This window comes from Sediminibacterium sp., from assembly GCF_030695065.1.
Taxonomy (GTDB): domain Bacteria; phylum Bacteroidota; class Bacteroidia; order Chitinophagales; family Chitinophagaceae; genus Sediminibacterium.
Map to the genome: position 1 here is coordinate 403,698 of NZ_JAUYTR010000016.1, position 57,671 is coordinate 461,368.

The 57,671-nt window shown below is 36.7% G+C and carries 58 protein-coding genes and 1 tRNA gene (2 of these 59 cut by a window edge); 34 read left to right on the forward strand and 25 right to left on the reverse strand.

Going from position 1 to position 57,671, the window contains the following annotated elements; genetic code table 11:
* Positions 1-354, reverse strand: partial view of an orotate phosphoribosyltransferase gene (pyrE, locus tag Q8S25_RS08660; RefSeq protein ID WP_305536804.1) — the 5' portion only. Its footprint begins 276 nt before the window's first position; the window shows 354 of its 630 coding nt (coding positions 1-354); it begins with the start codon at positions 352-354; the stop codon falls past the left edge of the window.
* 26 nt (positions 355-380) lie between these two features.
* On the opposite strand from pyrE, the gene Q8S25_RS08665 reads away from it, so the two are divergent.
* Positions 381-842, forward strand: a complete 462-nt coding sequence (locus Q8S25_RS08665; protein WP_305536806.1) for an NUDIX hydrolase — start codon at positions 381-383, stop codon at positions 840-842.
* On the opposite strand, the gene Q8S25_RS08670 is transcribed toward Q8S25_RS08665, so the two are convergent.
* From Q8S25_RS08670 to pyrR, 4 genes are read right to left on the reverse strand one after another with little or no spacing between them, the layout of a single operon-like run.
* Entirely contained in the window at positions 808-1,239 is a 432-nt protein-coding gene (locus Q8S25_RS08670; RefSeq protein WP_305536808.1) for a hotdog fold thioesterase, read from the reverse strand. The genes Q8S25_RS08665 and Q8S25_RS08670 overlap by 35 nt on opposite strands.
* On the reverse strand, positions 1,236-1,712 hold the full coding sequence (gene coaD / locus Q8S25_RS08675; RefSeq protein ID WP_305536810.1) for a pantetheine-phosphate adenylyltransferase: 477 nt from the start codon (positions 1,710-1,712) through the stop codon (positions 1,236-1,238). Before coaD ends, Q8S25_RS08670 begins: the two co-directional genes overlap by 4 nt.
* 13 nt (positions 1,713-1,725) lie before the next feature.
* Positions 1,726-2,658, reverse strand: coding sequence for an aspartate carbamoyltransferase catalytic subunit (locus Q8S25_RS08680; protein ID WP_305536812.1), 933 nt, complete (start codon positions 2,656-2,658; stop codon positions 1,726-1,728).
* Between the two features lie 20 nt (positions 2,659-2,678).
* Complete coding sequence (gene pyrR, locus Q8S25_RS08685) at positions 2,679-3,200, reverse strand: bifunctional pyr operon transcriptional regulator/uracil phosphoribosyltransferase PyrR (protein WP_305536814.1); 522 nt, start codon at positions 3,198-3,200, stop codon at positions 2,679-2,681.
* 83 nt (positions 3,201-3,283) lie between these two features.
* Here pyrR and Q8S25_RS08690 point away from each other — a divergent pair, with 83 nt between their 5' ends.
* Positions 3,284-4,366 carry a DNA replication/repair protein RecF gene (locus tag Q8S25_RS08690; RefSeq protein WP_305536816.1) on the forward strand — a complete coding sequence of 361 codons (1,083 nt, stop codon included), beginning with the start codon at positions 3,284-3,286 and terminating at the stop codon, positions 4,364-4,366.
* A gap of 21 nt (positions 4,367-4,387) precedes the next feature.
* Positions 4,388-4,669: a DUF721 domain-containing protein gene (locus Q8S25_RS08695; RefSeq protein WP_305536818.1), complete on the forward strand. Its 282-nt coding sequence runs from the start codon at positions 4,388-4,390 to the stop codon at positions 4,667-4,669.
* 10 nt (positions 4,670-4,679) lie between these two features.
* Here Q8S25_RS08695 and Q8S25_RS08700 read toward each other — a convergent pair whose 3' ends face one another.
* The 3 genes from Q8S25_RS08700 to Q8S25_RS08710 are packed head-to-tail and all read right to left on the reverse strand — an operon-like array spanning position 4,680 to position 6,791.
* On the reverse strand, positions 4,680-5,093 hold the full coding sequence (locus Q8S25_RS08700; protein WP_305536820.1) for a CBS domain-containing protein: 414 nt from the start codon (positions 5,091-5,093) through the stop codon (positions 4,680-4,682).
* A gap of 55 nt (positions 5,094-5,148) precedes the next feature.
* Positions 5,149-6,243, reverse strand: coding sequence for a BT_3928 family protein (locus Q8S25_RS08705; RefSeq protein ID WP_305536822.1), 1,095 nt, complete (start codon positions 6,241-6,243; stop codon positions 5,149-5,151).
* Positions 6,244-6,245: 2 nt separating this feature from the next.
* Positions 6,246-6,791: a DUF1599 domain-containing protein gene (locus Q8S25_RS08710; protein ID WP_305536825.1), complete on the reverse strand. Its 546-nt coding sequence runs from the start codon at positions 6,789-6,791 to the stop codon at positions 6,246-6,248.
* 46 nt (positions 6,792-6,837) lie between these two features.
* Between Q8S25_RS08710 and folP the strand changes: the two genes are divergently transcribed.
* Positions 6,838-7,662, forward strand: coding sequence for a dihydropteroate synthase (folP, locus tag Q8S25_RS08715; RefSeq protein WP_305536827.1), 825 nt, complete (start codon positions 6,838-6,840; stop codon positions 7,660-7,662).
* 87 nt (positions 7,663-7,749) lie between these two features.
* On the opposite strand, the gene Q8S25_RS08720 is transcribed toward folP, so the two are convergent.
* Both Q8S25_RS08720 and Q8S25_RS08725 read right to left on the reverse strand, forming a co-directional pair.
* Positions 7,750-8,673: an FKBP-type peptidyl-prolyl cis-trans isomerase gene (locus Q8S25_RS08720; RefSeq protein WP_305536829.1), complete on the reverse strand. Its 924-nt coding sequence runs from the start codon at positions 8,671-8,673 to the stop codon at positions 7,750-7,752.
* 1 nt (position 8,674) lies between these two features.
* Entirely contained in the window at positions 8,675-9,682 is a 1,008-nt protein-coding gene (locus Q8S25_RS08725) for a bifunctional oligoribonuclease/PAP phosphatase NrnA (protein WP_305536831.1), read from the reverse strand.
* A gap of 129 nt (positions 9,683-9,811) precedes the next feature.
* Between Q8S25_RS08725 and Q8S25_RS08730 the strand changes: the two genes are divergently transcribed.
* The 8 genes from Q8S25_RS08730 (at position 9,812) to Q8S25_RS08765 (ending at position 20,965) form a co-directional block, all read left to right on the forward strand.
* Positions 9,812-10,228: a nucleoside-diphosphate kinase gene (locus tag Q8S25_RS08730; RefSeq protein ID WP_305536833.1), complete on the forward strand. Its 417-nt coding sequence runs from the start codon at positions 9,812-9,814 to the stop codon at positions 10,226-10,228.
* A gap of 177 nt (positions 10,229-10,405) precedes the next feature.
* Positions 10,406-13,663: a S41 family peptidase gene (locus Q8S25_RS08735; protein ID WP_305536835.1), complete on the forward strand. Its 3,258-nt coding sequence runs from the start codon at positions 10,406-10,408 to the stop codon at positions 13,661-13,663.
* Between the two features lie 1,228 nt (positions 13,664-14,891).
* Entirely contained in the window at positions 14,892-16,502 is a 1,611-nt protein-coding gene (locus Q8S25_RS08740; RefSeq protein WP_305536837.1) for a hypothetical protein, read from the forward strand.
* An 18-nt stretch (positions 16,503-16,520) separates the two neighbouring features.
* On the forward strand, positions 16,521-17,510 hold the full coding sequence (locus Q8S25_RS08745) for a bacteriophage abortive infection AbiH family protein (RefSeq protein ID WP_305536839.1): 990 nt from the start codon (positions 16,521-16,523) through the stop codon (positions 17,508-17,510).
* A gap of 166 nt (positions 17,511-17,676) precedes the next feature.
* Positions 17,677-17,937 (forward strand): asparaginase domain-containing protein, encoded by a 261-nt coding sequence (locus Q8S25_RS08750; protein WP_305536955.1) that lies wholly within the window; start codon positions 17,677-17,679, stop codon positions 17,935-17,937.
* A 103-nt stretch (positions 17,938-18,040) separates the two neighbouring features.
* Positions 18,041-18,265 (forward strand): primase-helicase zinc-binding domain-containing protein, encoded by a 225-nt coding sequence (locus Q8S25_RS08755; protein WP_305536841.1) that lies wholly within the window; start codon positions 18,041-18,043, stop codon positions 18,263-18,265.
* The gene (locus tag Q8S25_RS08760) at positions 18,265-19,230 is read left to right on the forward strand and encodes a hypothetical protein (protein WP_305536843.1); all 966 of its coding nucleotides are present in this window, start codon (positions 18,265-18,267) and stop codon (positions 19,228-19,230) included. The genes Q8S25_RS08755 and Q8S25_RS08760 overlap by 1 nt, the downstream gene beginning before the upstream one ends.
* Before the next feature lies 1 nt (position 19,231).
* Positions 19,232-20,965: a hypothetical protein gene (locus tag Q8S25_RS08765; RefSeq protein ID WP_305536845.1), complete on the forward strand. Its 1,734-nt coding sequence runs from the start codon at positions 19,232-19,234 to the stop codon at positions 20,963-20,965.
* Here Q8S25_RS08765 and Q8S25_RS08770 read toward each other — a convergent pair whose 3' ends face one another.
* A complete protein-coding gene (locus Q8S25_RS08770) occupies positions 20,966-23,788 on the reverse strand; it encodes a PIN domain-containing protein (RefSeq protein WP_305536847.1) in 2,823 nt (940 codons plus the stop codon).
* 113 nt (positions 23,789-23,901) lie between these two features.
* Between Q8S25_RS08770 and Q8S25_RS14730 the strand changes: the two genes are divergently transcribed.
* Together Q8S25_RS14730 and Q8S25_RS08775 are read left to right on the forward strand one after the other, a co-directional pair.
* Positions 23,902-24,153 (forward strand): PHP domain-containing protein, encoded by a 252-nt coding sequence (locus tag Q8S25_RS14730; RefSeq protein WP_305550147.1) that lies wholly within the window; start codon positions 23,902-23,904, stop codon positions 24,151-24,153.
* Between the two features lie 51 nt (positions 24,154-24,204).
* On the forward strand, positions 24,205-25,158 hold the full coding sequence (locus Q8S25_RS08775) for a hypothetical protein (RefSeq protein ID WP_305536849.1): 954 nt from the start codon (positions 24,205-24,207) through the stop codon (positions 25,156-25,158).
* Positions 25,159-25,171: 13 nt separating this feature from the next.
* Here the strand turns inward: Q8S25_RS08775 and Q8S25_RS08780 are convergent, their stop codons facing one another.
* Positions 25,172-26,629 (reverse strand): hypothetical protein, encoded by a 1,458-nt coding sequence (locus Q8S25_RS08780; protein WP_305536851.1) that lies wholly within the window; start codon positions 26,627-26,629, stop codon positions 25,172-25,174.
* Positions 26,630-26,759: 130 nt separating this feature from the next.
* Here Q8S25_RS08780 and Q8S25_RS08785 point away from each other — a divergent pair, with 130 nt between their 5' ends.
* Positions 26,760-27,092: a hypothetical protein gene (locus Q8S25_RS08785; protein ID WP_305536957.1), complete on the forward strand. Its 333-nt coding sequence runs from the start codon at positions 26,760-26,762 to the stop codon at positions 27,090-27,092.
* Positions 27,093-27,125: 33 nt separating this feature from the next.
* Entirely contained in the window at positions 27,126-27,563 is a 438-nt protein-coding gene (locus Q8S25_RS08790) for a hypothetical protein (RefSeq protein ID WP_305536853.1), read from the forward strand.
* Positions 27,564-27,758: 195 nt separating this feature from the next.
* Here Q8S25_RS08790 and Q8S25_RS08795 read toward each other — a convergent pair whose 3' ends face one another.
* Together Q8S25_RS08795 and Q8S25_RS08800 are read right to left on the reverse strand one after the other, a co-directional pair.
* On the reverse strand, positions 27,759-28,385 hold the full coding sequence (locus Q8S25_RS08795) for a DUF6088 family protein (RefSeq protein WP_305536855.1): 627 nt from the start codon (positions 28,383-28,385) through the stop codon (positions 27,759-27,761).
* Positions 28,386-28,576: 191 nt separating this feature from the next.
* Positions 28,577-28,650, reverse strand: a tRNA-Pro gene (locus tag Q8S25_RS08800).
* Between the two features lie 86 nt (positions 28,651-28,736).
* Between Q8S25_RS08800 and Q8S25_RS08805 the strand changes: the two genes are divergently transcribed.
* From Q8S25_RS08805 to Q8S25_RS08835, 7 genes are read left to right on the forward strand one after another with little or no spacing between them, the layout of a single operon-like run.
* Complete coding sequence (locus Q8S25_RS08805) at positions 28,737-29,999, forward strand: dihydroorotase (RefSeq protein ID WP_305536857.1); 1,263 nt, start codon at positions 28,737-28,739, stop codon at positions 29,997-29,999.
* Positions 30,000-30,005: 6 nt separating this feature from the next.
* Positions 30,006-30,542 (forward strand): DUF4199 domain-containing protein, encoded by a 537-nt coding sequence (locus Q8S25_RS08810; protein ID WP_305536859.1) that lies wholly within the window; start codon positions 30,006-30,008, stop codon positions 30,540-30,542.
* A gap of 6 nt (positions 30,543-30,548) precedes the next feature.
* Positions 30,549-31,499, forward strand: a complete 951-nt coding sequence (locus tag Q8S25_RS08815) for a glycosyltransferase family 2 protein (RefSeq protein WP_305536861.1) — start codon at positions 30,549-30,551, stop codon at positions 31,497-31,499.
* 9 nt (positions 31,500-31,508) lie between these two features.
* Positions 31,509-32,651 carry a glycosyltransferase gene (locus tag Q8S25_RS08820; protein WP_305536863.1) on the forward strand — a complete coding sequence of 381 codons (1,143 nt, stop codon included), beginning with the start codon at positions 31,509-31,511 and terminating at the stop codon, positions 32,649-32,651.
* 10 nt (positions 32,652-32,661) lie between these two features.
* Positions 32,662-33,237, forward strand: a complete 576-nt coding sequence (locus Q8S25_RS08825) for an SIS domain-containing protein (protein WP_305536865.1) — start codon at positions 32,662-32,664, stop codon at positions 33,235-33,237.
* A gap of 1 nt (position 33,238) precedes the next feature.
* On the forward strand, positions 33,239-33,802 hold the full coding sequence (locus tag Q8S25_RS08830; RefSeq protein ID WP_305536867.1) for an HAD-IIIA family hydrolase: 564 nt from the start codon (positions 33,239-33,241) through the stop codon (positions 33,800-33,802).
* 51 nt (positions 33,803-33,853) lie between these two features.
* Positions 33,854-34,720 (forward strand): hypothetical protein, encoded by an 867-nt coding sequence (locus tag Q8S25_RS08835; RefSeq protein ID WP_305536869.1) that lies wholly within the window; start codon positions 33,854-33,856, stop codon positions 34,718-34,720.
* A gap of 20 nt (positions 34,721-34,740) precedes the next feature.
* On the opposite strand, the gene lepA is transcribed toward Q8S25_RS08835, so the two are convergent.
* The gene (gene lepA, locus Q8S25_RS08840) at positions 34,741-36,525 is read right to left on the reverse strand and encodes a translation elongation factor 4 (protein WP_305536872.1); all 1,785 of its coding nucleotides are present in this window, start codon (positions 36,523-36,525) and stop codon (positions 34,741-34,743) included.
* Positions 36,526-36,594: 69 nt separating this feature from the next.
* Here lepA and Q8S25_RS08845 point away from each other — a divergent pair, with 69 nt between their 5' ends.
* Positions 36,595-37,581, forward strand: a complete 987-nt coding sequence (locus tag Q8S25_RS08845) for an L-threonylcarbamoyladenylate synthase (protein ID WP_305536874.1) — start codon at positions 36,595-36,597, stop codon at positions 37,579-37,581.
* Here Q8S25_RS08845 and tpiA read toward each other — a convergent pair.
* Positions 37,565-38,329 carry a triose-phosphate isomerase gene (gene tpiA, locus Q8S25_RS08850; RefSeq protein ID WP_371131588.1) on the reverse strand — a complete coding sequence of 255 codons (765 nt, stop codon included), beginning with the start codon at positions 38,327-38,329 and terminating at the stop codon, positions 37,565-37,567. The two genes, Q8S25_RS08845 and tpiA, sit on opposite strands and share 17 nt — an antisense overlap.
* The gene (locus tag Q8S25_RS08855; RefSeq protein WP_305536878.1) at positions 38,323-39,519 is read right to left on the reverse strand and encodes a putative sugar nucleotidyl transferase; all 1,197 of its coding nucleotides are present in this window, start codon (positions 39,517-39,519) and stop codon (positions 38,323-38,325) included. The genes tpiA and Q8S25_RS08855 overlap by 7 nt, the downstream gene beginning before the upstream one ends.
* A gap of 73 nt (positions 39,520-39,592) precedes the next feature.
* Between Q8S25_RS08855 and pruA the strand changes: the two genes are divergently transcribed.
* Positions 39,593-41,224, forward strand: coding sequence for an L-glutamate gamma-semialdehyde dehydrogenase (gene pruA, locus Q8S25_RS08860; RefSeq protein ID WP_305536880.1), 1,632 nt, complete (start codon positions 39,593-39,595; stop codon positions 41,222-41,224).
* A gap of 117 nt (positions 41,225-41,341) precedes the next feature.
* On the opposite strand, the gene Q8S25_RS08865 is transcribed toward pruA, so the two are convergent.
* Positions 41,342-41,848, reverse strand: coding sequence for a fasciclin domain-containing protein (locus tag Q8S25_RS08865; protein WP_305536882.1), 507 nt, complete (start codon positions 41,846-41,848; stop codon positions 41,342-41,344).
* A 222-nt stretch (positions 41,849-42,070) separates the two neighbouring features.
* On the opposite strand from Q8S25_RS08865, the gene Q8S25_RS08870 reads away from it, so the two are divergent.
* From Q8S25_RS08870 to Q8S25_RS08890, 5 genes are read left to right on the forward strand one after another with little or no spacing between them, the layout of a single operon-like run.
* Complete coding sequence (locus Q8S25_RS08870; RefSeq protein ID WP_305536884.1) at positions 42,071-42,547, forward strand: hypothetical protein; 477 nt, start codon at positions 42,071-42,073, stop codon at positions 42,545-42,547.
* Positions 42,548-42,594: 47 nt separating this feature from the next.
* A complete protein-coding gene (gene pdhA / locus Q8S25_RS08875) occupies positions 42,595-43,590 on the forward strand; it encodes a pyruvate dehydrogenase (acetyl-transferring) E1 component subunit alpha (RefSeq protein ID WP_305536886.1) in 996 nt (331 codons plus the stop codon).
* Between the two features lie 26 nt (positions 43,591-43,616).
* On the forward strand, positions 43,617-44,306 hold the full coding sequence (locus Q8S25_RS08880; protein ID WP_305536888.1) for a tol-pal system YbgF family protein: 690 nt from the start codon (positions 43,617-43,619) through the stop codon (positions 44,304-44,306).
* A complete protein-coding gene (gene ribH / locus Q8S25_RS08885; RefSeq protein WP_305536890.1) occupies positions 44,306-44,785 on the forward strand; it encodes a 6,7-dimethyl-8-ribityllumazine synthase in 480 nt (159 codons plus the stop codon). Before Q8S25_RS08880 ends, ribH begins: the two co-directional genes overlap by 1 nt.
* Positions 44,786-44,794: 9 nt before the next feature.
* Positions 44,795-45,514, forward strand: a complete 720-nt coding sequence (locus Q8S25_RS08890) for a (Fe-S)-binding protein (RefSeq protein ID WP_305536892.1) — start codon at positions 44,795-44,797, stop codon at positions 45,512-45,514.
* A 3-nt stretch (positions 45,515-45,517) separates the two neighbouring features.
* Here the strand turns inward: Q8S25_RS08890 and rnr are convergent, their stop codons facing one another.
* The 3 genes from rnr to Q8S25_RS08905 are packed head-to-tail and all read right to left on the reverse strand — an operon-like array spanning position 45,518 to position 49,117.
* Positions 45,518-47,479, reverse strand: coding sequence for a ribonuclease R (gene rnr / locus Q8S25_RS08895; protein WP_305536894.1), 1,962 nt, complete (start codon positions 47,477-47,479; stop codon positions 45,518-45,520).
* A complete protein-coding gene (gene lpxK / locus Q8S25_RS08900; RefSeq protein WP_305536896.1) occupies positions 47,476-48,561 on the reverse strand; it encodes a tetraacyldisaccharide 4'-kinase in 1,086 nt (361 codons plus the stop codon). Before lpxK ends, rnr begins: the two co-directional genes overlap by 4 nt.
* Positions 48,551-49,117, reverse strand: coding sequence for a 5-formyltetrahydrofolate cyclo-ligase (locus Q8S25_RS08905; protein WP_305536898.1), 567 nt, complete (start codon positions 49,115-49,117; stop codon positions 48,551-48,553). The genes lpxK and Q8S25_RS08905 overlap by 11 nt, the downstream gene beginning before the upstream one ends.
* Before the next feature lie 95 nt (positions 49,118-49,212).
* Here Q8S25_RS08905 and Q8S25_RS08910 point away from each other — a divergent pair, with 95 nt between their 5' ends.
* Positions 49,213-50,859 carry a beta-N-acetylhexosaminidase gene (locus Q8S25_RS08910; protein ID WP_305536900.1) on the forward strand — a complete coding sequence of 549 codons (1,647 nt, stop codon included), beginning with the start codon at positions 49,213-49,215 and terminating at the stop codon, positions 50,857-50,859.
* 54 nt (positions 50,860-50,913) lie between these two features.
* Here Q8S25_RS08910 and Q8S25_RS08915 read toward each other — a convergent pair whose 3' ends face one another.
* The 3 genes from Q8S25_RS08915 to hutI form a co-directional block, all read right to left on the reverse strand.
* Positions 50,914-51,117, reverse strand: a complete 204-nt coding sequence (locus tag Q8S25_RS08915; protein ID WP_295190494.1) for a hypothetical protein — start codon at positions 51,115-51,117, stop codon at positions 50,914-50,916.
* 179 nt (positions 51,118-51,296) lie between these two features.
* A complete protein-coding gene (locus Q8S25_RS08920; RefSeq protein WP_305536903.1) occupies positions 51,297-52,349 on the reverse strand; it encodes a formimidoylglutamase in 1,053 nt (350 codons plus the stop codon).
* A 42-nt stretch (positions 52,350-52,391) separates the two neighbouring features.
* A complete protein-coding gene (hutI, locus tag Q8S25_RS08925; protein ID WP_305536905.1) occupies positions 52,392-53,630 on the reverse strand; it encodes an imidazolonepropionase in 1,239 nt (412 codons plus the stop codon).
* Positions 53,631-53,656: 26 nt separating this feature from the next.
* Between hutI and Q8S25_RS08930 the strand changes: the two genes are divergently transcribed.
* The 3 genes from Q8S25_RS08930 (at position 53,657) to ctlX (ending at position 56,918) form a co-directional block, all read left to right on the forward strand.
* Positions 53,657-54,343: a spheroidene monooxygenase gene (locus Q8S25_RS08930; RefSeq protein WP_305536907.1), complete on the forward strand. Its 687-nt coding sequence runs from the start codon at positions 53,657-53,659 to the stop codon at positions 54,341-54,343.
* 226 nt (positions 54,344-54,569) lie between these two features.
* The gene (locus tag Q8S25_RS08935) at positions 54,570-56,000 is read left to right on the forward strand and encodes an arginine deiminase family protein (RefSeq protein ID WP_305536909.1); all 1,431 of its coding nucleotides are present in this window, start codon (positions 54,570-54,572) and stop codon (positions 55,998-56,000) included.
* A 6-nt stretch (positions 56,001-56,006) separates the two neighbouring features.
* Entirely contained in the window at positions 56,007-56,918 is a 912-nt protein-coding gene (ctlX, locus tag Q8S25_RS08940) for a citrulline utilization hydrolase CtlX (protein WP_305536911.1), read from the forward strand.
* Positions 56,919-56,923: 5 nt separating this feature from the next.
* On the opposite strand, the gene Q8S25_RS08945 is transcribed toward ctlX, so the two are convergent.
* Positions 56,924-57,671, reverse strand: the 3' portion of a protein-coding gene (locus tag Q8S25_RS08945) for an SDR family oxidoreductase (protein ID WP_305536913.1). It continues 155 nt past the right edge of the window; only the last 748 of its 903 coding nucleotides appear in the window; its start codon lies beyond the right edge, outside the window — the gene reads right to left on this strand; its stop codon occupies positions 56,924-56,926.

Consider the following 57,671-nt stretch of genomic DNA (forward strand, 5'->3'; position numbering starts at 1 on the left):
TACCCGCTGCCCTGGCTCTAATGCTCCTTCAATTTGATTGCCCAATCCATGCTCTTTGGGTTTGGGTCTTACATAAATAAAAGGAAGTTTTAGTTGATCGGCGGCCATAGCTCCCCATGGGATACCTGCGGTTGCTACCCCAGCCAACACGGTTGCTTCAGGGTATTGCTCAAATATTACGCTGCATAATTCACTCTTAATAAAATCTCTTACATAGGGGAATGACAGCACTTTTCTATTGTCACAATAAATAGGACTCTTCCATCCACTTGCCCAAGTAAATGGCTGGTCAGGACTCAATTTGATGGCCTGAACTTGCAATAATTTTTCTGCAACTGCTTTTTCATTTGTCATAACACAAAAGTAAATCCTATTTTCCAATGGATAATTATGGAGATTTGCACATCAATTATTTTATGCAGTTAAAAATTATACAAGCTGGGGGTGGATTAGTGCTGAACGAGCAGAATGAATTGCTCCTTATTTTCAGAAGGGGTTCTTGGGATTTGCCCAAGGGGAAGGTAGACCCCAATGAAACCATTGAAGCGTGTGCTATGCGAGAAGTAGAAGAAGAAACAGGTGTTGGACATTTAACCTTGATTGATTTTTTAGGAATTACCAACCACCAATATTTTGACCCTTATTTAAAAGAAGAGGTAATTAAAGAAAGTCATTGGTATACCATGTCGGTTAAAGGTGTACCCGCATTAATACCACAAACGGAGGAAGATATTACCGATATTAAATGGGTTCCACTATCAGATGTAAATGCATTGATTGCGGATTCTTTTGCAAGTATTAAAGAAATTATCGGTCTTTTCTTTTTAAAACAGCCACAGTAAGCCGGCTAATACAAACCAAGTGGTCTCGCTCATCATGAATCTTAATTTCCCAAACCTGAGAGCTCGATCCAATATGTATGGGCTTTGCAGTTCCAGTTACTATTCCAGAACGAACACTTCTTAAATGATTGGCATTAATTTCTTGACCCACACAAATGTATTCGGTATGGTCTACCACCATGGCGGCACCAACACTACCCAATGTTTCTGCTAGTGCAACAGAAGCACCTCCATGTAATAATCCATAAGGCTGTTTGGTACGATGGTCTACAGGCATAGTAGCTTTAATAAAATCTGGCCCAATCTCGGTAAACTCCATCCCTAAATGTTCCCCCATATTTCCCTTACCCATGCCAGCAAAATGAGCAGCAGTAAGGCTTTTATTGAACCAAATCATAATTTATTTTTAAGGGTATTAATTACCGCTTGAGGAAGAAATGGTGAAGCGTCTCCCCCATTTTTAATGATGTCTCTTACAATGGTAGAAGCCACCGATGTATATTTGGGTTCCCCTGTTAAAAAGATGGTTTCTATTTGATTGTCGAGTGTTCTATTGGCATCTGCAATGGTTTTCTCGTATTCAAAATCACTAACGTATCGGATACCCCTTAAGATAAAATGGGCGCCAATTTTTTTACAAAACTGAACAGTTAATCCATCATATGCAACACTTTCTACCCTTGGCTCGTCTTTATAAATATCCCTGAACCACTCCATGCGCTGTTCTGCACTAAACATGGGATTCTTAGAAGAATTGATACCAACCCCAACCACTATTTTATCAAATAATGGGAGTGCTCTATTAATGATATCAGTGTGTCCTAAAGTAACAGGATCAAATGTTCCTGGGAAAAGACATATTCTTTGCATGATAACTATTTGGTTAATTTTCGTCGGACCTGCCAGCCAGTAAATATAAGGCAGCCATTCTAACTGCTACTCCGTTTTCTACTTGATTTAAGATAATAGAGTGCGGTCCATCAGCCACATCACTGTCTAGTTCAACTCCACGATTAATGGGTCCAGGATGCATAATTACTATTTCCTTATTTAACTTATCTAGCATTTTTTGCTTAATGCCGTATGCTAAATTATATTCTCGTAAAGAAGAAAACAAAGGCTGGTTCTGTCTTTCCAATTGTATGCGCAATACATTGGCTACATCACACCATTGTAATGCTTCTTGAACATTATAAGTAACCCTTACCCCTAAAGCCTCTTCTAGGTATTTAGGTATTAGTGTTGGTGGCCCCACAACAGTTATTTCTGCACCCATTTTTTTCAAGAGATACATATTGCTGAGTGCAACCCTACTGTGCATGATGTCTCCTATAATTGCCACTTTTAATCCCTCAATCCTACCTGTTTTTTCTTGCATTGAAAATGCATCTAACAAAGCCTGAGTAGGATGTTCGTTAATGCCGTCTCCTGCATTCACAATAGCAGCAGGAATATGTTTGGCTAAGAAATGGGGTGCGCCCGAAGCACTATGTCTCATCACCACCAGATCTACTTTCATGCTCAAAATATTGTTGACGGTATCCAACAAAGTTTCGCCTTTGGCCGCAGAAGAACTGCTTGCAGTAAAATTGAGTACATCGGCCGAAAGCCTTCTTTCAGCTAATTCAAAAGACATTCGGGTACGGGTAGAATTTTCATAAAACAAATTCACAATCGTAATGTCTCTTAAGGAAGGAACTTTCTTAACTGGTCTTTGTAGAACTTCTTTAAACTGCCCTGCAGTAGATAGAATTAATTGAATATCCTCTTTATTGAGGTCCTTGATACCAAGTAAGTGTTTGGTAGATAGTTTCATTAAAAAGCAAAATTAATCATTTAGACTAAAACAACTTCGTCTTTTTCATCCTTTTCTTTCCAGTTCACTTTTACCTTGTCGGTAAATATGGTATCAATGGCCTTACCTGCATAATCTGGTTGAATGGGAAGCTCTCTGCTGAACCTTCGATCTATTAAAACGCACAAAGAAACTTTAGCGGGTCTTCCAAAATCTAATAATGCATCTAATGCCGCCCGAATGGTTCTACCAGTATACAATACGTCATCCACCAATATGACCGATTTGCCTTCAATGCTAAAGGGAATATCCGTTTCATTGGCTATATGCAAGGTTTTTCTAACATCATCCCTATAAAAAGTGATATCTAACTTTCCATAATGAAAAGGATGAATGGGAATGATCTCTTTTAAAGCAGCAACAATACGGTCGCTCATATAAATACCTCTTGGCTGTAAACCAATAATTACCGTATTGGCCATGTCTTTATTGTTCTCCAACATTTGGTGTGCGAGTCTTTGAATACTCAACGCCATCTGTTCTTCTGATAAGATTGTTTTCAAATGCCCAATTTTTATTAAAATTAAATGCTTTCTTCCATACCAAAAGGGAATAATTCAAGTGGTTCTTCTTTACTTTGTAATACATGCTTCAGCTTAAGGAAATAAACCTTGTACAGTTTAGGAATTACGCCAATCACCACCAAGTTTTTAATCAACAAATTGTGGCAATATGTGGGTTAAATGGCACGGGCAAAACCAATTTGTTGGACGCCATTTATTATTTAGGGTTTTCTAGAAGTTATTTTGCTAGAACCGATGCCCAAAATGTACAACATGGCAAACAAGGCATGCGCCTTTCAGGAAATTTTATTAAAGAAGGGAAAGATGCCGAAGTCACTTTTATTTTAAGAGAAAATAATAAGAAGGAATTATTGGTAAATGCCGAATCGTATAAAAAGATTTCAGATCATATTGGCAAGTTCCCCTGTGTAATGATTGCCCCCGATGATGTTGAACTGATTGCGGGTCCAAGTGAAGAAAGAAGAAAACTGATAGATAGCATTCTATCTCAAACCAACAGAGACTACCTTATTCATTTAATTGCCTACAATAAAATTATACAACAACGCAATAGTTTATTAAAGCAAATGGCTGAACAGCCACAAATGAGCAACGACCTATTAGAAGTATACAATGAGCAATTGATTCTTAAAGGAACCTTTTTACACCATCAACGAAAACAATTTTTAAGCATTTTTTTACCAATGGTAGGTGAAAATTATACAAGTATTGCAGGCAAAAACGAAGACTTGCAATTGTCATATGAGAGTCAACTACTAAGTACTTCATTTAAAGAAATACTAGCAGAAAACTTAGCCAAGGATAAAGTTTTACAAAGAACATCACGAGGTGTTCATAGAGACGATATGGGCATTTACTTAAACAATTGCCCATTTAAATCAGAAGCATCACAAGGTCAAAGAAAGAGTTTATTGTTTGCAATTAAATTAGCCGAATGGGAATACTTGAAAATGACCATTGGCGTTCCTCCCATTTTATTATTAGATGATGTATTTGAAAAGTTGGATGAAAATAGAATGGCGCATTTATTAGATCAAGTATGCAGTAATCATTTTGGGCAAGTATTTATTACTGATACACATGCAGATAGAATCAAAGAAAAATTAGAGCAAACTGGCAGCCCATATCAATTAATTCTTTTATAAAATTACGCTTAACTTTAGTTTATGGCAGAGATGAAAATTGGAGATGCACTTAAAAACTTGAAGGGGATGAACCACTTAAAAAAGGGCATCCGTGCTGCACAAATAGAAGATATATGGGAAGAATTGATGGGAAAAACGGTGGCCAAATACACTGATAAGATTCAAATTATTCAGAAAAAATTATTCATCCATACCAATATTGGTCCGCTTAAAAACGAACTCTCTTTTCAAAAACCTCAAATCATTTTAAGGATTAATGAAGCTTTTGGAGAAGAACTGATTAACGAAGTAATTATTCAATAAAGGGGGCCTACTAATAAATAGGCTCAGAGAACTCATCTCCTGCTTCTAGGCTGTCGCGCATTAAATCGTGAATGGTAATAATGCCTCTAAAATCGAACCCCTCGCAAACAACTAAGTACCTTGTTTTATGCTGGTTCATCAACTTCATGCATTCTTCAGAAGTGGTATCCATAGAAACAGAAGGCAAGCCCGTTGTCATAATTTCTTGAACGGTTGTATCGGTTGAATTTTTGTTCAACAACACTACTTTTTGTGCATAATCTCGTTCGGTCATTATCCCTTTAAAATCTTCGCCATCTTTAACAATCACATAGCTTAAATTCTCTGCTTTCATTAATGATAATGCTTCAATTACTTTCATAGTAGAAGCAACTCCGTTAAAATAAGGGCCCTTTTTATCTAAAATATTTTTAACCGTGTTCATGATTGTGTTGTTAGTACACTAAGTTCGGTCAATCTCATGAAATAACAAAAAGAGATTAAAAATTAGGGAGGACGCTTGTAACGTTGATATAGCTGAGTTTTTGTTCAATTTTAGCCCCATTCATGAACATAAAAGTAGGCTTTACTCTTGCAGCAGTTTTTAATACTGTGGCATCGCAGTTCAGTACTGTATAATTTGGAAAAGCATTTTTCATTTTACTACCTTCTGCAGAAACAATTATAATAGGAATTCCTTTTTCGGAAATGGCAGATAAAATCTTTTTTACTGCCGATTCCCAGTCTTCCATACCAGCAGCATCTTTGGCCAATACCAATACATATTTACCCTTTGTAGTTAACACATCTTGTGTAGTATCTACCCCGCCTAGCGTTTTTAATGAAAAATCTACAATAGCAGGCTTGAGTCCATTTCCTTTTTTAACTAGTTTGTCTTTACGGCTGATGAAAATATAACTATCATCAAAATTTTCGGGAAAATGTTCTTGATCAAACTCAATGGTTTTCCCTTCTTTCTGGTATTCAAAAACAAGTTGCATACTATCGAGTGTTGCGCCAACGGGCATTTCCATTTTTTGTAAAATATTATTACCCACTTTATATGGCAAACAATCTATCCAAGGCAAATGCTTTAGTACATAGAATTGCGCGCCAGTAGAAATTACCAAGGTTAATGCAACCAAAGTAAATGCCCAAGCATTAGACATTGCAGACTTGATGTATTGTTTAAACCCAAACAAGAATAAAATCAGCACCAATAAAAACAGGTCTTTGTAAAAAGATTGAGCAGCTGTTAAGGGAAGGCAATCCCCAAAGCAACCACAAGTTTTTATTTTCCCAGAGTAGTGCGCATACCCAGTTAAAAAGGTAAAGAATATAATCAGCAACAACAATAACCAACTAAAGAGCTTGATGCGCCAACCTATGATGATTGCTACGCCAGCTAATACTTCAAAACTATTCATGGCAATGGAAAAGAACAAAGCATAATCGTTTAAGAAATGCATATTCCAGACCTCAAAAAATTCCTGCATTTTATAACTCAATCCAATGGGGTCATTCACTTTTATTAAACCAGAAAAAATGAATAACAAGCCCACCATCCACCGAACCAACAACAGCATTTTTTTCATAGTTAGTGTTTTCCTTCTTGAATTAATATCAATGCGAATGCTGCGTAATTGATGATGTCTACATAATTGGCATCAATGCCTTCACTAATCAACGTTTTCCCATCATTTTGTAAAATCTGTTTAATTCGAAGTAGTTTTACCAAAATTAAATCGGCAAAACTTTCCTGGCTCATTTCTCTCCATGCTTCACCATAATCGTGGTTTTTAGACTGCATGGTATCTTGCGCAAACTGAACTTGCTTTTGGTATAATGCCTCCGTTTGGTCTACCGCTAATTCTTCCACTGTTGAATTGCCCAATTCCAATTGTATTAACCCAATAATGGCATAATTCAAAATACCAATAAATTCAGAGCGAATATCATCCCCCACTTTTTGGGTTTTGAGTTCTTGAATGGTTCTAATACGCAATGCTTTAATAAAAATTTGATCTACCACAGAAATGGTTCTCAATACGCGCCATGCAGTACCATAGTCCTTGGTTTTCTTAATAAATATTTCTTTGCAAGCGCTTACTGCTTCGTTGTATTGTGTATTGGTATCCAACATTTTCAGAATATCTTTGAATTGATTGCAATTTAATTGAATCGAAGCTATGTTTACACTAAACTGCAAAGGAACTTTAATTACTTTAGAACATCCCGTAGTAATGGGCATTATTAATGCCACCCCTGACTCTTTTTTTGGGGCAAGTAGGGCAGCTACTTCTGCAGCTGCTTTAACAAAAGCGGAGACCATGATAAAAGAAGGGGCTTTTATTTTGGATATTGGTGGCCAAAGTACCCGACCAGGGAGTGTACAAATTGGGGCAAATGAAGAAATGGATCGAGTGGCACCAGTTATTGAATCGGTGAAGAAAGCATTTCCTAGCACACTAATTTCTGTAGACACTTATCATCCAACAGTTGTAATAGCTGCAGTGAATGCAGGTGCTGATATAGTTAACGATATCAGTGGTGGAAGATTCTTTGACAATATGTTGTCTACAGTGGGTTCTTTAAATGTTCCTTATATCTGTATGCACAGTAGGGGGACTATTGAAAACATGCACGAGAAGCCTCAAAGCAACAATATCATTACAGAAATTTTAGATTATTTTATTGAACGTATTGATGCCTGTAACCAAGCAGGAATAAAAGACATTATTATTGACCCTGGTTTTGGTTTTGGGAAAACCATTGCAGACAATTTTGCCTTATTGAAAGAACTAGAAAGCTTACAAATACTTCGAAAGCCACTGTTATTAGGCGTTTCTAGAAAGTCATCCATTTACCAGACTTTGAAAATTACTCCAGAAGAATCTTTAAATGGAACCACCGTTCTAAATACCGTTGGGCTAATGAACAAAGCAATGATGCTGAGGGTACACGATATAAAAGAAGCTAGTCAGGCCATTCAGCTTTACCAAATGATGAAATAAACACCATTCAATTAATCTTTTGCGAGAAGTATCTGTAAATAAAAAATGCCCCGAATAATCGAGGCATTTTTATCGGTGCTAACAATATTATTGTTGTGGCATTTGTTGTTGTGGTTGACCAGGCATAGCTGGTGGCGGTGGCGGTGCAATTTTCACATCTAATACTTCAATATCAAATACCAATGAAGCATAAGGAGGAATTACTGGTGCACTTCCGTTTGGACCATAGCCCAACATTGCAGGGATAAATATTTTACCTCTTCCACCCTTGTTGAACATTTTTAATCCATCTTCTAAGCCCTTAATTACCCCACCTTGTCCAATCACGAATTCTAATGGTTGCTTGTTAGGAGAATCAGCATCCATATTGCCATCAAACTTTATACCGTCTAAGAAAGTTCCTCTGTACATTACAGATACTTGCTTACCAGAATCTGCTTTTGCAGTAGCATCACCAGCATTAGTGATTTCTACAAAAACGCCAGAAGTAGTTTCTTGTGCTTTAATGTTCTTTTTAGCTATATGGTCTTTTAGTTCTTTGGTTTCTCTTTGCTTTTCATTTTCCATTTCAGCTTTGTAGTCGGCCATCATCAACTCTTGTGTTGCAAAGGTTTTAATCACTTCTACTTTACCATTAATTTGGTCTTTCTCTTTAAAGATATTGTTGTACTCTAACATTCCAAACTTCTTTAAAGAATCTACGCTCATTACAAATTCAACCTTATCACCAGGAGCACATTGATTAATGATTTCAATAAAACTGTGCTTGGCTTTTTGTGCCGAGTCTACCATAAAGTAAACAGGAATTCTACCAAAAGAGCTACTCAACAAACTATCTTTTGCTGGTAATTTATACTCCACGTGCATTTTTACAAATTGACCTTGCTTTAGCAAGTCTTTACTGCTTCCCTTGCTTATTTTGTAAGCAAGACCAGTAGGTGTTTTTTCATATTGATTACAACTTGCAAGCAATACAACCGCTGACATGAGCGGGGCGATGATTCTCCTCATTTTATTGTAGTTGGTTTTTATACTCTTGAATAACTTGTTTAAAGTGTTCTACTGTTTTTTCTACCGAATCGCTGCTTCTTCCACCTGATGCATTGGCATGACCTCCTCCCTCAAAATGGTTTCTAGCAAATTGATTCACGTCAAATTTGCCTTTACTTCTAAAACTCCATTTTCTTTCCTCCGTTCTATCAATTACTATGGCGCCAAAACGAATACCCTTGATGGTTAATAAATAATTGACCAAGCCTTCGGTATCCCCTGTTTTAATATGGTATTTCTGTAAATCGGCTTGGTGAATATACATGATGGCGGTATTGTATTCATACAAAACTTCCATTCTGTTTAACAAGGCAAAGCCAATAAATCGCAATCTGCTTTCTAAGAAATTATCGTAAATATGGTTATGAACCTGAGAATGATCAAAGCCGGTTTCTTTTAATTCAGCTACCATTCTGTGAACACTTGCTTTGGTAGAGGGGAATCGAAAAGAACCTGTATCGGTCATGGTTCCTGTATATAAACAAGTGGCCATTTCTTGTGTTAGCTCTTCTCTACCGCCAGCTTCCATTATAAAATCGTACACCATTTCGCAGGTAGAACTTTTTCCCGTATCGCTAATGCCATAATCAAAATTGGGTTCATCAGGTTGCTCATGATGATCAATTAATACTTTAATGGCTTTTGCCGAAGCTAAAAAAGGCGCTAAATGTTTGGTTCTATGAAAAATATTAAAGTCTAAACAGAATAATATATCTGCCTTATCTAAAATACCTAAACACTTTTCTTTGTATCCTTCAAAATTGATTACGCTTTCTATACCAGGCAACCATTCTAAGAAATCAGCCCAGTTAGTAGGTGATATTACCGTAACCTGATGACCTCGATTGTGTAGAAAATGATATAAACCTAAGGTAGAGCCCATTGCATCCCCATCGGGCTTCTGGTGCATGGTAATAACAATTTGCTTAGGTTGAGATAATAATGGATAGAATTGGCTAATCAGTTGCATATAATCGGGCAAAAATGCAGCTTCTTCATTAGTCTGTCAAAACATTTTGACAAATTTATTTAAAATTTAGCGATTGAACACCATTCAAACCCTTGCTATTCCTTACTTTTGCGCCGAAATTAAACAAATATGAGCAATCAAACATTTACCATGATTAAGCCTGATGCTACCCAAAAAGGGTACACAGGAGCCATTTTAGACCAGATGATCAAGGCTGGCTTTTCTATTAAAGCAATGAAATGGACCCGCTTAACTCCTGAGCAAGCAGGTCTTTTCTACGATATCCACAGAGAGCGTCCTTTTTACCAAGAACTGGTAGATTTCATGAGCAGTGGTCCAATTGTAGCAGCTGTTTTAGAAAAAGAAAATGCAGTGGCCGATTTTAGAACTTTAATTGGGGCTACCAACCCTGCTCAAGCCGCTGAAGGTACCATTCGCAAATTATTTGCAGCATCAGTAGGTGAAAATGCAGTTCACGGAAGTGACAGCGATGAGAACGCAGCTATTGAAGCCAATTTCTTCTTTTCTAAATTAGAGCGATTCTAAATTCAACTGCTTTTAAATAAGGGCATGTTGACCAATTTAAAATATTGACCCAACCCGACCATATATGGTCGGGTTTTTTATTGCATATAATTTCCCCTGCATTTCATCCTTTTGATTTGCTTTCTTTAAAAGTCCATTGTATCTTTTACCACTCAATCAAGCTTAAAATTAAACTACATGAATAAGCCAACTACCATTGGAAAAATTGTCCTTTGTTTTTTATTCGGCCTCAGTGCACAAAATAATTTTGCACAGGGCAGTATGTTACTCAGACAACCCAATGCCAGCAAAGACCATATTGTATTTGTACATGCAGACGATTTATGGGTAGTAGATCATAAAGGAGGAGACGCTAGAAGACTAACCAGTGCCATTGGCGCAGAAACTTCTCCAAAAATTAGCCCTAATGGAAAATGGGTTGCATTTAGCGGCCAATATGATGGTAATACCGATGTGTATATTGTGCCTATTGAAGGTGGAGATCCTAAAAGACTAACCTGGCACCCTGGCCCAGATATTGCACAGGGTTGGATGCCCGATGGCAATGCCGTTTTCTTTACTTCTAGCAGAGAAGGCTACCCTACGGTGAATACCAAATTTTTTAAAGTATCGGTAAATGGTGGTACACCAGACGCTTTGCCCCTCCCATTTGGATTTGTAGGAAGTATGTCAACGGATGGAACTACCATGGCTTTTCAGCCATACAGTTTCTGGGATCCAGAGTGGCGCAACTATCGCGGCGGCCAAGCTCAACCCATTTGGCTATTTAATTTAAAAACATTTGAAACAACTAAAACAGTTCAAGGCAATAAAGAAAGGCATACTGCCCCTACTTGGAACAATGGTATTTTGTATTTTTTATCGGAGCAAGATTTTATTAATAATATCTGGTCTTACGATCCTAAAACCAAGACGCAGAAACAAATTACTTTCTTTAAAGACTTTGATATTAAAAATGTATCTGCCAGCAACAACAAATTAATTTTTGAACAAGCAGGTTATTTGCATAGCTATGATATTCCTACACAAAAAACCACACAATTATCTATTGGGGTTAAAGCAGATTTAAATTGGGGAAGACCGAGATGGAATAATTTGACCGCAAACAATTTAACCAACCCACAATTATCCCCCTCTGGCAAACGTGCCGTATTTGAAAGCAGGGGTGAAATTTTTACTGTGCCTAAAGAAAACGGTGACTGGAAAAATATCAGCAATTCAACTGGCACTGCAGACAGAGCGCCTATTTGGTCTCCTGATGGTCAAAAAATTGCTTGGTTCTCCGACGAAAATGGGGAATACCAAATAACGGTAAAAGACCAATTTGGATTGCAAACTGCACAAACATTTGCAATGCCGAATAAGAAATTTTATTTCACTCCAGCATGGTCTCCCGACAATAAATACATTGCTTTTGTAGACACCGATTATACCATTTGGTACATCGATTTAAAAACAGGCACTTACAAAAAAGTGGACACCGATAAATATGCGCATCCTAATAGAACCATGAAACCTGTTTGGTCTCCAGACAGTAAATGGATTGCTTATGTACAACAACAAAATAATCAATTTAAAGCAGTCAAAGTTTTTCAAATTGAAACTGGCCAAAGCAAATTAGTGACCGATGGATTAGCCGATGCCATTGATCCACAATGGGACGAAAGCGGGAAATATTTGTACTTTTTAGCTAGTACCGATTATGGTTTGGCATCTGGCTGGTTAGACATGAGTAGTTACAATTATCCAGTAAATAGGGCATTGTATATTGCCGTGTTAAGTAAGGATGCACCCTCGCCTTTTGAACCAAAAAGTGATGATGAACCCGTAAAAAATCCTGCTGACACTGCAGCTAAAACAGCAAAGCCTGCAAGTGCTTCAACGGTTTCAGTAAAAATAGATTTTGATGGATTAGCGCAGCGAATTGTTGCAGCTAACTTACCTCTTCGAAACTATACTTCATTAATTGCAGGACCAGATGGTTCGGTATTTTACACCGAAGATATTGCCAACCAAGGTGCTGCTTTGTATAAGTATACTACAAAGGATCAAAAGAGTGTTGAATTTGCCAAATCAGTTGGCAATGTGGTGAGTAGCTTTGATAGAAAAAATATTTTATACCGTTCTGGTGTCAATTGGTTTTTGAATGGAACCCTTGCTGCACCTAGACCTGGCGATGGCAGATTGGCTACGGAGGGCATGCGTGTATATGTTGATCCTGCAAAAGAAGCCCAACAAATTTTTAAAGAAGGATGGCGTTTGCAAAGAGACTTTTTATATGTGAACAATGTGCATGGTGCTCCTTGGAATAAAGTGTTTGAATGGTATCAACCTTGGGTAAAGCACGTTAAGCATCGCTCCGATTTAAACTATATCATCGACATCATTAGTGGTGAAGTATCAGTAGGACATTCCTATGTTAGCGGAGGCGATTATCCCTCCGTACCTGCTATACCAGTTGGATTATTGGGTGCCGATTATATAGTTGAAAATGGCTTCTTTAAAATCAAGAAAATTTATACTGGCGAAAACTGGAACCCTGAATTAAAGTCTCCATTAAGTGGACCTGGCATCAAAGTAAAAGAAGGCGATTATTTATTGGAAGTGGAAGGCAAAAAATTAGATGCTTCTATGAATTTATTCAGTTTGTTTGAAGGTACCGCCAACAAACAAATCAAGATCAAAGTAAATAGTCAACCTAGTTTAGAAGGTGCACAGTTAATTACCGTTGTGCCTATTGCCAACGAAGCTGGATTGCGCTCAAGGCATTGGGTAGAAAGCAATCGCAAAAAAGTGGACGAATTATCAGGGGGTAAATTGGCCTATGTGTATGTGCCAAATACAGGTGACCCTGGTTACACTTCTTTTAATCGTTATTATTTTTCTCAACAAGACAAAAAAGGAGCAATCATTGATGAAAGAAACAATGGTGGTGGATCTGCGGCGGATTATATGATTGATGTAATGAGTAGAAAATTACAAGGCTATTTCAATAATCGTGTTGAGGGTAATAAAGTATCTACTACCCCTATGGCGGGTATTTGGGGACCCAAAGTCATGATCATTAATGAAAACGCTGGATCGGGTGGAGACTTACTCCCCTATATGTTTAAGAAAATGAATCTAGGACCATTGGTTGGAACCAGAACCTGGGGTGGCTTAGTGGGTACTTGGGATACTCCTCCATTTATTGATGGTGGTAGAATGGTTGCTCCTCGTGGAGGTTTCTTTGATACCGATGGTAAATGGGCGGTGGAAGCAGAAGGTGTTGCACCAGATATTGAAGTATTTCATGATCCTAAAGCCATCATTGAAGGTCGTGATCCTCAATTAGAAAAAGCTGTGCAAGAAGCCTTGCGTTTAATGCCTACACAAGGCATTGAATTAAAGAAAGAACCTGCACCTCCGATTCGTTCGTTTAGGCCGAAGAATTAGTCGCAATAAGTTAATTTTTGGAAATTATTTAGTTGAAATAACAATAGTGATTTTTTTTAAAATAAAAGCTCCGATCAGTTTTGATCGGAGCTTTTGTTAGTCGGGACGACAAGATTTGAAATGACTTACTATTTATTAATTTTCAACACTTTACAAGACTTTTGCTTTGAACTCAAGCCATGTCTATATACTGTTGGTGGCTGAATATTATACATATGATGATTTTACAGTATGTAGTGCAACAAATGATTCACATTATAAAACGAAGGAATATCTGATTTTTCAACAATGTTTCGAAATCTTCAGCAGTGATTACTGAATCGTAAAAACCTGAGCCTTGTATATGTTGTTTTTTTTTAAATAAAGTGATTTGGTTTCATTGAAATGGTTTGTATAGATTATTTTTATAAGGTAATATACGTATTGAAGTGATGGCAGATATCGGATTAAGGAATCGACTTCAGGGGGACTAGTATTTTTTTACGAATGGCTTCCACCATGTTAGGATCATAGGGACAAACATAAGCATAGGCGAATGCGTTATGACTATTCATAGCAAACTTTGAAGCACCCATCCAGTCACCCTGCATAAGAGAAAGGACGATAAGAGGTACCTATACACAGCCATTATTTATCTTTTCTCTCAAATCCAATACTTTCAATCTTTAAAAATACGACTTGCTGAATAGTAAACAATTTTTAACCTTTATTATTCAGGTGTATCTGTACGATGCAGTCAATATTCCAAGCAATATCTAGCAGGAATTCGCGCGAAGTATATACCACTACATTCTACGAAATTCTCAGAGCGATAATTGAGACTACTAGAGACAACAGTGCCACAAAAAGGAATTCTAAATTAATCAATTGTTCTGACGTCATACATTAACGGGCTATAATTTTTTGGGGCATGAAGTTGTGTGCAGCTCTCAAGCTTAAACTCAGCACTCTTAATGTGATGGAAGTCACAAAAAATAGTAGAAGTGAAAGCAACAATCTCATATCCATAATTTTGTTAATTAATTTGTCTAAACAAAACTACCTCGCCCCTAAAGCATCCTTATATACGCTCGTCAATATAATTGAAATTTTAAGTTAACCTTAGTCAATAAGTACTTTATTTGTCCAGGTTTATATTATTTGGCTTAACTGATCTGTAAATTGTACTTAACAATAATATTTGCTTCGTTTTAAATTATAATTACACCGCAAACTCATAAGCAATATCATGCAACTCAACCCTGGCCTGTTCGATGACAAACTTTCTGAATACCTTGACCAATGGACACCTGAGCGTATTAAAACAATGAACATAAATGATTATACCGATTTAAGTAATCACGACTCTTTATGTTATTCATTAGAATATGGCACTAAAGAACTGGGGCAAATTGGTGGAACCGCTCTACATAAATTTGAGCTATGGGCACCAAAAGAAGAAAGAGAATTTAAAGATGATCGATTTGCCAAAGATGGGGCTTATATATGGGCGAAAAAATGGGGGAATACATCATACGAGGCCTTTGAGAAAATTCGACAAATTATTGTTGATATTGTTACTCACTCATTAAATGATGAATGGGAGAAAGTTGAGCAAATAAAGTTTCATTCGCTTGCAAAATGGAAGATTGCTTTCCTATATTCAAATAAGAAATTATTTCCTGTTTATAGCCGGAGAGCATTGCAAGAAATAGCAAAGGGTCTAGGAAAAACATTTAATAAAAATGATCGTATTCTGGATATTCAATTATTTATAATTGAACAAAAACCATCATTAGAAGATATGGTGGAATACGCCCATCGCACATTTACCTTATTTGCAGAAATAGAAAAGCAAGTATCCCCATCCTATTACCTTATAGGTAGTAAATATGGTGGATCCGATGAAAATCATTCAATTGATGTCATGCCTGAATTTTTAAAACGAAGCTGTGTTTCAATCGGATTCATTGATTGGATTGACTTTTCATCTCAGATGGGCAATTCAAGAAAAAGTGTTGATCAATGGGTAGAAGAATATATTCCTAATAATGTTTCTTCCCTAAGAGATACAAAATCATATTTTAGGCACTTATCACAAATGAAAGTCGGGGACATAATTGCTGTAAAATCACATGGCTCCTTTGGCAAACTTACTATTATTGCTTATGCTAGGGTAGTTGAAAAAAATGGTTCTATCTACGAATATGATGAAGGAGACTTAGGACATTGTATACATGTAGAGTTTCTAGAAGCAGGAATTGAGCGTCAATTAGGTTTGAATTACGCTAAGACTATTCACCATTTAAAGGAAGGCGGAAGTAGGGAGCACTTTAATTTAATCTTTGGTTGGTATGGAAGTATGGCTAATGAATTGGAAAAAAATATGGATAATCAAAATTACGATGAGGAGACCATAGATGAAACCACAAAAAAAGGCTATAATAAAAAAGAAGAAACTTCATATCAAAGAAGTCCAATTGCTTCGGTGATGGTTAAAAGGTTGCATAATCGAATACAAAATCTTTTCGTTCCATACTTAGAAAACATATTTCCTGAATATGAAATTTCAGGAGAGAAACAATATATAGATGTAATAAGAGAAAATAATGAAGAACAAATCTTATATGAAATAAAGCCATTCTCAAGTCCATATGCTTGTATTATAAATGGGATTGGTCAACTTCTTGGCTATTGGCACAATAGTAGGAATAAGAAGAAAAAAAGCATTGTAATTGTTGGCCCAAATGAACCAAATGATAGCGACATGCATTTTATTAATTCACTCAAAGAAAAACTAGATATTCCATTTTCTTATATTGCATTTGATGCAAATAGTCAAACTTCAAAGGAATTTTAACCCTTAAAATTTGTTAGAATGAAAACACTATATATTATTGGAAATGGATTTGATATTTACCATGGACTAGATACCTGGTATTACTCATTTGCTTTATTCCTCAAAAGAAAACACAAAGACCTTTATTCGAATTTAACTCAATACTACTCTCTTCCAGAAATAGATGAAGATGAAGCTGACGAAGAGAAACAAAAAAAAATTAAAGCAGAGTGGAATCTATTTGAAGCAGAATTAGCTGGATTAGATTTTCAAACCATTTTAGATGAAAATACTGATTATATTCCTAGTGTTTCTGATGATGATTATTTTAGTGATATTCATGCTTACTCACAAATAATGCAACAGAAAATTAATGAACTTACGCATAATCTTTTTGCGGCATTCAAGGAGTTTATCCTAAATGTCAATTTCGATACCAATATCAACCATAAGTTAATTGAAATTCATTCAGATTCAAAGTTTATAAGTTTCAACTATACAGACACTTTAGAACAATATTATGGTATTCCAGAATCAAGAATTTTATATATACACAATAAAGCGAAATTATCGGAAGAACTTGTATTAGGGCATAGTAAAGAGTTGAACCCGATGCATAAACCTGAACCAAAAATGCCTGAAGGTTTAAGCGAAGAAGATCAACAAATGTGGTTAGACCATCAATCATCCAAATATGACTACTCTTACGAAACTGGAAAAGAAGAGTTAAGTTATTACTTTAATGAATCTTACAAACCAACAAAGGGTATTATTGCTAAACATCAAGCCTTTTTTGAAAAGCTAGATAACATTGAACAAGTAAATTTACTGGGACATTCTATGGCAGAAGTAGATTTGCCATATTTCTCTCATCTCATGACAGTATTATCAAAAAATACTATTAAGTGGAAAATATCATGGTTTAATGCCGAAGAACGCGAATACAAAACAAAAGTGTTAACAGAAATGGGAGTCCCATTAGAAAATATTGAATTAATTAGAATTGAAGATTTGCTCCTTACTAAATAAACACTCCTAAATAGTCATAGGGCTTCGCTATATAGTATTCAGATACTTTAAATTATTGATCACTACTAAATATTATGCATAGTAAGTTGCGCAAAATCCGCAGAAGTGAAAAACTTGAAAAATGTTGTTGAAAACCATTCAATGAAATTGCCTAAAAGAAAAAATCATTCTCACCCATGGTACCGACACCATGACCATTACCGCAGAATTTCTTCAGCAGCAAATAAACAACAAACTATTTGTATTAACAAGCGCAATGACCCCCATTAAATTCGATAGCTCCGACAGTCTCTTCAACCTCGGCTGCGCCATAGCTTTCGCCCAAACCCTCCCCCCCGGCATCTACGTCGCCATGAACGGACGCGTCTTCAAAGCCGGCAATGTCCGGAAAAATAAAGAAACTGGCTTGTTTGAGGAAATAATTTAATAAATTCAAATTTCTAATTCTAATCTAAACTTCGCGTTGTCGTGAATCTCCGCATTCCCATTTAATTTTTCAACCCTCCTTAAAGCCTATTTAATACATAGCTATGTTCGATTTAAATCATGAATGGATAACGATGGAATGCCCAAGGTGTGGCTACGCCAATGATTTCCAATTGATAGATGCGAAGAATGAAGGGCAGGTGTTTTGTCAGAACTGTAAAGTCTATATTGAACTGCATGATAAGGATGGATCGGTTCACAATAGCATTCAAAAAATCAACAATTCCATACGCGACTTAGAAAATTTATTTAAAAAATTCAGAAGATAATGTACTATAATCACAACCTAAGAACAAATCTGCAGGAATGGAAAAATCGGCTTGCCAAATCCGGAAGCGATCAATTTCCTCATCAGTTAAAGTATTTCATTTCGAATATTGAAGGCAATAAAATCCTTCGCGGCATACTTGATGAGGCGGTGACAAAATATACCTACACCCCTGAAATGTTCGAGGAATACTTGAACCGATTGGAAACAGGTGATATTTATGGCATGAGTTATGAAAACGAACCGCATCACGCAGCGCATGTTTACCAGTTTCTCAAATTCCTAGTAAGCGAGGGAGAATATGAACTCCACATGTCCACTTTGTTTTATGGGCAAAGCTTTGCAGACTCACAAAACAATGTGATTGAAACCCTGATCACACCTATCACATATTATTTTCATGACCAATTAGAGAAAAGCTCCTCCATTATTTATCTGCTCGAAAAATATAAACGCAGAACAGAATGGTTCACAAGGGAAACACTTCAAGCAAAATATTCTGATGCCCAAAAAAACTACGAACAACTTCTGGAGGATGATTTAAGGATGTTCCTGTTCGATCAGGGGATTGATTATCCGTTCTCAACTCCAAAATCAACCTCTGGGCGCGCTGATTTAATTGGCGCAATCGATACAAATGATCCCCTGATTCTGGAAATTAAACTGGTAGATAAAGAAAGGAATTATGGAAAAAACAGAGTATGCGATGGCTTCACGCAAATTGTACGCTATACCAATGACTATAACAAGGATGCCGGTTATTTGGCCATTTTTAATTTTTCACCACAGGATATAGTTTTTTCGTTTGCGAATAGCAACCAGTTTCCACCAATGCTGGTGTACAATAACAAATCATATTTTTTCCTTGTGATCAATCTGTTCGATCATGCCTCAGCTAGTAAGCAGGGAAAGATCGAAACCATGACAGTTACAGAAGAAGACCTTATAAAACAATCTGCCGAGTGACATGAAACAGAAAGCAGTTCCTGGACATTCAATGATCCTCGGTGAAACTTTACAACCTTATGAAATACTGGTTGGGAAGTTTTCTTCATGGAATATATTCATTTGGGCCGCATCACTTAATAACGAATTATATGCTTCACTAGATTTTCATTCTAACCAGTTGCGCTTGCTTGAATTGTTGTTTCGCGGCTACAATCCAGAGCAACAAAAATACTTAAATGAAAAACTGATTGTACTTGCAAACAATGGATTTGGTGCAGATGCATTTCATATATTTCATAAACGCTACCTGCTACCATTGATTGTGAAAGAACTCAGGCGTAATGAACAAAAATCAAAATTTCAAAAAGGAAATGGTATAGAATTCCCGGTATTGATGGCTTATCTGACCGTGATCGATGAGGAACACGCTATTGACCAGCAATTTCTAGATAAATCAAAAAACGTTGTAGATGAGGCTGAACAAGAATATAACATTATCTGGACTAATATTCTGCGACAATTTCATTTCAACGAACCAACTAGCCCACTTGTTGAGTTATGTAAACTTTATGTATTGTGTAAGTATAGTTCTGAAAACTGGCCGGAGCATTTTGCAGAATACTTAGCTAGTTTAGGTATGAAAACCATCGGGCACTTAACAAAAAGTTACGTCGATATTATCAATTTCCTTCAACTAGAAGCATTAAATAAATCGTATCGAAAAATGGTTGATCTGACGCCAGGAGCAGAAACAAACAAACAACATTTGGATTCGATGTGTTGTAATTCAACATTCGGCAAGACTGATGCCTCGATAGCTGATCTAAAAAAAAGACCGTTATTCTCTTTTCCTGATGGGAGGTACAGGGTCGTAGATCCTAATTTCTTATACAAACATATTTATCGGGGCACCTACTTTAATCTCTACCACACAACCGGATTGTCAAAACAGTTAACCAGGTTCAATGAATATAGTAACACCATTTCGAAAAAAGTTTTGGAAGAACTGTTTTTCAAGGCAGTGATGCAGTCGCTGAATTCAGATGAAGATATACTGATAACGGATAGGCAAGAAGATCATTCACCTGATGCATATATGCGAATGCACGATACGATATTGCTTATAGAATTCAAAGCGTATGTTATCAATGACAAGTATATCGACGAACCAGATTTTGATTCATTTAAAAAATATATTCAAGAAAACTTCATCCGCAATGCCTCCGGAAAAGGCAAAGGTGCAGGCCAGATCATTGAACAGATCAAGTTACTATCAAAAGGATTGCTGAATGATGATATTGGTGTTAAAGATCTCACCGATAAGAAATACCATATCTACCCAATCATCTGTCACAACGATTTTCAATTTGGTGTAACCGCACTCAATGACTATATCAATAAACAATTCCAGCAAGAAATTTTAAATGAGAAACTGCCATCGTCCCTGATCATTCACGACCTGACACTTATATGTCTGGACTGGATAGTTGACATATACCTGCGCGGCGGAAATTTTCAATCATTAACAAAAATGGTGTATGCCTATCACCAGATTCTTGAGGACCGCAAAAAACTATTTAGACCGGAAATGGACACAGAAGTTTATTTGAATTCCCGTAGCAGCTTTGACGAAGTGTACAAAAATCTTTTTATCCATTCTTTACCAAACGTATCAGATAACCTCAAACCGTTTAAACAGTTTATTGACCGTCTCGGATTCACAGATGAAATGTTGTCAAAAGAATTAAACTGATCAGTTTTCTTCTATGATGGGCATATCATAGCTATAAATATAATAGTGCATCAATTCTAAATCACCATTATTCTGCAGGATTGCCTCCAACCAATGTTTTTGCAACACTTTTGATTGTCTATACTTTAATTTAAAGTATAGTGTAAAATGATTTTTTACCCATTCTGGATTGAATTGAGAGTAGTCAAAAGTATCCATATCAAGCAGCCATGCATAATAAGGATCAAGTAATATCATAGCTTCTCTGATATCGGCAGGCATGGTAATATTGTACTTGAAATAAAAATTACAATATTTATCGAGCACCATATCATGGAAGAAAGGCTTTCGCACAAAAGCCGCTCTCTTGTTTCCTCTTTTTAACCGTGTCCTGATATGATCATCATACCGTTCGATTTCAGATGTATCCGGCGGTGCTAGTTCATACATAGTAGCTCTGTAAAACCTCTCGCTTTCAAAATGGGCTTTTATATGCTCCTGTATAAAAATAGTTACTTTATTTTTTTGATCCTCTTCTAGTACTAATGGCAGCATACATACTTTGTCCCAGGTATTATCCCTGACATAATCTTGCTCATGTTCTTTAATATCATGTAGCAGACTATCTAATTCAGTTTCGTCAATGGATATCTTCAAATTTCTATCTTTTAGGAGATCCAACACATCATACATTGCATTATCACCATAATCACCTCCCTTAATCAACAAGTACTTGAATAATCCTATAAGATGTTCATTCGACATTATTGCCCCACGATTAATAACAAAAAAATGCAAGGCCTCAATCAATTTGTAAGGATGTATGTTTTGTGGAACTACTAAGAATTTTTCAAGGTAATTGAAAAATGACTGTACTTCTTCTGCATTTAATTTAATTACTGCTGCAAGTGTTATAGAGTTAAGAACAACCCTTTCATAAACATCAATGAAATATGTATCATCCCATTTGGCATTTCGAGTTGTGGTTTCTATTATGTCTTCATTTTTTTGTGCCACCAGCTTTGCAACATCACCAGCTTGTGTAAATAAGGTTTGAGATTTGATTAAGAACCCACCAATTCCATCTTCTCCTTCTTTGCATTTTATATCTGTGATCTTGTAGCGTCTCCTGTATTTCCTTATGAGTTCCGGTTCAGAGAAATAAATCAATTTTTCCAAAACGTACTCCGTAAAGAATCCAACTTTTCCAGACATCTCATTGTTGCATGCATAAGATGCAAAAACGCCTTCAGTGAGAGTTTGGCAAAGCTCATTAAACGAACTTGAAAAATGATAGAATACTCCATTTCGTTCTATAAATTCAGTCAGGCAATACAATCGTTCCATCAGCTTTTGGCTTTCAAGATGTGTACCTGAACTTTTAGAGTGATAGAGGTCGCGTATTTTCGAATTGTATTTATGAGCGTCGGCAAGTGTCTTATTATAAAAGGTGTTATTGGCAATCCAATGAATGGTTGCTCTGTTGCCAATATGCGTGCTTTGTTCCTGTTCTTTCTTCAAATCAATGTCGGCCAGTTGCGAAAGCACCTGCTCACCCAGATTTCCATCTATTCTGAAGCTCTGCCGGATAGCCCAATGAAGGTTAACGAGATTGTAGCAAATAAGAAAACGTTGCGTTTTTGTCAAGGACCTATCTTTTAAAAGATCCTGCAGAAGCTGGTTGGCATCTATAAAATGTCCAGTGATAAATAGCAGGTAAGCGCAACGCATCTTTTCATTAATGCTACCGCTTTTCCTTTCACTGTCGATTGCTTCGAAAGCTCCAATAAAATCCATTCGTCGGTAGCAACACAAAGAACACTTGCAGAAAGTTTTCTCATTTTTGACAAGCAGTTCTATCTCTTTCCTGTCTTCGCCGATCAAATGGTCAACCAGATTCCCGCGAAGAAAATAGGCAATTTCAGCCACGGCTTCTCTGTCGATTGATTGATCGTCGGGGTGATGGTAGTATCTGGTGAACAGGTCTACAACTTTTTCATTGTCAGTAAATAATTCGTAGGCAGCTTCACTGAGTGTGATATTCTCACCGATAAGAAAAGGATAATGCCTTGCAAACAGGTGCTTGGGTAATACCGCTAATCCATCAAATGCAGCATCCAAATAAGCTAGAATTTGTTTTTCTAATGTCAATGATTTGTCAATGGAAACAATATTCGCAATTGATGGTTTTGAATATCCGAGCTTCCTGCTAAAAAAGACACCTCTATCCCTTAATTGACTAATAAAGTCAGAAATTCTCATCAAGTGTAAAATGCTTACTGTTGGGTATTGAATCTGAAAATCCGGATGCAATACATGGGGAATTGTATCAGGATGACAGAAATCGTTGTGATTAGATGAAATGAAAAATAATGTAGAGTCTATTTTTTCCTTCATAAATTCCAACGCAGAATAGATAATTAGCGCATCGTTTTTGCTTTTTCTTTTTGTATGGAACGGTGCTTTGTTATTACGGTCAGCATCAAAAACTTTTACTTTTATTACATCTGATTCATCAATGTAAGTAGCCTTTGCATAAATTTCGTCTATAAGCATGACCTGATGTAGTAAACGTTCCTTGATATTTTGCAGGTTTTCTATTTCCTCCGAGCTGATATCATCACCTAAACTTTTTGCCTTAATCTTTTTGCTGTAGTCGTTTTCAATATTTTTTACAATTTCTGCTCTATGCTTATCCCATTCTGCTGCAAGCGCCGAACAGGACAGAAAACGAATCTTTCCAGTATTTGAAAATTGGTGAATAGCTTCAAGATTAGGATCGTTGATATCTCGGTTGATAAGTATCGACATCCAGATTGTTGTATCAATAACTGCGTAAAGCATATCCAAAAATACAATTCAAAAACCATTTTCTTAACTGATTGAAAACCAGAAAGTAGTGAAGTTTATTCTTTAATAACTAAGTTTTTTAGTAATTCTGCATAGATTCTTACTCTATGAACCTCAACTTCAAAACCTTCTATTATTTCTGTTACGGAACCTACTCTACTGCAGCGCTGGTAAAAGCTGCGGTGGAGCACGGTATTACGAGCCTAACTTTGTGTAATTTCAATTGCACATACGACTATTGGGAATTTGTAAAGCTTTGTAGGGAATCAGGTATTAAACCCATCTTAGGTGTCGATATCCGAAATGGCAATACACACCTTTACTTGCTTATTGCAAAAAACAACAATGGACTTTTTTGAATCAATAGTTTTCTGTCTGAACATTTAATAACGAAGAAAGAATTTCCACCTTTGTCGCATGCGACATTCAATGTATTCATAATTTATTCGCTTCACACAAAACAAATAAGTGAATTACTTCCTAACGAACGTATCGGAATCAAACCCTATGAAGTTGCATCTTTCTTTAAATTTGAAGCGACCGAACACTATGTAATCAATCAACCTGTTGTAGTTCAAGACAAGCAACACTTTTACCTGCATTGTTTACTTCGCTCAATTTATAACAACCAATTACTATCTACCTTAGAGCCCGAACAGTGCTGCCATAGAGAGGATACATTTTTAAGTCCTTCGAAGTTGCTCAACACCTTCAAGCAGTATCCTATCTTAGTGACTAATACCTATAAATTGTTAGATGCTTGTTCCATCGAAATGGATTTTAATCTTGATAAGAATTTGTCAAAATTCGGCGGCTCCAATCAAGACGACTTTGTGCTTTTAGAAAAATTGGCGCGCGCAGGTTTGTATCGCCGTTATGGCCGCAAAAATAAAGTGGCAATTACACGTTTAGAGAAAGAATTCAAAGTAATCTTCAATGAACCCCTGAACTTCAACTTCGAACTTACCTCATTAATTGACGATCCCATGGATGATTTGTACGACCAAATGGAACTGCTTGGCTTCACCATTACGAATCCCTTTAAATTAGTCGACGCCGACCCAACGCAATTCATTCCCGCAATAGATATCGGCAAATACAAAGGCAAAGTGATAACAATGCTCGCCTACTTCATTGCTCGAAAACAAGTCCTTACAAAGTACGATGACACGATGTTCTTCGGCACATTCGTAGACAGCGAATTAAACTGGATCGACACAGTCCACTTCCCCGAAGCCGCCAAACGCCATCCCTTACACACAAGTGACTTCTACAAAATCCTCGGCAAAGTCGCCGAAGACTTCGGCGTCTTCAGCCTGGAAGTCTCTTGGATGGAAAAATGTGGGTATAAAAACAGGCGTTAGTTGGTTTAGTTAATTAAAACTTAAGTATAGCCTTCAAAATAAATAGCACGGTAAACAACCCTAGAAAATATTGAAAAAGAAATAAAAGTACATATCTCTTTTGGGTCAATTTCAAATTTTCCAATCGTATGGTTAATGCAAAAAATATAAAAACAGTGTACAATAAAACAGTAAATCCTTTACCAAAAGAAAGTCGTTTCCACCCAAATTTCTCATTATCGAAAAGCATATACGTTTCCTGCATCTTTCCCCAATGCCAATAATTCAATATAGCAATTATCAAAACAAACAAAATTGCCCAATAGTAAACTCTTTCTCGTGCATACCCATGTCCCCACCAAAGTGAAGAAACAAAATAAATAAGTTTAGGTTGACTGGATTTTAGATATTGTAATTCAACATGGCGGTAGCTATCAACCTTACCTTCCCGCTTATATTTTTCTAACAATTTGGTATATGTATACTGTCGAGCATCATTACCATCAGTAGAATCAAAATACAAGTTTACATTGTCAGTCCATTCAATATCCAAATTTTCAACATCCGTATTGATAATTCTTATTTGAGCAGGTGTAGTTTTATCTCTGAATCTAATTTGAATTTGTCTATCAATTTTTCGGCAGTTTCTAAACTCGACTCTATCGGCTACTAAATCTCCCAAAAATATATTTGGTCCAAACTCACAGCGATTAAATACAATTCTGCTATTCTTTAGCCTCCAAAATGTTAATACGTCCGCATTGAAATAACACTCACTAAAAATCAATTCATTCTTAAATTCACCAGACCATACATACCTAACAGAAGTATCTTCAACATCACTTCCATCAAAACCTAAATTATGAATAGTGTCTTTACTAAATTCATAAACACGCTTTCCAACTTCTTTATCAATTGCAGCCAAATTAAAAGTCTTATACGAATTATTAAATGAGCGAAAGTCAAGGGAATCACAATTCTTGTTAAATTGAACATCTAAAGAGAGGCTTCTATTATGCATAAAAACCAAAAATTTTAATCGTTCATTGGATGCTAGTCGCACATTTGCATCTTTACTAGAATTAACATTCAAAGTATTTACGTTGGACTTAATAAAAACTATTTCACCTACTGGATTTGAAAGGATTGCATTAATATTACAGGAATCGAAAACCAATCTTTGCTTATAGCGAGGTTGAGAACATATATCGTTAAACTTGCCATTTCGATCATCAGATTGGCAAAAATTTAATGTTGATTTTTTAATAGTTAATAACCACGGGACACCTTTCATATTTACATAATCAAGAAACCCCCACCTATTCCCCTCATAAGGGATTGAAATAAACTTATTTTGAATAAGTAAAGAACTGGTTGATTCATTCTTCCCTAATTTATAAACAGATATTGGTTGTCTTATCTCGATGGTGTCAGATGCATACAAAGAAATTGAAAGCATCCAAAATAAAATAAATAAGAATAAATATTTCAATGGGATTTAATTAGCTACATCTAAGTTAGTGTTCAATATATAAATGACGATACACAACTTAAAAAAATAAGAACTATAAAAATACTAAATATATTAGCATTTTGCATCCATATTACCTTCCGATCGCAACATTACCCACCTCGACCTTGATACATTCTTTGTTTCGGTGGAACGCTTGCAGAACCCGAAATTAATCGGAAAGCTTGTGATTGTAGTTTGTGCGAGCGATAGATGCGTTGTTTCATCGTGCAGTTACGAGGCAAAAAAGTTCGGGGTTCATGCAGCGATGCCGATGTTCCAAGCTAAACGGTTGTATTCTCATGCAATCTTTGTGAAGGGCGATTATGAAGCCTATTCGAACTTGGTGACAGAAGTGATCAGAGATAAAGTTCCGACCCTCGAAAAATCTTCTATCGATGAATTTTACTTAGACCTCACGGGGATGGACAAATTATTTGGCTAGAGCAAATTTTCTTCTGAGCTCAAAGCGAAGATAATGAAGGAGTCCGGCCTGCCTATCTCCTACGCGCTTGCCAGTAATAAACATATTTCTAAGGTCGCTACCAACGAGGTGAAACCTAACGGCCAGCTGGAAATCGCTTTCGGTAATGAACGGGCATACCTCGCCCCTTTGAATATAACAAAGCTCCCCGGTGTAGGAGATAAAACCAAAATACTGTTATTAAATATGGGCGTACAGAAAGTAAAAACCCTTGCTGACATTCCTTTAGAATTGCTCACAAACCTTTTGGGAAAAAACGGCGCCGAACTCCACCGACGCACAAATGGAATCGACGACTCCCCCGATGTGCCATTTCATGAACAAAAGTCCATGTCAACAGAACACACTTTTCATCAGGATACAATTGACCTAAAATTTCTTAACGCAGCACTCGCCCGCATGACCGAGAAATTAGCTTTCAAACTAAGGTAATCATTCGCTTCTAACACCTATGGATATTCAATATATATTGCCTGCGGGTCTGTATTAGGTCTATTTTCTAAGATTGGATTAGCATATATTCTTATTGTACCTTTCTTTACACCTAGATTATACATTTCTTGTTCAACAGCCTTCCTTAAAAACAATATCTTTTGCAAATGGTGTATTGAATGTTACTTACTCTCATTAGTTTGTTCTATCCATTTCATGGTGTTGTTTTTTGATAATTGACAACAAATAATCGTGAATCTTGGCAGGTGCCAGTTTTAAATCGTGTTCTAATAATTCATTATCCTCCTTTTGAACTAACTTCCGTATACGCCTATACATATCACTATCGATATCTTTAAGGTTTATATCTTCAAGCGCTCTGATAAGCAACCCGCTATATTTTCCCTTGTAGGCAAACTTTTTAGGGGTAGTCGGCTTGAAAATAATTGTCCCTTTGCCAATATGTATCGTTCTTCGCGCACCATCAGTTAAGTAAACTGCGTTCATGGGAATTTGTGTAGAGAGTCCTAATTGATTGAGTGCTGTAGATCCTGTTGGTAGAATCCTGACTTGTTCTCTTGCTGCAATTGCTTTAGCAATTTTTTCCATAGAAGGTGTCAATTTTCCCAATTCTTCATCGTATTGAGGCAAATAATAAATTCCATGACCTAGACGCTCAATTATTCCTTCATGTGCTAGCCGCGATAAAACAAGCTTAATTGCATTCTCAGTCCCTGCCCCACGAAAGTCTGAAGGGAACAAAATTGTCCCAGGATTGAGCTCCTTAATATGGTTTTCTATATATTTACTTGCAGAAATCATGACACAAATATACGCAAAAAGGTGTCAAATTAAAAATTTATGACACAATTTTATGCAAATAAGTGTCATATTTTGTTAGGAAAATAGCTAGAATCCTAACAAAATATTTAACCCTACTCGTAAAATCTGTGGGCAATTTGACTTCTTAAAACAAAAAGAAGACCAATCTTTCGATTGATCTTCTCTTTTAGTCGGGACGACAAGATTTGAACTTGCGACCCCACGCCCCCCAGACGTGTGCGCTACCGGGCTGCGCTACGTCCCGAACTTTCACTCATTTATTGAATGGGGTGCAAATATAGGGTGAAAAGAAATTTTCAGGCTATATTGCATAAAATTTTCAACTACTGCATGAACATTCTACTGAAGGAGGTGCTGATTAACGACCCCCACTCCCCTCACAACGGACAAGTATTGGATCTATTAATTGAGAACAACCTCATCAAGCAAATAGGCACGAGTTTATCGCATGAAAATGCAACAGTGATTCACCAAGAAGGGCTACAAGTATCCACTGGCTGGGTAGATTGTTTTGCGCATTTTGGCGACCCAGGTTTTGAATTCAATGAAAGCTTTTCATCGGGAGCAGCGGCTGCTGCTGCAGGCGGATTTACCAGGGTGTTTACTTTACCCAATACCAAACCTGTTACCGATAACAAATCTTTAGTAGAATATGCTGCTGGTCAGTCTAAACACTTACCTGTGCATATTCATCCATTGGGTGCAATCACCCAAAAAACGGAGGGAAAGGAATTAGCTGAAATGTATGATATGCGCAACAGTGGCGCCATTGCATTTTCGGATGGATTATTGCCAGTTCAATCGGCTGGCTTGTTTGTGAAAGCTTTGCAATATGTGAAAGCATTTGATGGAGTATTGATTCAATTGCCGATCGACAGAAGTATTGGTAGTGCAGGCTTAATGAATGAGGGCGTTGTTTCTACTCAGTTGGGCTTGCCTGGGTTGCCTTCTATTGCAGAAATTAGTATTTTAAAAAGAGACCTTGATTTATTAAAATACAGTGGTTCTAAAATTCATTTCACTGGTATTTCTACCAAGGAATCGTTAGAATTAATTGCAACTGCCAAAGCAGCGGGATTAAAAGTAACCTGCAGCGTTACTCCTTATCATTTATTCTTTTGCGACGAAGATTTACAAGACTATAATACCTACTTAAAAGTTAATCCACCACTAAGAACAAGGGCCGATATGATGGCTTTGCGCGAAGGTGTGGTTAATGGTTCAGTTGATTGTATAGCTTCCCATCATTTTCCGCAAGACTGGGACCACAAGATTTGCGAATTTGAATACGCTTCTTTTGGCATGAATGCGTTAGAGAGTTCCTTCAGTGTAGTGAATCATTTACTGAGCAAACTCAGCAATGAACGCTTGGTTCAATTATTTTCTTTGAATGCCCGTAATATTTTTGGACTTCCTTCTACTCATATTGTTGAAAATGAAGTGGCAGAATTAACCATTTACCATCGCAATCAGGTAACGCAATTAACAAAGGAAAATATCAAGAGTAAATCTTTTAATAATGCATTTACCAATATTGAATTAACTGGTAAGGTTTATGCCACTATTAACAACGGTCAATTAACCACTAACTAAACAAACATGAAAGCAAATTTAATTAATGAAGGAGTTAAGTACGGTTTAATCTGCGGATTAACCGCTGTATTATTAATGTATGGTAGCTGGGCTATTGATATTACTACATTTACCAGTGTGATGTTTACTACCACATTTATTCCTTACATGATCATCATTTTATTGGTGGGTGGATTTGCTGTTAGAAAATTAAACGGCGGATACCTTAATTTTCAAGAGGGGTTAAAATTCAACTTCCTTGCATATGCTGTTGCAGCAGTTATTGTTGCCGTTGCTACCTATGTATTGTACAATTTAATTGATGAAACCTTAACCGAGAAATCGGCTCAAATTGGTTTAGAAAAGACCAGGGCAATGATGGAAAAATTTGGTGCATCTGAGGAAGATATTGAAAAAACAATGGCATCTTCTGCCGAGAGCATGAAGAAGACCGGATTAAAGGAAATCTTGATGGGCACTGGTTTAGGACTTATTTGGGATTTTGTAAAATCTTTGTTGCTTACCTTAGTGATTCGTAAAGAAGAAACATTAGAAGACCAATAATATTACATGAATTTATCTATAGTAGTACCCTTATATAACGAAGAAGAATCACTGCCTGAATTGTGTAGCTGGATTAAATCGGTTGTTGATCAACATGGCTATACCTACGAAGTATTACTTATAGACGATGGAAGCCGCGATGATAGTTGGAAAGTCATACAAACCATTGCATCTGCAAATCCAAATATCAAGGGCATTAAGTTTCAAAGAAATTATGGAAAGTCTGCAGCATTAAATGAAGGATTTAAAGCAGCTCAAGGTGATGTAGTTATTACCATGGATGCAGACATGCAAGATTCTCCAGATGAAATACCTGCATTGTACCAAATGATCATTAATGATGGTTATGATATGGTGAGTGGCTGGAAGAAAAAACGTTACGATAACACGTTAACTAAAAATATTCCTTCCAAATTATTCAATGCCGTTGCCAGAAAAAGTTCTGGGATCAAACTGCACGATTTCAATTGTGGCTTGAAAGCATACAAAAGAAAAGTGGTAAAATGTATTGAAGTATTTGGTGAAATGCACCGCTATATTCCTGTATTGGCCAAATGGAGCGGCTTCAGAAAAATTGGGGAGAAAATAGTAGAACATAGACCTAGAAAATACGGAACTACTAAGTTTGGTTGGGACCGATTCATTAATGGCTTCTTAGACTTAGGAACCATTATGTTCTTAGGAAAGTTTGGCAAGAAACCGATGCAATTTTTTGGCTTATACGGCACATTGTCATTCCTAATTGGTTTATTAACCAGCGGCTATTTAATGATTGCAAAAATATTGAATCCCGAAGTGGGCATCACCAATAAGCCTGCATTTTATATAGCATTAGCCGTGATGATTATTGGTATGCAATTATTTTTAACAGGATTTGTGGCTGAATTAGTAGCTAGAAATGCATCTGAAAGAAATGTCTATTTAATAGAAGAGAAATTAGGATTGGAAGAAGCTTAATTATTTAGCATGGAAAAAGAGCTGATCTTAATTGGAACCACTTGGCCTTTTAGAAGTGGTGGCATTGCTTCTTTTAATGAAAGATTGGCCAGACAATTTCAACAACAAGGTTTTAAAGTAACTATTTACACTTTCTCTCTACAGTATCCATCATTTTTATTTCCTGGCAAATCACAGTATAGTAAAGAGCCAGCCCCTACCGATTTGACCATTCATGTGCGCATCAATTCAATCAATCCATTAAACTGGATTTGGATGGGATTTAAAATAGCACAATTAAAAGCACCCCTTGTATTGGTTCGCTTTTGGCTTCCATTTATGGGACCTTGCTTGGGTACTATTTTACGAATCATCAAATGGAATGGAGTGTCTAAAGTGGTTTGTATTGCAGACAATATAATTCCGCACGAAAAAAGATTCGGAGATTATTGGTTTACCAAATACTTTATTGGTGCAGTTGATAGCTTCATTACTATGAGTAAAAAAGTACACCATGACTTAAGAAGCTTCACTCAAAAAAAAGCCATTACATGCTCACATCCTTTGTACGATAGCTTTGGGAACATCATGCCAAAAGAAGCCGCTAGAAAACATTTGGGGCTGCCAGCTGATGAAAATATCATTTTGTTTTTTGGATTTATTAGAAAATACAAAGGCTTAGATCTTTTAATAGAAGCCCTAAAAATAGTGGCAACAAAAAATGAAACAAGCAATAAAGCTCCCATTAAACTCTTAATAGCAGGTGAATTTTATGAAGGAGAAGAAACATACAAGGCCTTAATTGATTCATTAGGCATTCAGCACTTAATTTATTCCTACACAGAGTTTATACCACAGGACCAAGTGCAGTATTATTTAAATGCATGTGATTTTGTAATTCAACCTTATAGAAATGCCACACAAAGTGGTGTTACCCCCTTGGCTTACCATTTTGAAAAGCCAATGCTGGTTACCAATGTTGGGGCATTGCCCGATATGATTGAAGCAGACCAAAGTGGATTGGTAGCCAATCCTACACCAGAAAGCATTGCAGCCCAAATTGAACAATTATATTTGTTAGGTGAGGATTATTTTTTACCCCACCTTCGTAGAGAAAAGAAGAAATATCAATGGGATCAATTGGCCAATGCCATCATTGATCTTGGAAAATAAATAACCGATTATGACGAATCAAATCCGGTCGATTATACAAGAGTCCATTCAGGTAAAACAAGATTTACTCAACAACCCCATCATTCTAGAACAGTTGGAGCTGATAGTAGATGCTGTTACACTTGCTTTTAAAAATGGGCATAAAGTACAATTTTGTGGCAATGGGGGGAGCGCAGCCGATGCGCAACATTTAGCTGCTGAATTCTCTGGTAGGTTCTATAAAAACAGACAAGCATTGCCTTCTGATGCACTGCATTGCAATAGCTCATATTTAACCGCTGTTGCCAATGATTATGGTTATGATGAAGTGTACAGCAGATTAGTAGAAGGCACCATGCAAGCAGGTGACATTTTAATAGGTTTGAGTACATCGGGCAATTCGCCCAATATTGTTAAAGCATTTGAAACAGCAAAAGCCAAGAATATTGCTACCATTGGATTTACAGGGAATGAAGGAGGAAAATTAAGTGCGCTTTCTCAATACTTATTAAATGTACCTTCTACTAATACTCCACGTATTCAAGAGAGCCATATTATGTTGGGCCATATTATTTGTGAACTGGTAGAAGCCAATTTATTTCCATAGTATGTTTTCATTAAATCAGATTGATACCAGTTGGACCCTTTTTTTAGACAGAGACGGTGTACTGAATTACGAAAAAAAAGAAGACTATATCCGCAATTGGGGAGAGTTCCATTTTTACCAAGGAGTTCCTGCTGCAATTGCATCATTGAATCCATTATTCGGCCGCATAGTTATTGCCACTAATCAAAAAGGAATTGGCAAGAAATTAATGACTGCTGAAGATTTACAGAATATTCACGCCCCCATGTTGCAAGCCATAACAAATGTCGGGGGCAAAATTGATCAAATTTATTATTGCCCAGATTTGGCTGACGATTCTCCTAATCGTAAACCCCAGCCGGGTATGGCTTTCATGGCCAAAGCCGATTTTCCAGAAATTGATTTGGCCAAATCTATCATGGTAGGAAATAGAATGAGTGATATGAAATTTGGCAGAAATGCCGGTATGCATACCGTGTTCTTAGCAACCACTCATCCAGATGCGCCTTTTCCAGACCCTTTTATTGATTTACGATTTAACCACTTGGTAGATTTTGCAGCAGCTTGCAATCATGCAAAAAAATGATAAAATTGCTTCAACCAGTTCATCTGGGTTGAATTACTTGTAATTTGCCGCATGTTTTCGCGCAAATTTTTTTTAACTCTATTAGTGGCTTTGTTATTCAGCAAAAGCAATTCAGTCTATGCCCAAACGCATGCCAATAAAAGCATATTAGCCGAAGCCGAAAAAGTATTGGCTGCTTCTGCATTTGACATATTAAATGCGGAAGACACCGAAGACCGATTAAGAGCCGATAGTTTTTTCACCAGACAATTGGTTCAAGCATTAAGAACACCCTATTCCTTTCATTATGGGTTTGATTCTTTAAAAACCATTTCAAGACTGTATGCGCCTGATAGTAGTTTCAGAATTATTACTTGGCAATTGATGAAAGACTTTAGTTATTACCGATACAAAGGGGCAATACAAATGAATACCAAGGATGGCTCATTAAAATTAATTCCTTTATACGACGGGGCAGATTTTACAGAGAATCCTTATGATTCCATTAGAACCAATCAAAACTGGATTGGTGCTGTGTATTACAATATTATTCAAAAAGAATACAACAATAAGAAATATTATACCCTTTTAGGCTATGACGAAAATGACGCCAGAAGCACCAAAAAATGGATAGAAGTATTGCATTTTGATTTGGAAGGCAAGCCATTATTTGGTGGTAAATTTTTCAATTATCCCAACGATATCAACAAGCCTAAACAACCAGTTAGCAGGTTCTGCTTAGAGTTTAAGAAGCAAGCCAACGCCAAATTAAATTACGATGTAAAATTAGATCGCATTGTATTTGTGAAGTTGATCAGTGAGTCTAATGAACCCAATAAAAAGCATACACTGGTTCCTTATGGCACCGTTGAAGGCTTTAAATGGGAATATGGGCGCTGGGTTTATATTCCAGAATACAATGCAGTTGAGCCTGAATAAAGAAGTATATCTGCTATCTATTAATCTAGCTTCAATACTGCTAAGAACGCTTCTTGAGGAATTTCTACGTTACCAATTTGGCGCATACGCTTCTTTCCTTCTTTTTGCTTCTCTAATAGCTTTCTTTTACGGCTGATATCACCACCATAACATTTGGCAGTAACGTCTTTGCGGATGGCGCTAATATTTTCTCGAGCTACTACTTTTGCACCAATAGCAGCTTGAATAGCAATCTGGAATTGTTGGCGCGGTAATAATTCTTTTAATTTCTCACACAATTTTCTTCCGAAATCAGTAGCCCTGCCTCTATGAATTAATGCACTCAATGCGTCTACTTTTTCATTGTTCAAAAGGATATCCATTTTTACAATGTCTGCTTCACGATGATCAATTGGCGTATAATCAAATGATGCATATCCCCTAGTTGAACTCTTTAATTTATCATAGAAATCAAATACGATTTCCGTTAAAGGCATTTCAAAAATCAACTCAACCCTTGTAGGCGTTAAATAGCTTTGATTCAATAAAATACCTCGCTTACCCAAACAAAGGGTCATGATATTTCCAATGTAATCGGGCAGTGTAATAATTTGTGCTTTGATAAATGGTTCTTCAATGCGATCAATTTTTACTTGATCAGGCATTTCAACTGGATTGTTCACCAATATCTTTTCGCCTCTAGTAGTATAAGCATTAAAGCTTACGTTGGGTACCGTAGTAATTACGGTTTGATTGAACTCACGCTCTAATCTCTCTTGAATAATTTCCATATGCAAGAGGCCTAAGAATCCGCAACGGAAACCAAAGCCCAATGCTTGTGATGTTTCTAATTCAAAAGTTAAAGAAGCATCATTCAATTGCAGTTTGTCCATGCAATCTCTTAGTTCCTCAAACTCGTCGGTGTTCACTGGGAAAATACCAGCAAATACCATGGGTTTTACTTCTTCAAATCCATTGATCATTTCGCCGGGATTATTGGCCAATGTAAGGGTATCTCCTACTTTAACTTCCTTGGCATTCTTAATACCCGTTATAATATAACCCACATCTCCCGCACTAACCTGGTCTTTAGGCGTCATTGTAAATTTGAGCACCCCAACTTCATCGGCTATATAATCGTTCCCAGTAGCAACAAATCGAATTTTATCACCCTTCTTTAAAGTACCGTTAATAATTCTATAGTAAATAATAATTCCCCTAAAACTATTGTAAACACTGTCAAAAATCAATGCTTGCAATGGCGCATCTACGCTACCTGAAGGTGCCGGAATACGTTCTACAATAGCTTGTAAAATTTCATCAATACCAATCCCCGACTTTCCACTCGCCAATAAAATATCTTCTTGTTTACAGCCAATTAAATCAATGATCTGATCGGTTACTTCCGGAATTTTTGCTCCATCCATATCAATCTTATTAATCACCGGTATAATTTCTAAGTCGTTGTCTATGGCCAAGTATAAGTTACTAATGGTTTGTGCTTGAATACCCTGAGAAGCATCCACTAATAATAACGCACCTTCACAGGCAGCCAAAGCACGGCTTACTTCGTAACTAAAGTCTACGTGTCCGGGCGTATCAATTAAATTAAGGGTATAAACTTCCCCTTTATGGGTATAATTAATTTGAATGGCATGGCTCTTAATAGTAATACCCTTCTCCCTTTCCAAGTCCATATCGTCTAAGACTTGGTTCATCATATCTCTCTCACCCACCGATTTAGTATGTTCTAATAAACGATCGGCCAATGTACTCTTACCATGATCTATATGCGCGATAATACAAAAGTTCCTAATATGCTTCATAAGGCTGCAAAGATAGGTCTGAGAAGCTTAATTAAATGACAATTCAAATACAAGTTGTTAATTTTGCTTATGCAAACGGCCATTGGCACAGATATCAATATAGCTGCCGCTTTTTTAAAAGCAGGAGAACTGGTTGCCATACCCACTGAAACTGTTTATGGGTTGGCTGCAAACGCACTGTCAGAATCAAGTGTAGCAAAAATATACGCTGCTAAAAATAGACCCAGCTTTAATCCATTAATAATACATATAGCCAATATTACTCAAATGCACGAGTATGCATTTGTAGATGAAATCAGTTTGAAACTGGCTCAACATTTCATGCCAGGCCCACTAACTTTATTGTTGCCGAAAAAATCAACTGTTCCAGATATTACTACAGCAGGCAGTAAAAAAGTAGCCATCAGAATTCCCAATCAAGCGCTCAGTTTGGCTTTATTGTCCCAACTTGATTTTCCTTTGGCAGCCCCTAGCGCCAATAGGTCGGGCTATATTAGCCCCACCAATGCACACCATGTAATGGAGGGCTTGCACGGAAAAATTCCGTACATCTTAGATGGAGGTGATACAGCTGTGGGATTAGAATCGACCATTTGCGAAGTGGCCGAAGAGTCCATTATTTTACATAGGGCGGGCAGTATTACTGCAGAAGATTTAGCTGCAGTAACTGGAATGAAAGTAGTAGATGCTGCTACTTATCATGCTCCAGTTATATCAGATCATAGCACAGATAGTCCAGCAACACCGGGCCAATTGAAAAGCCATTACGCCCCCCATACCCCATTATACATGGGCCATATTCCTGAACTCATTCAAGCACATGCAGGCAAAAAAATGGCAGTCATAAGTTTTCATACTCGTTATGAAGGCGTTGACAATTTTATATTGGCACCCGACCACCAATTGTCTACTGCTGCAAGTAAACTATTTGCAACACTAAGAGCAATTGACAACAGCCATTACGAAATAATTCTATCAGAACAATTTCCCAATGAAGGTATTGGCATTGCCATTAACGACAGAATCAGCAGAGCACAGTTTATTTTAAAGCATTAATTATAGCTGCAAACTCATCTGCAATTAATGAGGCGCCCCCTACTAATCCACCATCTACATCGGGTTGAGAAAAAAGCTCTACTGCATTGTTTGCTTTTACACTTCCTCCGTATAAAATAGAAATTTGATCGGCTGTTTCTTTACCATAAACATGCGCCAACTCTGAACGAATAAATGCATGCATTTCCTGTGCTTGATCGCTACTGGCTGTTTTGCCGGTTCCGATTGCCCAGATTGGTTCGTAAGCAATAACTACATTCACCAATTGAGCCGATGTTAAATGAAACAAAGACTCTTTCAATTGTGCTGCCACATATGCGTTTTGTGTGCCTTCTTCTCTAATTTGCAAAGGCTCGCCACAACAAAAAATGGGCGTAATTTGATGGCTTAAACAGATATCAATTTTTTCTGCTAAAAACTGGTTGCTTTCATTAAAATATTCTCTTCTTTCAGAGTGGCCTAATACCACATATTTTACTTCAATTGAGTTGAGCATTTCCACAGAAATTTCTCCTGTATACGCACCACTTTTTTTATTGTAACAGTTTTGAGCAGCTACTGCTACCCTATTTTTATTACCCAATTTTTCTTGCGCCATCATTAAGTAAGGCGCTGGCACTGCAAAAATGGCTAATTGATTATCTTTTAAATCGTGGGGTTTGCTCAATAAATCATTAATTAACTGCGCTCCTTGTTGTACAGTCAAGTTCATTTTCCAATTGGCTGCTGCTATTTGTTTTCTCATAATTGCTTGTTGTTTGTAAATATATGTTGAAGAATATTTATTTCGTCTTTTGATAGTTCCATCCCCTTTAATCCTTTCCAATTATTAATGTCTTTAATGGCGGTGGTTAATTCGTATTGTTTACCCTTTACTCCAAAACTAAAGTGTGGAATAGTATTGTGTAACAATCCTTCTCCAAATACATTGCAACTCACCCCAATCATAGAACCTGTATTTAAACTAGAATTAATGGCAACCCTAGAATAGTCGCCCATAATCACTCCACATTTTTGGCCAACAGATACATAATCTTTGAGCCCCATGCTGTATATTTTTATGGTGCCTGCAGAGTTCTTTAAATTACTATTGCTGGTTCCGGCGCCTAAATTACACCACTCCCCAATCACTGCATCCCCTAAATAACCATCATGTGCTTTATTAGAATAACCCATCATAACCGCATTCTTGATTTCACCACCACCCATACAATAGGGTCCTAAGGATGTACCCCCATAAATTCGGCTATTCATTTTTACTACCGAATTATATCCAATGGCAAAAGGTCCTCTAATAGTAGATCCTTCCATGATTTCTGCTTTGCGCCCTATATATATAGGACCTGTAGAAGCATTCAAGGTGCAAAATGCCAGCTTGGCTCCTTCCTCAATAAAAATTTGATTCGCTCCAATGTTATTTCCATTATTATCTCCAATAATATTTACCGTTGACGGAATGGGCTGTGAAATTCTGTTAGCAGTAACCATTTCAAAATCACTTCTGATAATGGCATCATTCATTTGCATAATTTCCCAAGGAAAGCGCAGTCTTAAAGTGTGGTCTATTTTATTGGCCTGTGTAAAATAAGCCGCAGTATTAGAAGGATCAAATTCACTAAATGGAAAATTGGATTTACCCGCGACCAAACCAAACTCATCCATTAAGCAATCTCCTAATTGCAGTTGGTTTATTTGTTCAATCAATGCATCGTTGGGCAAAATGGTTGCATCAATCCAACAATATTCGTTTGAAACAGCAGGCGCTAGGTACAAGGGTTGCAAATAGGGTGCTGTATGAATATAGGTGGGCTCATTAAGCAACAGCTCCCATCGCTCCTTAACACTTAATAAACCAAAATGAAACTGTGCCACTGCTTTTGTAGTAGAAAGTGGGGCTAAAAGGTTTCTGTATGGTGGATCAAATAAAATAACAGCCATACACAAATGTAGCCGAAAAGCTGATACGGTTTTCTTCGTAACTTGCGTCCTCAAACTTTATAAAAATTTTCCTATGAGTATTGGTACATTTTCATACCCAATGCCGGTAAACGAGCCGGTTCTTCAATTTGCACCAGGAAGTGCTGAGAAAGCCGCACTTAAAAAGGCATTGGCCGAAGCAAAGAAAAAGCAAATAGATATCCCAATGTATATTGGAGGAAAAGCGGTAAAGACCGATAAAAAAACTGCCATTCATCCTCCACACGAATTGTCGCATACCCTTGGCCATTTTAATGCAGGAGAAGAAAAACATGCACACTTAGCCATTGCTGCTGCTTTACAAGCTAAAGAAAAATGGGCTGCAATGAGCTGGGAAAATAGGGCACATATCTTTTTAAAAGCAGCCGATTTGTTGGCTACCAAATACCGTTTTCAAATGTTGGCCGCAACCATGTTGGGCCAAAGTAAGAATGCCTTTCAAGCCGAGATTGATAGCACTTGTGAACTAATAGATTTCTTGCGTTTCAATGTGCATTTCTTAAGTGAAATTTATAAGCAACAACCTATTTCTGCTCCGGGTATGCACAACCGCTTAGAGTGGCGCCCATTGGAAGGTTTTGTATTAGCGGTGACTCCATTCAACTTTACTGCTATTGGTGGTAACCTACCCACTTCTGCTGCCATGTGCGGCAACGTAGTTGTTTGGAAACCTGCCAACACCCAAATTTATTCTGCACAATTATTCATGCGCATATTAAGAGAAGCTGGGTTACCCGATGGCGTTATCAACTTAATTTATGTAGATGGTCCTACCATTGGTAAAGTCTGTTTCTCGCATAGAGACTTTGCAGGTGTTCACTTCACTGGTTCTACTGGCGTATTCAACAATATGTGGAAAGTGATTGGTGAAAATATGGGCATGTACAAATCTTACCCAAGAATTGTAGGAGAAACAGGTGGTAAAGATTTTGTTGTAGCGCATAAGTCTGCTGATGCAGATGCAGTAGTTACTGCTTTGGCTAGAGGCGCTTTTGAATTCCAAGGACAAAAATGTTCTGCTGCTTCAAGAGCTTATATCCCTAGCAATTTAGCAGACGAAATTTTAAGAAAATTAGTAGCTGCCATCAATACCATGAAAATGGGAACGGTGGAAGACTTTACCAATTTTGTTAATGCAGTAATTGATGAGAAGTCTTACACTAGCATCACTCGTTATATTACCAATGCAAAGAAAAATAAGAAAGTAAAAATAATTGTTGGTGGTAATTTCAGCAAAACCAAAGGATACTTTGTAGAACCTACGGTGATTGTAACCAAGGATCCAAAATCGGTTACCATGTGCGAAGAAATTTTTGGGCCAGTGTTAACCATTTACGTATACCCTGCCGATCAGTTTGAGAAAACACTTAAGTTGGTTGATAGCACTTCACCTTATGCTTTAACTGGTGCAATTCTTTCTCAGGATAGAGCTGCAGTTGAATTAGCTACCAACGAATTAAGAAATGCTGCAGGTAATTTTTATATCAATGATAAACCTACAGGAGCAGTAGTTGGTCAACAACCATTTGGTGGAGCAAGGGCTTCTGGCACCAACGACAAAGCTGGTAGTGCATTGAACCTTTACAGATGGTTAAGTGCTAGAACAATTAAAGAAACGTATAATCCTCCTGTACATTACGGCTATCCATTTTTACAGGAAGCATAAATGATGCTATTATTTGTTCTGCTTAATGATCTTCTTTATTTGTCATTATTATAGGACATTACATAAAAAAGTCCCGAATAATCTCGGGACTTTTTTATGCTTACCATTTGAATCAAATTACTTAGGTAATACAACAGTGTCAATTACGTGAACTACACCATTACCTGCTTTTAAGTCTGCAGCTACAACAGTTGCAACACCACCATTTTCATCGGTTAAAGTTACTTTGCCATCTTTTAATGTTACAGTCAAAGAATTTCCTGCAACTGTTTTTACCACTACTTTACCTTTACCATCGGTAATGGCTTTTACTACTGCCGCAGCATCTAAATTTCCAGCAACTACGTGGTAGGTTAATACTTTAGTTAAAGTTGCTTTGTTTTCAGGCTTTAATAAATTAGCAACAGTACCTGCAGGCAATTTGTCGAAAGCTGCATTAACTGGAGCAAATACGGTGAAAGGTCCAGCACTTTGTAGGGTAGCAACTAAATCAGCCGCTTTTACTGCAGCAACTAATGTTGAATGGTCTTTAGAACCTACTGCAATGTCTACTACTGTTTTCTGTGCAGATACGGTACCCAATAATCCCATTACTGCAACCATTGTCAAAGTTAAAATGCGCATTTTCATAAAATTTTTGTTTAATTTTTTATAACTAACTCCTAAACAAGAAAAAGGTTGAGTGGGTTGTTCTAATTTAGGGATGAACGGTAGCGATGTTGAGTTATTTGAGCGGAAAAATTGCTTTTGGTTGTACAAAGAAAATGAGCGGAAAAATTGCTTAATAAATTAGCAATCCAATCAACATTTTGATACAGAGTCTTGTTAAAAGAAAAAAGAAATAATATGGCATATCCAAACCTAGTGCTTGTAGATGTATTAAGACAAACTGCCAACAATTTAAAGGAAGGTGCTCAATATGCTTGGGGTAACCATGGTGCTTGCAATTGTGGTAATTTATTGCAGGTGGTTGCTAATGTGAGTAAAGAAGAAATTTTGACTTATGCACATACAGGTTTTGGAGAATGGACCGAATTAGCAGAAGAATATTGCCCTGTAAGCAATACCCCAGTTAATCTTATGATTAAAAAACTAACCGATATAGGGCTAACGCCAACAGATATTCACCATTTAGAATATTTAGATGACAAATCGGTATTAGAAAAATTGCCTGGTGGATTTAAATGGCTTAAAAGAAATGTTAGGGAAGATGTAGTACTTTATTTCTCCACTTTTGCCAACATTTTAGAAGAATCATACCTGAATAATATTAGCATCCCTTACCCACCTAAAGAAGTATTAGAACCCGAATACGCCGGGTAGGGAACTATCAAGGATAACCCCTATATTTGCCTTCAAATTTTTGAAAAGTGGCTACAAAGTTTTCTAAAGAAACCTACCTTTATTGGTATGAATTAATGCAGCTGATTCGTCAGTTTGAATTAAAATCAGAAGAAATGTATAAAATGGCTGGAAAAATCCGTGGATTTTTTCACGCTTATATTGGCCAAGAAGCAATTGCGGCTGGCTGTATGACTGCTACTCAGGCCGATGATCCTTTTATTACTGCTTATCGTGATCATGGTTTAGCATTAGCAAAAGGAGTATCTGCCAATGCTTGTATGGCCGAATTGTATGGTAAAGCAACAGGTTGTGCAAAGGGTAAAGGTGGAAGCATGCACTTCTTTAGCCTTGAACACAAATTCTTTGGCGGACATGGTATTGTAGGAGCACAAATAGGTACGGGTGCTGGCTTAGCCTTTGCAGAAAAATACAAGGGAACTCAAAACGTAGTACTTTGTTATTTTGGCGATGGTGCTGCACGTCAGGGTATGTTGCATGAAACGTTTAACCTTGCCATGCTTTGGAAGCTTCCAGTAATCTTTATATGCGAGAACAACAATTATGCAATGGGTACTTCTATTGAAAGAACCAGTAACGTAATTGATATATACAAATTAGCAGACGCATATGAAATGCCTGCGGATAAAGTAGATGGAATGACACCTGAAACTGTGCATGATGCAGTTGCAAGAGCGGTAAAAAGAGCTAGAGAAGGCGATGGCCCTACCCTGCTTGAAATGAAAACCTATCGCTACAAAGGCCATTCGGTTTCTGATCCGCAGAAATACAGATCCAAAGAAGAAGTAGAAGAATACAAAGACCAGGACCCCATCATTAAAGTAGCTTCTACCATCTTAGACAATGGTTTTGCAACACAAATAGAACTTGATGCAATCAATGCACGCGTAAACGCAATTGTTGACGAATCAGTTAAGTTTGCAGAAGAAAGTCCTTGGCCAGATGACAGCGAAGTTTTGAAAGATGTATACATCGACCAGAATTATCCATTTATTGTAGATTAATTTATTAAACAGCATAATCAATTATAATGAGCGAAAAACAAGCGCCTGAAGTTGTATCTCAAGAGGCAGCACATAAAGTAGAATCTAGTTTTGCAAAAATCCAAAAGCCCCTTTTAGGTGCTATAGTTGCTGCCTTAGTAATAGGTGGTGGTTGGTTTTCTTACCAACAATATGTAGTTAAACCAAAAGAGGAAAAAGCTGCAGAAGCTTTATTTAAAGCAGAGCAATATTTTGCAATGGACTCTTCTAAATTGGTCTTGAACGGAGACGGCCAATATAAGGGTGTTTTAAATGTAATTAGCAATTTTGGCGGAACAAAAGCTGCTAACCTAGCGCATTACTACGCTGGTATTAGTTACCTTAAATTGGGTGAATTTGATAATGCCGTTAAACATTTAAAAGATTTCTCTACCGATGCAAAACAAGTTCAATTGTTGGCTTCTGGTTGTTTAGGTGATGCATACGCTGAATTAAATAAAAAAGAAGAAGCTATTGATGCTTATAAAAAAGCAGCCAACACTTTTGCTGAAGATGAAACAAATTCATCTGAATATTTATTCCGTGCTGCTTTGTTATTAGAATCTACTGGCAAATCACCAGAAGCATTAGAGCTATACAAAGAATTAAAAACTAAGTTCCCTAAAACAGATAAAGGTTTTCAGGCCGATAAATATATTTATCGTTTGAGTATCGAAAAAAATGACCTTGCTGAATAATGGCTACAAAAGGAAATACATCATTAAACAAAGGCATCCCCACTCTGGAGGATGCCTTTGTTGTTATCATTAAAACGGAATGGAACAGTGCCATCATTAACGCTTTAGAAAAAGGGGCAAGGAAACTATTGAAAGCTTCTTCCGTTTCGGTTAAAACATTGTTAGTACCAGGTGCATTTGAATTGCCCTTTGCCGTTAAACAACATTATGCTTACAGCAAGCGAGTGCCAGATGCTTACATTGTACTAGGGGCAGTTATTCAAGGCGATACTCCACATTTTGATTATGTATGCAAAGGGGTTACAGATGGCATTATGCAATTAAATTTGCAAATTGATGTACCTGTTATCTTTGGGGTGTTAACCGTTTTGAATGAACAACAAGCCATTGAAAGAATCGGTGGAATACATGGTCATAAAGGTGAAGAAGCGGCAATAACAGCACTAAAAATGATTCAATTGAATCGTGCAATAAAATAACTACCATAGATGAACGTGCAAATTTTTGTTCCTTGCTTTATAGATCAACTCTATCCTGATGTAGCTTTTAATATGGTAAAAGTATTAAAGAAAGCTGGATGTACCGTTCACTATAATACTTCACAAACTTGCTGTGGTCAGCCCGCTTTTAATGCCGGATTTCATGGGGAAGCAAAAGAAGTTTGTACTAAATTTTTACAAGATTTTGAAGGAGCTGAATATATTGTTGCACCAAGTGCAAGCTGTGTGGGTTTTGTAAAAAACTATTATAAACAAGTGTTTGAGAACTCAGCTTATAAAACGCAAGCTGCTAAAACCGCTGAGCGTATTTTTGAATTTTCTGATTTCTTAGTGAATGTATTGAAAGAAACAAATTTTGGTGCAGTATTAAATGAGAAAGCTACTTACCATGATAGCTGTGCGGCACTTAGAGAGTGTAAAATTAAAAATGAACCAAGACTCTTATTGAATAATGTAGCAGGATTAGAATTGATAGAAATGAATGATGTAGAAACCTGTTGTGGTTTTGGTGGCACTTTTGCAGTAAAATTTGAACCCATTAGTATTGCAATGGGTAATCAAAAAATAAACAATGCTTCCGATACAGGTGCAGCCGTTCTTATTAGCACCGATATGAGCTGCTTAATGCATATAGATGGATGTGCTAAGCACGAAAACAAAAATATGCGAATGATGCACTTGGCCGATGTGTTGGCCAGTGGTTGGTAAACTTTATCCCAACTCCCACTCAAAATCCAACTGACGTTTTTCCAAATTAGCGGCTACTAGTGTAACGGTAACTTTATCGCCCATTTTAAATATTCGTCCACTTCGTCTGCCTACTAAACTGTATTCCGATTCTACCAACCTAAAATCATCAAAATCGCTAAGACTAACAATACTTACTAATCCCTCGCACTTGTGTTCTACTGTTTCTACAAAGAACCCAAAACTGGTTACTCCACTTACTACTCCTTCAAAAGTTTCACCTATATGAGATTGTAAAAACTCTACTTGTTTGTATTTATTTCCTGCCCTTTCACATTCCATTGCTGCCCGCTCCCTTTCACTGGTATGCTTACATTTCTCTGTCATTTTCTTATCAATCATTGGGGAACCATCTAGTACAGTTTGTAATACGCGATGTACCAATACATCGGGGTATCTTCTAATGGGCGAAGTAAAATGACAATAATGCTCGAATGCCAAACCATAGTGGCCAATATTTTCTGGCGTGTAAATAGCTTTGGCCATGGTTCTAATTCCTAGTTGTTCTAATACATGTTGTTCGGGTTTACCATGTGCATCGGCTAACATTCCATTAAAGCTATGTGCAATCGCTTGTGGGCTAGATATATCAAAACTATGCCCATATCTTTTTGCATATTGAATAAATGGTGCTAATTTTTCTTCATCGGGTTGATCATGCACTCTATACGGGAAAGGAATTGGCTTTTTATTTACGTGCTGCTTGGCAATATTTTCAGCTACTGTTCTATTGGCCAACAACATGAACTCTTCAATTAATTGATGCGATTCTTTACTTTCTTTTACAATAATACCAATAGGAACTCCTTTTTCGTCTAATTGGAATCTTACCTCTTGAGAAGAAAAATTAATGGCCCCTTTACTGAAACGTTTCTTTCTTAATTTTTGAGCAATATCATTCAACAATAGAATCTCGTTTTTATGCAACCCCTCTTTGGTTTCTATAATTTGTTGTACATCTTCATAGGTATATCGGTGATCAGAATGAATTACCGTTCTGCCTAACCAATATTGTTTCACTTCTCCATTTTCATTGGTTTGAAAAATGGCAGAGAAGGTAAGCTTGTCTTCATGAGGTCTTAAAGAACAAAGCTCATTAGAAATATGTTCGGGCAACATTGGATTTACCCTATCAGGTAAGTACACAGATGTAGCCCTTTTGTATGCTTCTGCATCTAATGCAGAGTCGGGTAAAACATAATGACTAACATCTGCAATATGTACTCCTATTTCATATTTGTTGTCGCCTAATTTTCTAATAGAAATGGCATCATCAAAGTCTTTTGCATCAACAGGGTCAATGGTGAATGTAAGCAAAGCCCTACAGTCTCTTCGTTTAGCAACTTCTGCTTCATCAATAATATCAACTAATCTGCCAGCTTCTTCTACTACTTCATCAGAAAAACTCAATGGGAATCCAGCTTCGGCTAAAATTTCTTTCATGGCTGCGTCATTCACATCATCCGGGGCCATTATACTTATGACTTCTCCTACAGGCTTTTTATCTTCTTTATCCCAACGAACCAATTTCACCAATACCTTATCTCTATGCTGCGCCCCATTAATAGATTGCATGGGGATATACAAATCTGGCATTGGCTTGTCTGAATCGGGTACAAAAAAAGCATGGTGTGCAGATACTTGTAATCTTCCAATGAATTCAGTTTGTTTTCGCTCTACCACTTCGGTAATTTTTCCCTCTTTTTTGCCTGTTCTTACATTCTCTCGAATCACTTTAACTCTTACCGTATCGCCATTTAGTGCAGTGCCAAAATCATTGGGCCTAACCAACACATCTCCTGATTGGTCATCAATTAACACATAGCCCATTCCTGAACGAGTTACTTCTAGTTTCCCTTTCAAGGTTTGAACGGTAATGGTTTTTGCTTTTTGCTTTTGCTTAGACTTTGGTTTCTTGGTACTCATGCGGTTGGATTGAAATTAAAATCTTGAATGAACTTAATCAGCAATTCATTAAAATGCCAAGATTCATCAAAAAGGATTCTATGTCTGATAGGGATAACAAAGAAGGGCAAACTGGTTAATTCATCTTTGAATTTAATCAATCTAACTGCATCTTTTTCTGTGGTAATAAATAATTTTCTTTCTGCAGAAATATTATCAAATTTCTGCTTCATTTCTTTTAAGTCGTCTATTGAAAAAATATGGTGATCTGGATAGTCTTGCTGGTAATAAGTGGTTGCTTTTTGTAATAAATAATCTTTAAGCGGCTTTGGATTGGCTATACCACATACCAACATAACTTCATCCATTGAGTTGATGGAATACTGTATACTGCTGTCGCAAATATGGTAAGGTATACCATACTCAATACATGTAAAAAATACTTTTTGGGATGGCAAGGGCTTGAGCTCTCTTAATATAGTAGATTTAGTTTTCTCATCCATTTCAGGCGGACATTTAGTAACAATAATGACTTGCGCTCTATTAGCCGAAGCCCATTCGTCTCTTAAATCTCCTGTTGGCAAAAAGAAATCACTGGTGTATAAATTACTATATTCCGTTAATAAGATATTGAAGCCTGCTCTTACCGTTCTATGCTGAAATGCATCATCAAGTATAATCGCTTGTAATTCTGGATGGTCTTGTAATAAATGTGGTATGGCAACAATTCGCTCTTCTCCTACTGCTACTGCTACTTGGGGGAATTTCAAAGCAAATTGCATGGGTTCATCGCCTATTTCTAAAGCAGTGGTTTGATTATTGGCTAAAGCATAACCCTTGGTTCGTCTTTTATAGCCCCTGCTTAAAGTGGCCATCTTAAATTTAGGGCTTAACAACTCTAGTAAGTACTCTACCATTGGAGACTTTCCTGTTCCTCCCACAGCCAAATTACCCACGCAAATAATAGGGAAATTAAAAGCAGCAGATTTAAGAATATGCTTGTTAAACAATCTATTTCGAATCATTATAATTAAACCATATAGTGCCGCCAGAGGCAGCAACAAAACTCGAAATGATTTAAGAAATAGGGTATTAAAATTCATAAATACGCTTAGGGGTAATACCTAGGTGTAAAGGTATATCAAATTCGTGGGTGTCACTGATTAGTGGTATTGGATCAAAGTAAGAAAACCCAATTAATGCAGTATGTTCTTCTTTTTTTGCTAAAAATCGATCATAATACCCTTTCCCAAATCCTACTCTGTAACCTGCTTCATCAAAAACCAACAGTGGAACCAAAACCAAATCTATTTCGCTTAGTTGGATTGTTTCACCAGATTTAGGCTCTGTAATACCCCATTGATTGGTTTGGTATACGGTATCTTCGTTCACCATAATCGCTTGCATTACTTCTTGATTTTGTACAACTGGATAAGCCAACTGCAACTGTGGTATCATATGTCTTAAATAGCCATTAAATAAATGCGTATTGGGTTCTGACTTATTCGCCATTGGCCAATAACTTAAAACAGTTTGAATTCCTTCAAAATTGATTTGTTGAAATTGAATCAATAATAAATCGTCCAATTTTAGTCGATCTGCACCATGTAATTCATTTCGCTTATTAATATAATGGGCTCTTAAATCTGCTTTAAGCATAACAATTTTGTGAAAGGTGGTAATTTATCCCATGCAATTTACCAAATAGCCAATCAATTTGATATTTTTATACCAATCCAATTATTCCAATAGTCATGAAAAGATTATTTATCACCGCTATTATACTTTGCATTTGCTTGTTTGGTATGGCACAAAATGCAAATTCAATCATCCCCAAGCCTGCGTTTATTAGTTATCCTCATAGCCAAGATCCTTTTGTTTTAGACAGCAAACAACTTATTTTTTATGAAGCAACTTATGAACTACAAGCCCAATACCTACAAGAAAATATAGCAAAACAAACCGGCATTGTACTTAGTTTGAAAAAAAGAATAGATCCTTATAAAGAATCAGCTGCTGGCATTTATCTTGTTCCCATTAAACCGTTCAATCAACCTGCAGAAAAATATGAACTAAACGTAATTAGGCAAAACATAGCTATTCAATACCAAGATTTAAGGGGGCTAATAAATGGCATTCAAAGTTTATTGCAATTAATGCCAATTGGGCAATTTAATGCTGTAAAAATTTCGCCCATTCATATTGAAGACTATCCAAGATTTGCTTACAGGGGCATGCATTTAGATGTTGTAAGACATATTTTTCCAGTAAACTATATCAAAAAATATATTGACTATTTGGCTTTTCATAAATTCAATACCTTCCACTGGCATTTAACAGACGACCAAGGTTGGCGAATTGAAATGGATGCTTACCCAAAGCTAAACACGATTGGGTCTTATAGAAACGAAACTTTAATTGGTCATTTCAAAGACAGCCCTGCCCAATATGATGGAACCAGATATGGTGGATTTTATACCAAAGCCGAAATAAAAGAGATTGTTCAATACGCAGCTATAAGGGCCATTACTGTAATACCTGAAATAGATATTCCTGGGCATAGCCGTGCAGCAATTGCTGCTTATCCTGAGCTCAGCACCAAACCAGATACAATTTGGAATGTTGCTACTACTTGGGGCATGTATAATAGACAAAATAATGTATTGGCTCCAAAACCAGCTACATTCAAATTTTTAGAAAAAGTATTTGATGAAGTAGTTGCACTTTTCCCTTCCCCTTATATTCATGTAGGAGGAGACGAGTGCAGTAAAATTTGGTGGAAACAAGACCCGGCAACACAGGTTTTCATGAAGCAAAAAGGATTAAAAAATGAAACGGCATTACAAACCTATTTTATTGAGTTTATTGCAAATCACCTAAAATCAAAAGGAAAGCAAACGATTGGCTGGCACGAAATAAACGAAGGAGATTTAGATACATCCACCATTGTGATGAATTGGGGAACAGAAAAGCAAGCTATTGAAGCTGCAAGCAAAGGATTCAATGTAATTAATACGCCTGGCAAACCTTTTTATTTTGACCATTATCAATCACTTGATCCCAAAGATAGTTTAGCTATTCATGGGTATAACCCATTAGAGGCTGTGTACAATTACAACCCCATTCCTGCTACTATTATTCAAAAAGGATTGAGCAATAAAATAATTGGAGGACAAGCCAATGTTTGGACAGAATATATGGGTAATGAGAAAAAGGTAGACTATATGATATTTCCTAGAATGACTGCCTTAAGCGAAACGCTTTGGAGTATTCCAGAAAAAAAGAACTACATAGATTTTTTAAAAAGAATTGAACAAACTGCCATACCGAGATATTTGTTTTGGAACAGCAGTTGGTTTAAAGACTATGCTAAATGGGATCTAAGCAAATTGCCTAAATAAAAAATCCGCTGAACATATTAATGTAATCAGCGGATTTTAACAAGTTTACAGCAACTAGAACTGTGATTTAAAATTTCTATTTGCAGACTTCATTTCTCTATGAATCTTCCAAAGATCAACTGCACGAAATGCTTTCTTTTTTTCTTCTCTGTTTTGTACAAACATGTCTGTTGCTAATGTTTCTCTTACTTCTTGTACTAATTCGTTTAAATGCGCCTTATCTATCTGTACGATAGAAGGCATAACTTCACCTTTCATTGTATTACTATTTTATTTTTTACAAATGTTGTTGAGCAGGGTAGGAAATTTATTGTTACCGTTAGAATAGAATGGCCTTCTATTTGTCTACCTGAGAAATACTCTTTAATAATTGCTCAATTCCGCCGCAAATGTACGACGTGTTAGGACAGTAAAAAAATTAAACTGTAAAATAAAAGTTAATATATCATGTGACCTTTCACAAAATCACTAACTAAATAGCTGATTAATTTGCCTGTACCTGGGTCTTTTTCACCATTAGACAATTGGATGGCTCCTTCAGATATATGTAAATAGGCTGCTTTAGTATCTGCAGCTGCAAATTGCATATACTGCCTCGCTTGAATGGGCGAAATACCTACTTTAGATTGGGCGCTAGACAATGTATCGGCAATAGCATCCATGTCTAATTCAATGCCACATAATGTATCTTCCGTAAATGATGTTGCATGTGCAACTGCCTGAATAAATGTTCTTTTTTCATGCACAAATATGTCTTCATAAGTAATGCAATCAATAAATGGATTATTAACCATGTCCATCCAAACATTCTGAGGAATATAATTTTCGTGCAAACCTATTACACAATATTTTTCTAAATACCCGTCTTCTTCTGCATAAGAAAATCCATTCCCACTATGCCTTCCTTCCATGGGTCTAAAATCGGCATGTGCATCTAAATTAATGGCATTAATTTGAGCAATGGGTATTACTCCAGCTTTATAAAATCCTTTTGCAGCACCTTTAATACATGGGTATGCATTATTATGCCCCCCTCCAATTACGATGGGTATTTTTTTGTTTTGAGTTATGATATGTATCAATTGTTCTACTGAATCATCAATAGTATTAACTGCATGTCTATATGCAGCCATTTTCTCTTCTTCATTAAAAGCATTCTGATCAATCAGTTCTGCAATAGTTGCAAAATCAAAATGGCCTAGCACCATTATATTGCTCCCCTCTAAAAAATCATTACTTTGAATGTTTAGAAATGCTTTTAAAAAAGCCAACCATGCACTGTCTGTTCCACCTATTCCCCCATTCGCTTTAACACCAATATCTTCGGGTATTCCTAGAATAATATAACTGGCAGAACTTGCTTGCAAGCTTGCTTCAATATTTGCTGAATTAGCAACAACCTGTACCCGCTCTCCTAATTTGGTTTCAAAACGGCGAATTTTAGTGACAGAAAGTATATCCTGTTTATTATAAAATTTAAAATGGTGCATGGTCATGTATTTTAAATGGATAATTCAGTTACTTAAATATAACTAAATAAACCGACCATTAATCATAACCTTTTCAATCAAATTACTGCCAAATGAATAGGGCAAGTAAGCCAATGAAGGAATGGGCTGTGTAAAAATTAAATTGGCTCGCTTACCAACAGTAATACTTCCAACTTCATCTTGTAATTCCATTGCAAATGCCCCATTAATGGTAGCTGCATTAATGGCTTCTTCTGGTTGCATCTTCATTTGAATGCAACTTAGCGCTACCACAAAATTCATATTCCCACTTGGGCTAGATCCTGGATTGTAGTCTGATGCTAGCGCCAATGCTGCATTAGCATTGATTAATGTTCTAGCAGGCTGGTAAGGCATTCGAAGAAAAAAAGCGGCAGTAGGCAGCATGGTACCAATAGTATTAGATGCACCCAAAGCTTGAATAGCTGTATCATTCATGGTTTCTAAATGATCTACTGAAACAGCTCCTAATTTTACCCCTAGCTCTACCCCACCCGACGCATGTAATTGATTGGCATGTATTTTTGCCTTAAGTCCATAAGATTTACCAGCCTCGCAAATGCGCTGGGTTTCGGCCACACTAAAAAAACCTTCTTCACAAAAAACGTCTATATAATCGGCTAGTTGCTCTTTTGCAATCACAGGCAACATTTCATGTATAATTTGATCAATATATCCATTGTGATTTTCTTTAAATTCCAATGGGTATGTATGCGCACCTAGAAAGCTTGCTTTTACTGGAATAGGAGCTGATGCCTTTATGCGTTTAATTACACGAAGCATTTTCAATTCGTTTTCTGTATTAAGCCCGTAGCCACTTTTTATTTCAATAGCACCCGTACCAAGTTTCATCAATTCTTGCAAGCGAGTCATAGCTTGCAAATACAGTTCGGCTTCAGTTGCTTGGGCAATTTTTCTTGCAGAATTGAGTATCCCCCCCCCTTTTGCCGCTATTTCAGCATAAGTTAACCCATTTATTTTATGAACAAACTCCTCTTCTCTACTAGCTGCATAAACCAAATGTGTATGGCTATCGCACCAACAAGGAAGTACCGAAGACCCAACGGCATCAATCAACTCAGCCCCATGTAAATGTTCCGCATTTAAATTATGCATTGAACCATATGCTTGAATAATCCCATTATCAACTACAATAAATGCATTATCAATAATTGGAAGTTGCGAAAGTTCTGCGCCCCTTACAACTATTGAATTGGTTCTGGTGTTAACCAATTGTTTGATATGTTGAATGACCCATTTCATTGCCGAAAATTAGTTTAATTTAATGTATGATTGCTACTTTAAGTATAGTTAGATATCCCGTTTATTTAGGTTGGGCTGGTTTTTTATCAATGGCTTTATTTAGACTCCCGCTTTGGTTAAGTGGGAATATTCAATTCTATAAACTGATGGGATGTGGTAGAAATGGCACTTTCGATAAAACACCTGATTGGAGGCAATGGGCCTTACTAACCATTAGTACAAGTGTTAATGCTGGCCATAGACCTTCCTTAATTAAATTTTGGTGGAAATTTTTTGGTGTAGAAATTTGGGAACTCCAATTAGAACCTATTGAAGGTCATGGCACTTGGGACGGGAAACCCGTCTTTGGAACTTTGCCTAAACAATCAAACTATGAAGGACCTATTGGAATTTTAACAAGAGCAACCATTCGCCCTTCTCAGCTGGGCCGCTTCTGGTCGCATGTTGACGCCATTGCACAACAAATGGCTGGCGCTGATGGGTTTGTAACATCTGTTGGAATAGGCGAAGTACCCTGGATTAAGCAAGCCACTTTTAGCATATGGGAAAGCAAAGAAAACATGCGACAGTTTGCTTATAAAATGAAGGAACACGCTGAAGTAGTAAAGAAAACCCACCAAGAAAAATGGTACAGTGAAGATATGTTTGTTCGTTTTAAACCCCTAAAATCGACTGGTACCCTAAATGGGAAATTGCCATTTGAAATAAAATAGTAATTTGCACTAAGTGAACCATTGTTCTACCATATCTTTTTTAACATCGCATTTTGCGTGGATGTACAGGGGCCTGAACCCAATGCCCGATCATTGAAGGGTCGTTAACTAAGGTTGATACAAAATAAACTTGTGGATTAATAGGTTTTGAACTACCTACTTCCTGTGATTAAATATTACTTGAAGAACTGTTTTATACATTCATGCATTTTATAAAATTTTTTATATGAAAGTTTCTGTTACATCTGAAATTGGCACTTTAAAACGATTATTGGTACATAGTCCCGACAGTGGTTTAGGAAAAGTAGTACCCTCTAAAGCCCAAGACTGGCTTTTTGAAGACATTGTACACTTAGATACCATTAGAAAAGACGAGTACGATTATTATACCAAAATCTTATTGTACTTTTTAGACCCTGAAAAAATAAAAGGGAAATTAAACGAAATTGATAGCACACAAAATAATCGAGGATTTTATAAACCTGAACACCAAAGCTTTTATAAATCAGATAAAGTAATTGAATTACAATGGCTCTTATCTGAAATATTAAATAATAGTGATATTAAAACTAAACTAGTATCATCTGTATGTGCCATTGAAGGTTGTACTTATCAAATTCAAAATGAACTATTGAATTATGAACCTACCGAATTGGCCAAAACCCTTATCTCTGGCACATCCCAAGAAAGACAACTTTTGTTTGCGCCAATACCTAACTTTATTTTCACTAGAGATATTGGCATCACCATTAAAGATCATGTGTTACTAAATAAGCCAGCTAAAAAAGCAAGAACAAGAGAAGCTTTGTTGGCGAAATATATTTTCTTTAACCATCCCCTATTTGCTGATTACACCAATAAGATTATTGAATTATCCGATTCGCACCATAGCTTTTTATTGCCCAAAGAAGACGATGAAAGAAAGATCACATTAGAAGGTGGAGATATAATGGTTGTTAGCGAGAATCATATTTTGGTAGGAGTAAGCGAAAGAACTTCCTCGGAAGCGGCCGTTAAAATAACGCAAACCCTTTTTGAAATGGGATTAATGGACAAAGTAACCATCGTAAAAATTCCGAAGAAAAGAGATTACATGCATATTGACACTGTTTTTACGCAAGTAAAAAGAGATGTATGGGTTATGTTAGGAAATTTTTCTAGAAAAGCGGTGAAACATGAGGATGAATCTGCCGTAGAAAGAATTCTTGAAATTAAAAAAGAAGAAAAGATTAAAATTTTACAATTTCATAGAAGTAATCCAGAAAATCCTATCTCATTTGAAAGCTTAGAAGACTTATTAGTAGATATAAGTAAAACGGATTTGAAATGTACCAATGAAGTTCGTTTTATTTTTTCAGGGAACAACGAATTCCCTTACAGCGCCAGAGAGCAATGGACCGATTCTTGTAATTTATTGGCACTAAAAGAAGGCGTGGTTTTGGGTTACGACAGAAACGACAAAACTACCGAAGCATTTAGAAATGCAGGCTTTACCATTATTGGAGTTAAAGAATTATTACAACAATTAGAAAACAACAGTATAACAATTGATCAAATTAAAGACACTTTTATTCTAATGCCCTCTGCAGAACTGTCTAGAGCAAGAGGTGGATTTCATTGTATGAGTATGCCTTTATGGAGAGAACCAATCAATTAATGAATTATGCAACACACCAGTCACTTATTAATGATACAACCCGTTCATTTCAGCTTTAACGCAGAAACGGCGGTGAACAATAGTTTTCAAAACAAATCGGATCAAGCTAATGTACAAGCTAAAGCAAGAGAAGAATTTGAACAATTTATTACTGTACTAAGGGCCCATGATATAGACGTTACAGTAGTAGAAGACACACCTGATCCGCACACGCCTGATTCAATTTTTCCCAACAACTGGATTTCTTTTCACGAAGATGGAAGCATTTGCCTTTACCCAATGTTTGCAATCAACAGAAGGCTTGAAAGAAAACCTTCTGTTTTAACAGCAATTCAGCAAAAATTTGTAATTGGGCATACCAATGATTTTACTTCTTATGAAAAAGATGCACTTTTCCTAGAAGGTACCGGGAGTATGGTTTTAGACAGAGATAAGAAAATTACATACGCATGCCTTTCGCCTAGAACCAACCAACAAGTATTAGATGAATATTGCAAAAAAATGCAGTACCAGGGAGTATCGTTTGTAGCAGTTGATGAAGCAGGTGCACCTATATACCATACCAATGTTATGATGTGCGTTGCAGATGATTATGTAGTCATCTGTTTAGATTCCATCAAAGATCCAAATGAACAACAATTGGTTAAGCAATCAATCAGTAATTCGGGAAAAATAATCATTGAAATTGACTTTAATCAAATGAATCATTTTGCAGGAAATATGCTTCAGGTTCACAATACCAAGGGAGAAAAATTTTTGGTAATGTCTAGCCAAGCTTATCATGCATTAACACCCAAACAGGTTGAAACCATTCATTCATTTAATCAAATCATACATAGTGATATTTCAACAATAGAGACAAATGGTGGTGGAAGTGCTCGTTGCATGATGGCTGAAATATTTTTACCACTTAAATAAACGTATTATTTTTTGATCAATTGATCCGCTAAAAAACTTTTACGAACCCCCTCTGCAAATGAGTGGGGTTTATAATTTAATACCTCACGCGCCCTTTCAATTTTAAGCCCAGATTGTTTGGCTCTAATAACAGGCTCAGGAAAACTATTGCTGTCTACTGCTTCAATCAAATGGACATTTAATGATAAACAGTTGGCTACTTCAACAGCCATTTCGTATGGTGTAATAATTTCAGCACCAGCCAAATGAAATATACCTTGGTGATTTTCTACAATAATTGTTTCTAGTCCTTGACATATATCGTATACATATGTAGGCGTTCTTTTTTGATCATTCACCACTTTGATTGATTTCTCTTGCATGAGTTGCTTTTGAACCCATTGAATAAAACTTGGACGAGAACCCGGCAATTCAGGACCATATATAAAAACTGGTCTTACTATAACAGCATGAGGCATATTTTGCTTCACCCAATTTTCAGCTTGTAGTTTACTCTCTCCATAAAAGTTAAGCGGACCAGGTATATCTTCTTCTCCGTGAGGTCCATTTTCACCAAATATAAAATCAGTTGAAAAATAAATGAATCTAGCCTGATGCTTAATTGCAGCTTCTCCTAAATGAATGGTGGCCTGCACATTGTGCAACAAACAATTTTCACGCTCATTATTGCATTCGTCGGGTTTACTCATTGCTGCAATATGTATAATCCAATCGGGTTGAATTTGATGGATAATTGCATCAACTGAACTAACA

Bases quoted from the DNA above. Each gene is read 5' to 3' on its own strand.
- Q8S25_RS08665 (WP_305536806.1), top strand. From the start codon at position 381: ATGGATAATTATGGAGATTTGCACATCAATTATTTTATGCAGTTAAAA.
- Q8S25_RS08670 (WP_305536808.1), bottom strand. From the start codon at position 1,239: ATGATTTGGTTCAATAAAAGCCTTACTGCTGCTCATTTTGCTGGCATG.
- coaD (WP_305536810.1), bottom strand. From the start codon at position 1,712: ATGCAAAGAATATGTCTTTTCCCAGGAACATTTGATCCTGTTACTTTA.
- Q8S25_RS08680 (WP_305536812.1), bottom strand. From the start codon at position 2,658: ATGAAACTATCTACCAAACACTTACTTGGTATCAAGGACCTCAATAAA.
- Q8S25_RS08690 (WP_305536816.1), top strand. From the start codon at position 3,284: ATGCTTCAGCTTAAGGAAATAAACCTTGTACAGTTTAGGAATTACGCC.
- Q8S25_RS08695 (WP_305536818.1), top strand. From the start codon at position 4,388: ATGGCAGAGATGAAAATTGGAGATGCACTTAAAAACTTGAAGGGGATG.
- Q8S25_RS08700 (WP_305536820.1), bottom strand. From the start codon at position 5,093: ATGAACACGGTTAAAAATATTTTAGATAAAAAGGGCCCTTATTTTAAC.
- Q8S25_RS08705 (WP_305536822.1), bottom strand. From the start codon at position 6,243: ATGAAAAAAATGCTGTTGTTGGTTCGGTGGATGGTGGGCTTGTTATTC.
- Q8S25_RS08710 (WP_305536825.1), bottom strand. From the start codon at position 6,791: ATGTTGGATACCAATACACAATACAACGAAGCAGTAAGCGCTTGCAAA.
- folP (WP_305536827.1), top strand. From the start codon at position 6,838: ATGTTTACACTAAACTGCAAAGGAACTTTAATTACTTTAGAACATCCC.
- Q8S25_RS08720 (WP_305536829.1), bottom strand. From the start codon at position 8,673: ATGAGGAGAATCATCGCCCCGCTCATGTCAGCGGTTGTATTGCTTGCA.
- Q8S25_RS08725 (WP_305536831.1), bottom strand. From the start codon at position 9,682: ATGCAACTGATTAGCCAATTCTATCCATTATTATCTCAACCTAAGCAA.
- Q8S25_RS08730 (WP_305536833.1), top strand. From the start codon at position 9,812: ATGAGCAATCAAACATTTACCATGATTAAGCCTGATGCTACCCAAAAA.
- Q8S25_RS08735 (WP_305536835.1), top strand. From the start codon at position 10,406: ATGAATAAGCCAACTACCATTGGAAAAATTGTCCTTTGTTTTTTATTC.
- Q8S25_RS08740 (WP_305536837.1), top strand. From the start codon at position 14,892: ATGCAACTCAACCCTGGCCTGTTCGATGACAAACTTTCTGAATACCTT.
- Q8S25_RS08745 (WP_305536839.1), top strand. From the start codon at position 16,521: ATGAAAACACTATATATTATTGGAAATGGATTTGATATTTACCATGGA.
- Q8S25_RS08755 (WP_305536841.1), top strand. From the start codon at position 18,041: ATGTTCGATTTAAATCATGAATGGATAACGATGGAATGCCCAAGGTGT.
- Q8S25_RS08760 (WP_305536843.1), top strand. From the start codon at position 18,265: ATGTACTATAATCACAACCTAAGAACAAATCTGCAGGAATGGAAAAAT.
- Q8S25_RS08765 (WP_305536845.1), top strand. From the start codon at position 19,232: ATGAAACAGAAAGCAGTTCCTGGACATTCAATGATCCTCGGTGAAACT.
- Q8S25_RS08770 (WP_305536847.1), bottom strand. From the start codon at position 23,788: ATGCTTTACGCAGTTATTGATACAACAATCTGGATGTCGATACTTATC.
- Q8S25_RS14730 (WP_305550147.1), top strand. From the start codon at position 23,902: ATGAACCTCAACTTCAAAACCTTCTATTATTTCTGTTACGGAACCTAC.
- Q8S25_RS08790 (WP_305536853.1), top strand. From the start codon at position 27,126: ATGAAGGAGTCCGGCCTGCCTATCTCCTACGCGCTTGCCAGTAATAAA.
- Q8S25_RS08795 (WP_305536855.1), bottom strand. From the start codon at position 28,385: ATGATTTCTGCAAGTAAATATATAGAAAACCATATTAAGGAGCTCAAT.
- Q8S25_RS08805 (WP_305536857.1), top strand. From the start codon at position 28,737: ATGAACATTCTACTGAAGGAGGTGCTGATTAACGACCCCCACTCCCCT.
- Q8S25_RS08810 (WP_305536859.1), top strand. From the start codon at position 30,006: ATGAAAGCAAATTTAATTAATGAAGGAGTTAAGTACGGTTTAATCTGC.
- Q8S25_RS08815 (WP_305536861.1), top strand. From the start codon at position 30,549: ATGAATTTATCTATAGTAGTACCCTTATATAACGAAGAAGAATCACTG.
- Q8S25_RS08820 (WP_305536863.1), top strand. From the start codon at position 31,509: ATGGAAAAAGAGCTGATCTTAATTGGAACCACTTGGCCTTTTAGAAGT.
- Q8S25_RS08825 (WP_305536865.1), top strand. From the start codon at position 32,662: ATGACGAATCAAATCCGGTCGATTATACAAGAGTCCATTCAGGTAAAA.
- Q8S25_RS08830 (WP_305536867.1), top strand. From the start codon at position 33,239: ATGTTTTCATTAAATCAGATTGATACCAGTTGGACCCTTTTTTTAGAC.
- Q8S25_RS08835 (WP_305536869.1), top strand. From the start codon at position 33,854: ATGTTTTCGCGCAAATTTTTTTTAACTCTATTAGTGGCTTTGTTATTC.
- lepA (WP_305536872.1), bottom strand. From the start codon at position 36,525: ATGAAGCATATTAGGAACTTTTGTATTATCGCGCATATAGATCATGGT.
- Q8S25_RS08845 (WP_305536874.1), top strand. From the start codon at position 36,595: ATGCAAACGGCCATTGGCACAGATATCAATATAGCTGCCGCTTTTTTA.
- Q8S25_RS08855 (WP_305536878.1), bottom strand. From the start codon at position 39,519: ATGGCTGTTATTTTATTTGATCCACCATACAGAAACCTTTTAGCCCCA.
- pruA (WP_305536880.1), top strand. From the start codon at position 39,593: ATGAGTATTGGTACATTTTCATACCCAATGCCGGTAAACGAGCCGGTT.
- Q8S25_RS08865 (WP_305536882.1), bottom strand. From the start codon at position 41,848: ATGCGCATTTTAACTTTGACAATGGTTGCAGTAATGGGATTATTGGGT.
- Q8S25_RS08870 (WP_305536884.1), top strand. From the start codon at position 42,071: ATGGCATATCCAAACCTAGTGCTTGTAGATGTATTAAGACAAACTGCC.
- Q8S25_RS08880 (WP_305536888.1), top strand. From the start codon at position 43,617: ATGAGCGAAAAACAAGCGCCTGAAGTTGTATCTCAAGAGGCAGCACAT.
- ribH (WP_305536890.1), top strand. From the start codon at position 44,306: ATGGCTACAAAAGGAAATACATCATTAAACAAAGGCATCCCCACTCTG.
- Q8S25_RS08890 (WP_305536892.1), top strand. From the start codon at position 44,795: ATGAACGTGCAAATTTTTGTTCCTTGCTTTATAGATCAACTCTATCCT.
- rnr (WP_305536894.1), bottom strand. From the start codon at position 47,479: ATGAGTACCAAGAAACCAAAGTCTAAGCAAAAGCAAAAAGCAAAAACC.
- lpxK (WP_305536896.1), bottom strand. From the start codon at position 48,561: ATGAATTTTAATACCCTATTTCTTAAATCATTTCGAGTTTTGTTGCTG.
- Q8S25_RS08905 (WP_305536898.1), bottom strand. From the start codon at position 49,117: ATGCTTAAAGCAGATTTAAGAGCCCATTATATTAATAAGCGAAATGAA.
- Q8S25_RS08910 (WP_305536900.1), top strand. From the start codon at position 49,213: ATGAAAAGATTATTTATCACCGCTATTATACTTTGCATTTGCTTGTTT.
- Q8S25_RS08915 (WP_295190494.1), bottom strand. From the start codon at position 51,117: ATGAAAGGTGAAGTTATGCCTTCTATCGTACAGATAGATAAGGCGCAT.
- Q8S25_RS08920 (WP_305536903.1), bottom strand. From the start codon at position 52,349: ATGCACCATTTTAAATTTTATAATAAACAGGATATACTTTCTGTCACT.
- hutI (WP_305536905.1), bottom strand. From the start codon at position 53,630: ATGAAATGGGTCATTCAACATATCAAACAATTGGTTAACACCAGAACC.
- Q8S25_RS08930 (WP_305536907.1), top strand. From the start codon at position 53,657: ATGATTGCTACTTTAAGTATAGTTAGATATCCCGTTTATTTAGGTTGG.
- Q8S25_RS08935 (WP_305536909.1), top strand. From the start codon at position 54,570: ATGAAAGTTTCTGTTACATCTGAAATTGGCACTTTAAAACGATTATTG.
- ctlX (WP_305536911.1), top strand. From the start codon at position 56,007: ATGCAACACACCAGTCACTTATTAATGATACAACCCGTTCATTTCAGC.